Below are 57671 nucleotides of genomic sequence, written 5' to 3'. Positions count from 1 at the left end.
TCTTTCCTCGGTGCGCCGCACCCATAAGCGGCATTGATGCAGTATACTATTGGCCTTTCGCTCCAGTTTGGCCAGCTGCTCCCGATACCTTAATATTTCCTTTTTGCGCATGGATAGAAGCAAATCTTTTTCTGATAATTGTGTCGCCAAGTGATGGTACTGATCAACAATTGAAATCCGTTCCGCCATTGCTGCAGCGGCCTCTTTCTGAGCAGCAGATACCTCCTCCAGTTGTTTTTTTAAGTTGTTAATTTTTATATTCCAGCGTTCCCGGTCGTAATACCATTTCTGCTTCTGCCGGCGCAAAATGTCCAAATAACGTTTAACCATTTTATCATGCAGTATCTGCAGGCTTTGATTATAAGTATATAAGTCCTCTTCTATTTCTTCAAAGTAAGGAAATTTATGCAGTATTTGTTTAACGGCACCTGCAGAAGTATCCTTCCACTGCTGAACCACTTCCAGCACCTGCTGTACCGAAAGGCCATTAGGGTGCATTTTTAGGGCTTTAATTACTAAATGCTTAAGAGAATACTGCCCCGCTTCAAGATCCCACTCTGTCAACCCCCAATGGCCATTTTCCAACTGCACAAAACGGCCATCAACAACCAAAGCCGCTTCTTCAGCCAGCTTTTTAGTTATCTTAGCTTTTTTGGTTCTGGAATTTTTACTCACCTGGCGAATACTCATGGGTTCTTTCTTTTTTTGCAGCGTTTTATAGAAGTTTGCATTTTCTTTATTTCCATCTGTGTTAAGATACCACAAACCATAACTGTCTGTATAGAAACAGGGATTTTGATTCAAGCACAGCTGAACCTTTTCCTCCACTTGAGCCAGCGTGTAATCCCGCAGCATTTTTTGATGCACATAAGGCGCTATCTCCGGTATGGATAACCCATCAAAAAAGAATAAGGTTTTCTTCAACACATCTGTTAAAGAACTAAGCTTACCGCTCACCTTTCAACCATCACCTTCCTTAATAGTGTCATTCTGGATATACTTACAATTTTAACCTATTATTTATATTCACTATAAAAGGAAATATCCCTGCGTAGTCAAATTATTTTTTTTCCAGTTTTTTACAACACAATTTTACATATCCCCCAACCATGGAATAACATGCCGCAGTAAATGTTAGTTATTGAAATTTAGCTAAAAATTAGCAACAGTGTTGTAATTGAACTAACAATTAGAATATAATGTAAGAAGAACTCCAGAATGAGTACCGGGTGTTTTTAAACAGTGAAGTTAAAGTGAACTCTTGAAAAGGTGATGGGTTTGAATATGGCTTTTTATGATCCCAACGAAAAAAACATTGATCAAAAAAAAATCCATATTGCTAAAGGCTTAATATTTACTCCCGAAGAAGATGTAATACACCTGGAAGGGCCGGTAACAGGAGAATACATATCCCGGTTATCAATGCATGAAGGGTTAAACAATTTTCGTCCAGCTAAAAATCAGCAGGAAGCTTTAATTACCATTACCAACTTGCCCAACGGCAGGGTATTTATTGCCCGCCATGAAAAAGAAATCATCGGTTACATAACCTTCCATCACCCAGACGAATACAGCCGTTGGCACAAACACCCCTGGGTTTTAGAATTAGGTGCCATTGAAGTTACAAAACAGTGGCGCAAATACCGGGTGGCTTACCACCTGATGCAGGAAGCCTTTAGCCACAGCTTTATAGAGGATTTTATAATTATTACAATAGAATACTGCTGGCACTGGGACCTGCGGGGCAGTGAGCTGACCATGTGGGATTATCAAAAAATGTTAACCAAGCTCTTTGGCAGTGTGGGGTTTAAAAAACGTGCCACCGATGACCCGGATATTTTGGAACACCCGGCCAATGTGTTAATGGTCAGGCACGGTAAAAACGTTCCCAAAGAAGCCATTCAGCGTTTTGAAGAGCTTACCTTTAAAAGCAAATATTTATAAAAAACAAACAGCCTTGAGATACTAAATGGGAATATCTCAAGGCTGTTTCCGTTTTCCTTTCCTCCAGCTGTTACAAACTGTAGTTGGGGGCCTCTTTAGTTATGCTTACCGTATGGGGATGGCTTTCACGCAGCGACGCGCTGGTGATGCGTATAAACTGTGTTTTGGTTTGCAGTTCGTGAATGTCCTTACAACCGCAGTACCCCATACCGGCTCTCAAACCACCGATTAACTGGAATACTGTGTCTGACAATGCTCCTTTATACGGTACACGCCCTTCAACACCTTCCGGAACCAGCTTTAATGCTTTGTCCTGGAAGTACCTGTCTTTACTGCCCTTCTTCATTGCTCCCAGGGAACCCATGCCGCGGTATACTTTATAACTTCTGCCCTGGTATATTTCTATTTCCCCGGGACTTTCCTCCGTACCGGCCAGCAGGCTTCCCAGCATAACCACATCTGCACCGGCAGCAATGGCCTTGGTAATATCTCCGGAATATTTTATTCCACCGTCGGCAATGATGGGAATATTATGCTTTTTAGCCTCTTGAGCGCACTCGTAAATGGCAGTTATTTGAGGTACGCCCACCCCTGCTACCACACGGGTGGTACAAATTGACCCCGGTCCGATACCCACTTTTACAGCACTGACACCCGCCTCAATTAACGCTCTGGTGGCTTCTGCAGTGGCCACGTTTCCGGCTATCACTTCTAAATCGGGGTATTTTTGCTTTATGTATTTAACCGTTTCAATTACAGCTTTGGAATGCCCGTGGGCGGTATCTACCACCACAATATCAACCTTAGCATTTACCAATGCTTCCACCCTGTCGGGAGTTTCGGATGAAACACTTACCGCTGCTGCCACCACTAACCTACCACGCTTATCTTTGGCCGACAGGGGAAACTGTTTGGCCTTTTCAATGTCTTTAATAGTAAATAGGCCTTTAAGCATGTAGTTTTCGTCTACAATGGGCAGCTTTTCAACCTTGTGCTTTCTTAATATTTCTTTGGCCTGTTCCAATGTGGTTCCCACCGGTGCAGTAACCAGGTTTTCACTGGTCATATAATTACGTATTGGCTGGTCATAGTCTTTAATAAAGCGCAGGTCACGGTTAGTGATAATACCAACCAATTTGCCATTTTCAGTAATGGGTACCCCAGATATACGGTAGCGAGCCATTAAATTCTCTGCTTCGTTAATAGAGTCGTCAGGGGATAGAAAAATGGGATCCCATATCACCCCATGTTCAGACCGTTTAACCCGGTCAACTTCCAAAGCCTGTTCTTCAATGGTCATATTTTTGTGAATTACTCCAATACCGCCATTCCGGGCCATAGCTATAGCCATGGTGGATTCTGTAACTGTATCCATGGCAGCACTCATTAACGGTATATTCAGTTTTACCTTTTTAGTAAGGTAGGTTGATGTATCAACATCTCGAGGCAGCACCTCTGAAGCAGCGGGAATTAGTAATACGTCATCGAATGTTAATCCTTCTTTGACAAATTTCTCGGGATACAACTTTTTCTCTCCCTTCCTAAGTAAATTTAATAATTACGTATTATAACACAAATGTTATACATGTAAAAGTTAATAAATGGTTAAATTTATGTAAACATGCTACCAGCGATGTATATGCCAGTGCCTGGAATACAGCAATTTATTCACCAGCCAGGGAGTAATAATTTTACTTATTGCCAGGCGGGATGGCGGAAACAGCAGCAGCAGCCCCACCATATCAGTTATTAATCCGGGGGTAATTAACAGCAGGCCTCCGGCAAATACATAAAGCCCGTCCATAAGGGATTGGGCCGGGGGTATTCCGTGGGCCAGATCCTGTTTGATACGCTGCACCACATAAAATCCCTGGGAGCGCACCATGGCAAATCCCAGTAAGCCCATCACTACTAACAGGGCCAATGTGGGCCAAAATCCTATATAATCTCCAACACGAATTAAAATCATTAATTCCACAAAGGGAATAAATATAAACAAAAACAATAATTTGGCTAACATCGGCAATCCCCCTATTAATGGAAAGAGGGCCGGGCGGCCCCCTGTATTAGTCCTGTCCCATGGTGGAACCTATACCGTATCTCATAAAATGATTTCTGAGATGGGCAATTGTTTTTTCACTCACTCCAAATTCTTGGGCTATTTCTGCGTCCGTGCGGTCATTTTTCAGCCCGTCAATAAACCGGTCAAAATCTACCCCTACTTCTTCGGTTTTGGTAACCAAACTTGGTTCTGTGGTCCAGGGAACTCGAGAACGAATATACTCTTCCACCGCCAACACTCCTTTAAATATGATTTACAAATTATAAATATATTTTGTCCAAAGTGCTGGCAGTTATGTTTAAGTTATTTATTTTGCTTTAACAATTTGGCGGTGGCATAAACATGCAGTTCATTGGTTATTATTATTATATCAACTTTTAAAACATATCTTCTACCTTCACTTTCAAATTCCCTGCCATCTATTACCCGGGGTATTAAACTATAATCTACATTTTTAATTTCCTGCCCCTTTAGCGGCAGTAATAACTGCTTTATTTTTTTTTGCCCATTTAATTTAACGCTGATAGCCTCAAAACTGGGTAAATTATCCTTTTCTTCTGCTTCCAGCCGCACATTTGGTTTTATATCGGTAATTTCTTTTCTTTGTTCTTGTTTTTCCAGCCGTTTTCTCAACTCTTCCACATCATTGCGGGCAGTCTTTAGTTCTTCTTCCAAAGTGCGATTTTTAGCGGTCAATTCTTCAAACTGCCTGCTGATATACAGGTTCATACCGGAACTGCCTAAAATTATACCCATTAACACCGCAGCTAATAATCTTATCATCAACCGGTTCAATTTTTGCCCCCCGCCAAGTACAGTATTAAAAAGTAACCCACCTGTGCTCCGGCAAAACCGCTGATTACATACAAAAATTGTTTTAAAACGGCCCGGATTTCGCCTGCAAAAATTCCGGATTCCAGCACTTCAATGGCAGTGAAGGTGCCGCCTATGGCTGCCACAATGGCCCAAATTTTTATTTCACCGGCCAGTCTAACCATGGTGGTGGCAGGCGGCTGGCGTACAAAAACGGCGGAGGCAGAGCCTATTATTGACGCTCCCAATACAACCCCCAGGGCGGTAAAAAAAATGATGACCATTTTTTGTTCAAAGGTCATCCAATCCCCTCCCACTAACCTTTTATACCATGTTATTAAAACAGGGATTTTTTATGCCGGAAACTTCCCTGAAAAATATTACGGTAAATAAATAAAGGAGTACAGCTTTAACGCACTCCTTTATCTACGGCGGGGCAACTTCCTGCCAAGAAATACTCCTCCAGCCGGAATTGGCCGGGTCGGTAAAATGGGGAGGACTGTCAAATTTCATCCGGGGGTCGTGTGAATAAACTTTTTTATATCCCGTACCACCTATTAACCCCGTGCTGCCCACAAAACCCCGGTATTTTTGGGTAATTGACCCCACCAGAGTAATCGTTCCCTTTCTTTTACCCATTTCAGCATATTGAAAACCATAGGAAGAATGGGGAACATACAAAGCGGCATGAATGGTAATGTTATAGGGGGCCACGTCAATTGGTATCCAGCGGGATCCCCAATAAAAGGGATCTTTTTGAGCAGGCCAGTTATAATGCAGTATCCGTATCTTAAAGCCCGCCACCAATCCCAGCATATCTACACCGTTATAGCCGGCGTCCACATGAACCCTTGTGCGCAACCAACCGGAATCATCCATAACCTGGGTAAAACTTGTTTTTTCATAGGTAACCCCTTCTGTACGCTCAAGGCTGCTGTATCTCGGGTTCCGCCAGTCAGTGGGGTTGTACCCGGTGATAAATAAATCATTTGCCGCCACAACGGTCAGCTGCCCCTGTAATTTTCCGGAAATAAAAACATTGCCGTACTCCGGCCGCCAGCAATAAGTAAATGGATGATTATCCGCGTGCCGCTGATCGTATGTTTCACCATCAACATAAATAACTCCATTTTCCGGCAGATCTAAAGAAGGACAGGCGGCAGCAAAATCGGAAAAATTATTATAACTTTCATTAGTCAGTTCGTTTATATATTTACCCGCTTTATACCGGTACGGTACGCCGTTATACTTCCATTGACCGGAATCTCTATCATAGGTGCGAACATCATATTTATCCCCCCTTAACATAATACAGGTGCGGCCGTTATAATAATGACCGCCGGGGCTTGTGGCCCAGGCCTTTAAATCACTGTTGCCGGGCGGAAAGGTTAAGGGGTCGGCCTGCGCGGCTCCCTGCTTAAAAATATTTTTATTGTCTTTATCCGCACCATCTATTCCCCCGGTATAGGTAACCGGGCCGTAAAAGGTAGGGCGGCCTGAAATATAAAGAATGTCATTGCTGTGCAGCGGACCGTAAAATTTCTCTCCGCTAACCCAATACAAGCGCTCGCCATATTCATTTATTTCATTATTGGTAACCATGCCGTACTGGGTAAACTTACGCTTTTGCACCTTAACTTTAATGGTGCGCCTGTCGGCCGGGCTGCTCTTTGTCCAGCCGGTGGAAATAATGGTTAAAAAGGGTTCTGTTTCGGCAGAATCCTCAATATATTGAGGTGGTTCAATAATTAATTGATAAAAGCCATCTTCATATGCAGTGGGCTGGTATTTCCTGGGGTATCCGTTGGGATAAAATTCCACCGGCACCAGCCCCGTTCCGGTACCTGTTTGATAAAAGGTAGAATCTTTATTCAAATGCCATAGATATTTATGCACTCCCGCTTCGGCATAGTAAATGGCATCCCGGGCACCGGCACTGCGTTTAATCATATTTGTTTCACTGTTTACCACAAATACCGCCGAAAAGCCCAGCACGGTAACAATGGCAATTATCACCACCACAATGGGCAGAACTATTCCCTTTTCATTATTAAAAAAGTTCTTCATAGTTACCCTCCCGATAACTACGCTTCAGCAAAGTTCACATAATGCAGCGTCATTCCTCTCCCCCCCTGCTGCGGGATATAAAAACCGTACTGATTTCCAGCGGTTTATTCAAGGGAGTGGGCGCACCGCTTACCTTTAAATTAATGCTCACCCGGCGGCAATCTTCAAAATTTGGCACAGGGGAAACTTGAAAAATACCGGTGTTATCTACCCCGCTTACCACTGTCTGCCAGGTGCCCAGTTCTTCCGAAAGTTCAGCACTCCTGCGCTGCAGCTTTCCATGGGCAATACGATATTGAATCCGTTCCCAGTTATTTGTAAATTTATTTACACGGTATATATCTATCCCGTTCCCATTAACCGCAACAGCTTCTGTACTGTCATTTGGCCTTTGGGCAGAGTTTATTTCCGCCCCGATGGTTGTTAAAAATAAATTTACTTCCTGCAGCACCTGATTTTCTAACCGGGCGTGATTAAAACTGCTGTGGGCAAAGAAAAAGATATTGTATATTCCGGCCAGGGCCAGGCCCATTAAAGCCAGGGCCATCATCAGCTCAACCAAAGAAAAACCTTTCTCGCTGGAAAAAAGAGATTTTATTATCTCTATCTTTCTTTTCACCACATTAACCACCCTTTTAAAATATGGGGAATTATGCTCTGTAAACTATTCAGTTACATTAAAGGGATCCACCGTTGTGCCGGGAGCTTTAAACTTACCATCCCAATCATGCTCCCTTTCACGGTAAATAGCTATGTCATCAATATACCAGCCGGGAAACTGTATACTGCCATCAGACTGAAACCGAAACCGCACCTTGAAATTTTTTACGGCATAGGAGGAATCCAAAGTAATCTCTTTCTCCGCCCATTTTAAATCCACATCTCCGGATTCTTTATATACGGTAACCCAGTCATTTTCATCTCCGCCGTTTTTATTTACATCCACATACACATAGTCATACCCTTCTTCCGTCTGCAGCCACTGCCACCAGCTCAATTTAAAATCTGCACCCGCAAAGCCCCTTAGGTCTATTTCCGGCGATACCAGGCAGCTTCTTTCCCCGGGTTTATAATTACCGTTAAGATTAGTGGCCCAAACACCGGAGCCGGTATGCGCACCACGGGGACCAGTGGTGGGCTCTCCAAATTCCCACGAAGGGTTACCCCCCCACCCAATCTCTTTTTCAACGGTATAGCTGCCGGGGCCATCAAAATTCTGAACATAGGCCTCATCAATAATTGTCAATTTATAAGTACCCTCTGCCCCGTCACCCACCGGCCATAAATTTTCAACTTTATTATTCCCTTCCTGCACTTCCTGGGTAATGTCGCCGCCGTAGGGCTGCTTCAATATCATCCTGCCGGTGCTGTCAGAATAAAATTCCAGCGCGCAGGGCCGCTCAACTTCAAAAACGGCGGTTGAAGTTGTGCCTTTGGCCACCGCTACACTCTGTCCGCCAGCCATGTCCGGGCGGACTATCATTCCCAGGGGAGGGGTCACTTTAACTGTTACTGTACCGTAATCACTGCCGGATAAATTTATATCATAGATACTTTCCCCGTTTGCACCGGTAAACTGGCTGCGCGGTGCTCCCGGACCGGTCAGCAGGGTAGTGCGCACCCCTTCCACCGGTACGGTAACGCCCGGGGTATCCACCCACCCGCGGTTTACCCGCACTTTGAGGACAGGTATAATGGATTCTCCCTCTTCCTTTGCCGCCAGGGAATTAAAATCAGCATACTGCGTCACTTTCCCATTAAAGACACCGGGAGCAGAAACAGTAACCCGTATTCCCTTGTAATCAAAAGGAACGACATCACCGTCACCGGTGCCGTCACTGGGGTCATCCTTCCACACAATTTCCGTATTAATGGTGTACTCAATGCCGCCGATGGTTCTGGTTTCGGTGGAGGGAAAAATTCCCACCGGAGTACCCCCAACTTCTCCAATTTGAGTAATGTAATCCGCTTGTCTTATTTCTTCCATTCTGCCGGCCGCCAGTTCCATGGCCACCAAACGGGCCCTGTTGGCCTGGGTGGACCGGGCCACAAAGGAAAACAGGGGCACCAATGCCAGCGCCACGATAAGCAGTATTGTAAGGGAAATTAAAACTTCTATTAAAGTAAAACCCCGGCGGCTTTTATTCCTATAATCAAACATCTGCAGCATTTGGGAGCTCCCCTTTACCGATTAACTAAAAAGTGAAAACTGCCGTAATGACACCATCAGAGAATGAAAAGCAGGCGGACTCAGCAGGATACCATTTTTCAGGGTAGCATTAAAGGGAGTACTTATACAAAAATACTCCCCTTAACATTAAAATACCCGGCACTTAGCTGTTATTACCGTTGTTACCACTGTTATGGACTGCTGCTGCCTGAACCCGGGAACTGGCCGCCATCATTGGCGTAATACCCGTGGTTGCACTGTGTACCGCCGCTGCCTGGTGGTTTAACACCAGTTACTTTGCCCTTATCATTAATTGTATAACCACTTTTACTTAAGGGACACTTAGGTTCCTCCTGTAAGTACCCCTCATTTACCAGTGCCTCAACGTCACTGGGCCATGTATTTTTCTCAGCATAATACTGCATGGCGGCACCTTCTATTATCCGCTGGTTGGCATGGCAGGCCTTCTTTTCGGCCGAACTTGTCGACTTATTGAACAGCGGCACTGCAATACCCACCAGGATACCGATTATCGCCACCACCACCATCAGTTCCACAAGAGTGAAACCCCGGCGGTTTTTTAAACTGCGGCAAATTCTGTCAAACATTGTTTCACCTCCTTTCATCAGCTGTCTTAACAAAAAACTTTTCCTGTTAATGTTATATGTTAGTTAACTAATTTAATTTAGTTCAAATCCATCTCATCCACCAAGTTTTTAAGCAGTTGAGATTTATCCGGCGTTTCTTCCACCCAAAGCACATAGAGGGGATTATCTCTGCTGCCCAGATTTCTGGAAATGTGCAAGCTGCCCACCGGCACGCCGCTCAACTCACTAAGCAGGTGGCGGGTGGCATTGAGCCTTTGATGGGCGTTCTCCCCCCGTTCCGTCAGCAGCGGAACCCGGGTCTTTTTCACCGGCATGTCGATGGCATCCAGGGCACTCATCACCTGGCCTTCAATATCCTTAGGGCAGAGTACCAGTAATTCTCTGCCAAATTTATCCCCCTCACCGATTATCGCCTTTACATTATCCCCAAAGCCGAACTGTTTTAATTTTTCTGCCGCCTCACCGGCCGCCGTGTATTCCAGGGTGTAGAAAAACCGGGATTGTTTTTCTTCAAAAGGTTCCTTTTCTATATCCACCGCAGAAATAAGTTCCCTCACTTTATCCAGCGCCTGTGCCGTGCCCTGCACCCAAATGGCGTGGGGGTTGTCATCTTTAATGATGGTTTTAACCCCCTTAATCCCCAGTTTATTAATCATATTCTGAATTTCGTCACTTTCTATATACCGGGTGTCAAACCTGGTTAAAGCCATGTGGTTGAAGAAATTCTGCTGCAGTTTATCCGCTGGGCCGATGATAATAACACTGCCGCTCTGCAGGTAGGAAAGACCGCTGCTTTGAATAATCAATTCCATGGCCCGCCGGGGGGATACATTTTCCACCTTAAATGTAACTTTCACCGGTTTGCTGTCCAGCAGCACAATGTTTGCCCCCATTTTAATGGCCAGGGCGGACAGCACATCCTGCAGGTAGGCTTCCCGTACGTTCAGGGTAATTGTATTCCCCGTTTCGGCAAAAACTGTATCTAGTAACGAAGGGGCGTTAGCAGCCCTTTCCGCCTGCCCTGCTGGCGCCCTATCAATTCCCACCGTTAAAGCCAGTATTCCTGCCAGCAGTACTGCCGTAATAAGCGTTCCCGGGGATGCTTTTATAATATGCCTGAAAAAACCAACGGTGCTGCCTGTAACCATCACTTCTCATCCCCCGTTTCTTTTACATCTTTTTTATCCGGCTTTATTTTTTCCAATTTCATTTTTCCGCCCAGTTCCAGGTATATTTTTTCACCCGGGGAACTCAAAATTACCGTACTGTTTCTCACTTCCTGCACCGTTAAATTACCTGCTATTTGGGTTCCCTCACCGGCCACAAAGGATTTGCTGCCCACCCTGATAATAGCTATGTTCTTTCCCCTGCCGCCGGTAACGACCCCCTGCAGTTCCATTGTTCCGGCAAAGGGATCTCTTGCCCTGGAGAAGTCTTCAATTTCTCTTTGGGTTTCCGGTAAATATGTATAGCTATTTTCCTCTTTATTAATTTCCCCATTAATTTCCCCATTTTGGATCAGCGCCAGTGTATCCTCACTTTGGCCGGCAGCATCACTCCAAAAACCCGGTTTTACCTGTACCAGAAAAATTACTCCGGCCAAAACCGCTGCCAGGACACCGGCTGCAGCGGTTTTTATTTTATTTTTCTTAATGTATTTAACTATGTCGCTAAATTTGATTTCTTTGGTCAGTATATCTTTAATTTTCTGCTTTTCATTAATCACGGCCACCCCTCCCTTTGCCGGTTAACCGTTATTAATTACCATAGCTATCCTGCCAAGCCGGTGGTTTTTGCAGTACACCGAAAAAATGCTCGTTCCTGCCAATAGATGGGGTTTTTCACCCTTTTTTAACCAGGAAACGGTACTTACTGTCCGCCCGCATAGAAGGCACTGCCGGAAATATCAACTCTAACCACCGGCAGTTCTTCCCTGCCTTTGCCGATCTTCACTTCATCTATGCGCACCAGGCGCGGGCCATCCTGCAGGTACTGCAGCAGATTCAGCAGCTGGTGATATTCTCCCTCCAGCACCATTTTAAAGGGCATCTCCACATAACCCTGTTTAGGTACATACTTTTGAAAACGAATTTGAATAAAATGTACATTAGACCTGTAAGCATAGTTCTTTATGTCATTAATCAGTTCCGCCTCGTTAGGTTCCGGCGGCAGCAGCCGGTTACAGCGCTTTAACTGCTGGTTTAAATCCTGGGCCCGCTTTTTAACCGTTGTCAGCTGCTGTAAACGACGCTGAACATCCACAATGGCTGCCCGCTCTTTGGCAGCGGCCTCCCGGGCTGCATTTAAAGCCCCCAGCTGGTTATACACCAAAAATAATACCAGGGCCAGTAAAACAGCACCCAAGATTATAATCCAAAAACCAGACCTTTTTTCCCGTACCATCCCTTATTCTCCCGCCCTTTTCGCTGTATCCTGCCGGTTTCTGCCGGGCAGCAGTTCAGCTTTGATTTCATACTGGACCAGTGCCTGCCGGTCAGCATTTTCCTGGGAAGAAAACTGGCAGCGAACATTTTTCAACCCCGGCACCCGGCCCAGTTCTTCCAGCCAGCGGGCCACTGAAACGTGATCCAGGGTAAAACCCTTCAGTACAATTTCACCCTGGGATAACCGGCCGGAATTTTTATCCGCTTTATAACTGGCATTTAAATCGGTGAGCCAAACATAGGGGGGAATGTGCAGGCCGATATCATACAGCAGCTGTACCCAGTGGGGATGCCCAGCCTCGGCCCGGCTTATCAACCGGTCTGCCTTCTCTGCCCGGGCCTGCAGCTGAGCATACGGTTCATAGGTTTGAACCCTTTTCTCCCAGGCCTCTCTCTCTGCCCGCAGCTTTACAACCTCGGCCCTGGCCTGGAAAGTGGCGGTGAGCAGTATGCTGTAGACAGTGAGAAGAAATACTAAAGCAGCACCACCGGCTGCCAGCAGCAGCCGCTGCCGGCGTATTTTTTTCTGCCGGGCTTTTAACTCTGGAGGTAATAAATTAATTCTAATTTCCATTGCTTAGGGTTCCCCCAATCCCCGCAGGGCCAAACCAACACTGACAGCAAAGTCCGGCCCCTCTTTTTCTATGTCTGTCCCTGGGACCCCGGTTATTTTTTTCAGTTTGGCTGACGGCTGGATCACTTCCACCGGCACATCCAACTCCCGCTGCAAAAGCCCGGGCAGTCCTTTCACCCGGGTACCGCTGCCGCTTAAATATATATAATCCACCGAACCGCTTTTAGTCTGGGTCAAATAATAGCTGATGGATACCCTAATCTCACCGGCCAAGGCAATTCCCCACTCCGCCGGAATACCGCCGCTGCCGATATCCTCTTTTCCTTCCGCCGCAGCGGCTGCACCGGGCAGTGTAAAAAATTCCGCAAGCCGAACATTATTTTTCTCAGCGTAAGATTGCACAGAACGGGACAGCACCCGGGAAAAGCGCGGCACACCATTATCAACCAGCAGCAGGGTGCTCAAACCGTTGGCAATGTCCACCAAAACCACCGTGCCGGTAAGTTTTTCTTCCGGTAAAACACGCATCAGGGCCAGGGGAGAAGCATCGATAATTTCCGGGTTTAAACCGCCAAGTTTTAAAGCATTAATACTTTTGTCCAGTATATCCCGCCGGGCGGCCACCAGCAGCACTTCCATTTCCGGACCGTTCTCGCCATCCCACCGGCCCACCACCGAAAAGTCCAATACCATTTCAGAAATGGGAATGGGAAAATATTCTTCGGCCTGAAAGCGCATAGCCTGGGCCAGCTTTTCTTCCGGAATGCTGGGAAGTGCGGCCATTCGCATCAATACGCCCTGGTTGGAAATACCCAGCACCACATCACGTTTTCTAATACCCGCTTTTACCCACAGCTTTTCCAAAGCACCGGCCACCGCGCTGCCGTCAGCCACCACCCCTTCAACCACCGCTTCTTCCGGGATTTCTATCTGTTCCACCGCCGCAAGGACGGCATTTTGGGGCGTACCCTTCAGCTGAACAACCCGGATAACACCGGTGTCCAGCTCCAGACCCACAGCGGTGGATGATTTAAATAACCCCATTACAGCTTATCACTTCCTTGCGAGGTCTTTTGACTACCCCCCAACGGAGGTAACGACATTGAATATCGGTAAGTAAATGGAAATCACAATGCCGCCAATTACAAGGCCAATAAAGATAATTAAAATTGGTTCTATTAACGCCGTGAGCCCTTTAGTCATGGTGGCCACTTCTTCTTCGTAAAAGTCCGCCACCTGGGCCAGCAGTGTGGAAAGTTCCCCCGTTTCCTCTCCCACCGCCACCATGTTGGTAAGCATGGGTGGGAAAAAACCGCTTCTTTCCAAGGGCCGTACTATACTCTGCCCTTCCTGAATACCCGCACCGGCATCCTTTACCAGTTGACTGACCTGCCTGCTGCCGGATGCCGGGCCGGCCGTTTCCAGCGCCTGCAGTACGGGAATACCACCGCTTAAAAGAGTGGCCAGGATGCGGGAAAAACGGGCTATGGCAGCTTTTTTAAACAGGTCGCCCAATACCGGCAGTTTAAACTTAATTTTTTCCCATCTCTCCCGGCCGCTTTCACTGGCCGCATACACCCGCAGGCCCAGTACAGCCAGCAGCAGCCCCAGTAAGTAGAAATACCAAAAACTTCTCAACGACCGGCTCAAATCAAGGATAATTTCCGTTACCAGCGGCAGTTTGGTACCCTGGGGGAAAAAGCTGCTAAAAACGGGAACAATGAAAAACATCAGCGCTAAAATCACCCCGGTGGCAAAAACTAAAACAACCGCCGGGTAAAAGGTTGCCGAGCGAATGCTGTCCCGTAAACTTTTCTCCCGCTCCAGCTGTTCTGAAAGACGCCTTAAAATCTCATCCAATGCCCCGCCCATCTCACCGGCCTTGACCATATCCACATACAAGGAAGAAAAAATATTCGAGTAGGGGCGCAGCGCTTCGGAAAAACTCAATCCCCCTTCCACGCCGCGGGCAATTTCAGCCACAGCTTCGGCCAGTGTAGGGTTTTTGGCCTGTTCACTGAGAGTAAAAAGGCTTCGCGTCAGCGGTATTCCCGCCCGGAGCATGGCCGCCAGCTGGCGGGTGAAAAAACACAGGTCACCGATACTTACTTTTTTACGCCAACTAAACGCTTTTTTAAAGGAAGATTCCTTAACTTCCGCAACATCCAGAACGATGTAACCCATTTTTTGCAGCCGCGCAGCGGCTGACCACTGGTGCTCGGCTTCTAACTTACCTGTCAGCTCACTTCCTGTCCGGTCCATCACTTGGTAAGCGTACAAGGGCAAGATAATCTTCCTCACTTCCGGTTAAAATTGACATCTGCGCAGCGAGCGCTCCAATTCGGCCTGGTCAACACAGCGCATTAGGGCCATTTCCTTGGTAATCAATCCTTTTAAACACAGTTCGGCCAGGGCTTGATCCAGCGTCTGCATGCCCACATTGCGCCCGGTCTGCATTACTGTGTACAACTGGTGTTCCTTACCTTCCCGGATGATATTTCTTACAGCAGGGGTGCTGAGCAGCAGCTCAACGGCAGCAGTCCTGCCCCTGCCGTCAGCCCTGGGAATTAACTGCTGGGCAATGACAGCCTGCAGCGAATCAGCAAGCTGCTGGCGAATTTGGTCCCGCATTCCCTCCGGAAACACGTCTATTATTCTGTGCACCGCCAGGGAAGCGGTTTGGGTATGTAAGGTAGAAAAGACAAGGTGTCCGGTTTCCGCAGCGGTAAGGGCGATACTAATGCTTTCTATATCCCTCATTTCCCCGATCAGTATTACATCCGGGTCATGGCGCAGCACGTGCCGCAGGGCATTGGCAAATGAATGGGTATCGGTACCCACTTCCCGCTGTTTGATGATCGATTTTTTATGCCGGTGCAGGTACTCTATGGGATTTTCTATGGTTACTATATTCAATCTGCGCTGCTCGTTAATTTGTTCAATAAGGGCCGCCAAAGTGGTGGACTTACCGCTGCCGGTGGGACCGGTGACCAGCACCAATCCCCGGGGTAAATTACTCAGCTTTCCCACCGCCCTGGGCAGGCCCAGGTCGGCCAGTTTGGGAATGCTCATGGCCACCGTTCGGAAGTTTACAGCCAGTGTACCTCTCTGCCACATAATATTGCCCCTAAAACGGCTGACACCGGAAATGGAGTATGAGAAGTCCAGCTCCAGTTCCTTTTCCAGCTGCTCCCGCTGGTGGGGCTGGAGTACAGGATAGATTAAATCCTCTATGTCCTGGGGGGTTAAACGGGGCAAATCCATTGGCACCAGCTCACCATAAACCCGCACCACCGGGGGTAAACCGGTGGTCAGGTGCAGGTCAGAGCCATCCATTTTAACGGTTCGAATAAGAATTTCGTTTAAATCAGGCACTCTTTGTCCCATCACAATACCACCCTCATCACTTCTTCCAGCGAAGTAATGCCCTGCTTTACCTTTTCTAAACCGTCCTGGCGCAGCGTAACCATTCCCTCGGCCACAGCAGCTTTTTTAATTTCTTTAGACGATTTGCGCTCTAAAATCAGACGCTGTATATTTTCCGTTACCATTAGCAATTCATAAATACCGGTGCGCCCGCGATACCCGGTGTAGCTGCAGCGCATACAGCCGCCCGGGCGGTAAATCTTCACCGGCTCTTTCCCGCTGCTTAAAGGAAAATCCGGTATGTTCTGCAGCTGGTCCCTGGTTAATTCATAAGGTTTCTTGCAGTTGGGGCAGAGAACCCGGGCCAACCGCTGGGCCAGCACACAAACCAGTGACGAAGCCGTTAGAAAAGGTTCAATTCCCATTTCTGTCAGTCGGGTAATTGTTCCTGCGGCATCATTGGTATGCAGGGTGGAAAAAACCAGGTGGCCGGTCATAGCCGATTCAACGGCTATCTTTGCCGTTTCCCGGTCCCTAATTTCCCCCACCATGATGATGTCCGGGTCGTTGCGCAGTATTGAACGCAGTCCGGAGGCAAAGGTAAGCCCTGCCTTGGGGTTAATTTGAACCTGGTTTATTTCATCAATCCGGTATTCCACCGGATCTTCCACAGTGATAATATTTTTTTCCGTCTTATCTAAAGCAGACAGACTGGCATATAAAGTGGTGCTTTTCCCGCTGCCTGTGGGACCGGTAACCAGTATAAAACCGTAGGGAAGATTGATCGCCTGGCGGTATTTATCCAGCACCTGGGGGGCAACGCCCAGTTCCTCCAGGGTAATTATCTTATTGGCACGATCCAGCAGACGCAGCGTTAATCGCTCACCGTAACTTGTGGGCAGTGACGCCACCCGGATATCAATGGTTCTTCCTTCCATTTTCAGTGTTGTCCGGCCGTCCTGGGGAATTCTCCGATCTGCTATGTCCATGTTGGCCATCACTTTTATCCGCGAAACCAGCGGGGCATGCATGCGCCGCGGGGGCTGCATCATGTCGTGCAGCACACCGTCAATTCTAAAGCGCACCCGGCAGTAATTTTCATAGGGCTCAATATGCACGTCACTGGCCCGGGCGGCCACCGCCTGGGAGATAATCATGTTGGCCAGCTGCACCGCCGGGCTTTCTTCTGACTCCTGCCGGCCGGGAAAAATATCATTTTCCGGAGCAGGTTCATCTTCCGCAGCCGGTTCATCACCGGCCTGTTCAAAATCTAATTTGCCCAGGCTGTATTTTTCTATGGCCGCCTCCAATTCACTGTCAGTGGCAAAAACCGCCGTTATATCATATCCGGTAAGAATACGCAGATCATCAATGGCCATAATATCGGTGGGCTGCTGCATGGCCACAATCAGCCTGCCGTCATCACTAAAGGCAATGGGCAGCGCCTTATATCGTTTAATAATCTCCGGTGAAAGGAGAGCCATGGCAGCGGTGTCCACCGGATAGTTTTCCAGCGACACAAAGGGAACCCCGGCCCGTTTTGCTATCACCCTGGCAATATCTTCTTCAGAGCAGTAGCCCATTTGTACCAGAGTTTTGCCCAGCAATCCTCTGTTGTTTTTATTCACTGCCTGGTTATTTAATGCTTCTTCCAGCTGGGCTTCGGTAACCACACCTTCTTTAACTAACCAGGTACCGAGAAAATTTTTTTTGTAATTAATTTTCATATTCATTTACCCTACTCCCGCGAAAAAAAAATCCAAAACGCTAAAATTATACTTAGGTTTTGGATTTATTCCTAAGGCAACCGGCTGCCATAGGTGATACCACCCTTAGGCCCGCGGCTTTGCGTCCTTACCTTTCGGTAAGTTTGCCTTTTAAGCTATTTAGTTCAGTACGCAGTATTAGCAGTATTATAATAATATACGCTTACTCAAGCCATATTATACATATTAACCATATTTTAGGCAAGATTTTTATTGTTATTTGTATCAAAAATTGTATCAAATAACCATCTTTTAAAATAATGGAACGCCAAATATTAACATTCTACAGCCGCCAAAATAACTTCTTCCGGAACGTCTTTTTTAATTACCGCCTCACCGATGTTTGAAATTAAAGCAAAGGTCAGCGTGTCATCTAACACTTTTTTATCTTTGTACATGGAGGCCATTAACTCCGCCGGGGATAAATCGCCCGGTAATTGGGTGGGAAGGCCGGTTCTGGCAATTAAAGTTTCTATTCTTTGTACCACATCCCGGTTAATTAACCCCAACTCTTTTGCTATCCTGGCTTCGGCCACCATGCCCATGGCCACCGCCTCACCGTGCCGGTAGGTACCGTAGCCGGATAAAGTTTCTACACCATGGCCCACCGTGTGGCCGTAGTTTAATACTGCCCGTACTCCCTGTTCGGTTTCATCTTCTTCCACCACCCGGGCTTTAATTTGACAGGAGGTTTCTATAATACGATTTAGAGCCGCTTCCTCTAAAGCCAGCACCCGGTCAATATTTTCCTCCAACCAGTTAAAAAAGCGCTCATCCCTGATCACCGCTGCTTTAATTACTTCTGCCAGCCCCGACAGCACATCCCTTTTATCCAGGGTGCTTAATGTTTTGGTATCGGTAAGCACAAGCTGGGGTTGATAAAATGCCCCGATAATGTTTTTTCCCCGGGGGTGGTTTACCGCCACCTTGCCCCCTACACTGCTGTCCACCTGGGCCAGTAAAGTGGTGGGAACCTGTATAAAGGGTACGCCGCGCATGTAAGTGGCGGCTGCAAACCCGGCTAAATCCCCCACTACCCCACCGCCCAGGGCAATGACCGGGCTTTTACGATCCAGCCCGGCGTTAAACATAACATCATACAGGACCCCGGCCTGTTCCAAAGATTTAGCCTCTTCACCCTCCGGCACTTCCGCCACTGTAACTTTAAACCCGGCCTGCTGGAGGGATCGCTGTACCGTTTTACCGTACAGGCTCATCACTGTGGGATTGGTGGCCAGCAGTACCTTGCTTCCTAATTTTAACGGTTGTAAAAATGCACCAATTTGCGGCAGCAGATCAGCTCCAATTATGATGTGATAGCTTTTGCCGCTCAAATTTACCGGCAGAACGGTTTTCAACCAATATACTTCCTTTCCTTTAAATACTTAATTATTTGATTCACCGCTTCATCCACAGCATACTTCCCCGTATCCACGGCCAGTTCGGCCACGTCGTAGGCACCGGCCCGCTCCTTTAACAGTTCAATGATGCGCTGTTTCAGATCCCCCCTGTTTAACAACGGGCGGTGGCGCCTGCCTTTAACCCGGTTGTAAATTACCTCCGGTGATGCGTATAGGTGAATCAAAATACCATCGGCCTTTAAAAGTTCTACATTTTCCCGGTTCAGCACCATGCCTCCCCCGGTGGAAATAACCATATTTTTTTTTCCTGCCAGCCTTTTTAAAAGCAGTGTTTCTTCCGATCTAAAGCGGATGGAACCGTCTTTGGCAAATATTTGAGCCACTGTTTTACCGGTTAAACGCTCAATCTCGGTATCGGTATCCACGTGTTTTAAGCCCAACCGGGAAGCCAGTTTCCGGCCCACCACACTTTTGCCGCAGCCCATAAAACCAATTAAAACAATATTGTCCATGGCTACACCTGCCTTACATACTGGCGATGCTGCTGTACCGCATTGACCAGTTCCTGCAAATTGTCGCCAGGAAATTTTTCCAACACCGCCGCCGCCAGTTCCCAGGCCACCACCGCTTCACCCACCACGGCAGCTGCCGGCACGGCACAAACATCTGACCGCTCCACCGAAGCCTCAAAGGGTTCCTTGGTATGCAGATCAACACTTCTCAGCGGTTTATATAATGTGGGAATTGGTTTCATGGCTGCCCGCACCACCACCGCCCGGCCGTTGGTCATGCCCCCCTCGATGCCGCCGGCCCCGTTAGTTTGGCGGTAAAAGCCTTCATGGGGATGATAAAATATTTCATCATGCACTTCACTGCCGGGCATCGCTGCCGCACGGAAGCCGGCCCCGATCTCCACACCTTTAATAGCCTGAATACTCATCAACGCCCCGGCCAACCGGCCGTCCAATTTGCGATCATAGTGAACATAACTGCCCAGCCCCACCGGAAGGTTATAGGCATGAATTTCAAAAATACCGCCCAGTGAATCCCCCTGCTGCCTGCAGCGATCAATTTCTTCAATCATTCTTCTTTCGGCCCCGGGGTCAGGACACAGCAGCTGGGAACGGCTTAAACTGTCCCGTAACTCTGTAAAGCTGTATTCTTTTTCTTCTACGGCCACAGAACCGATTTGTTTTACAAAACCAATTATTTTTATACCCAGCTCTTCTAATAAAAGCCGGGCAGCACTGCCCACCGCCACCCGGGCAGCGGTTTCCCGGGCACTGGCCCGCTCCAGCACGTTTCTGATATCACGGTGCCGGTACTTTATAGCCCCGGTTAAGTCGGCATGACCGGGGCGGGGGCGGGTAACCACTCGCTTTGATACATCCGCTCCGGGAGCGGGGGACATAATGTCAGACCAATTGGCATAATCCTTGTTTTCTATCAGCATGGTCACCGGGCTGCCCAGGGTTAATCCCCCCCGCACACCGGAGAGAAACCGCACCCTGTCCTTTTCTATTTTCATTCTGCCCCCCCGGCCGTACCCTCCCTGGCGCCTGGCCAAATGCTGGTTTACATATTCCTCGGTTAACGGCAATCCTGCCGGCAGCCCCTCCACAATAGCTGTCAGGGCGGGGCCGTGGGATTCACCGGCAGTTAAAAATCTCACCCTTTTCTACCTCCTAACTGATTATTTAAAGCCCGCTTCATAACTTCCACCGGGGCAGCGGTTTTGGTCCACAGTTCAAAGGCCAGCACCCCTTGGTAAAGCAGCATGCCCAAACCGCTGACCACGGTAACCCCCCTGGCACCGGCCAGTTTTAGAAATTTAGTTTCCACGGGATTATATATCAAATCGCAAACCACCTGGTGGGAATTAAAAACTTCCTCCGGTATGGGAAGGCACTGGTTTGTTTCGGGGTACATGCCCACATTGGTGGCCTGCACCACCAGATCCGCCGCGGCAGCAGCATCAGCAGCTTGATCCCGCTGCTCCCAGGTCAGTACCCGGCTGACAGCACCCATTTGGGCCAGGGTTTGGGCCAAACCTTCCCCCCGGTTAACGGTACGGTTGATGATTACAATTTCTGCTGCTCCTTCCAAAGCCAACTGCACCGCCACCGCTTTGGCCGCACCGCCGGCTCCCAATATGACCGCTTTCTTAGCTTTAGGAATAAAGCCGGCTTCTTCCCGCAGCGCCCTGGTAAAACCCCGGCCGTCGGTGTTGTAACCGGTTAATTTCCCATTATTATTCAATATTACATTTACTGCCCCAATGGTTTTGGCAGCGGGGGTTAATTCATCCAGGTAAGGCAGCACCGCCTCTTTATGAGGAACGGTCACGTTTACCCCGGCCAGGTTAAGGCAGCGCACCGCTTCCACCGCCCGGGGCAGGTGCCCGGGTTCCACTCTAAACGGTACATAGGCCCAGTTTAAATTTAAAGCCCGGAACGCGGCATTGTGCATAGCCGGTGAAAAGGAGTGTTCCACCGGATAACCGAAAAGACCGCAAAGAGTTGTTCTGCCATCAATTTGCAATTGCTTCACCTCTATTGTATTAACCGGTGCTTAATGCGCCGCAGCACCAGTTTCTCCAGTTGACGGTTTATACGGGTACCGATAAATTCACGCTTACTGATGGGTACCACCAGAATGGTGTACAGCCCCAGCCTTTTAGCCCCCAACACATCGGTAAATACCTGGTCACCCACCATTGCTGTTTCTTCCGGCTTTACCTGCAGCATGCGCAAAGCCCGGCGAAAGGCTTTGCGGCGGGGTTTGGAAGCCTTGTGAATGCCCGGTATTTCCAGCAGGTTACATAGTTTTGTCACCCGCTGCCGGTTGTTGTTGCTGACAATACAGGTTTTAAAACCTTCTTTATGCAGTTCTTTAAACCAGGCCAAAGTTTCTTCTGTCAGCTCGCTGCTGTTCCAGGGAACCAGCGTGTTATCCAGGTCAAAGATAAGGGCTTTAATACCTGCTTTTTTTAACTTTTGGATATCTATATTCTTTATACTGCCAACATACATGTCCGGGTGCAAAAAACGCAAGATTACTGCCTCCTAATCATTGTGCATTAGTTTTTTAGCCGCGGCCAGTTCTTTGGGGGTGTTGACGTTGTAAAACACCCGCTCAACATCTGCCACCCGGCTAATTTCATCTTCATTTACATATTTTACCTTCAATGCAGAAAAAAAGTCAATTACACGCAGTTTTTCTTTTCTAAAACACCATTCAATGGGGGGAAGGCAGGCCTTGGTATACACCGCAAACAGGGGTTCAAAGTAACCTTCCACCACCGGGATAACCACATCATAATCACGGGCGGCATTAATAAGATAACGGGCTAATTCAGCCTCAATGAAAGGCATGTCGCAGGCCACCACCAGCAGGGTATGATTTTTAGCGTTAACCAGGGCAGAGTGAATGCCGGAAAGGGGACCGCGGCCGGGATAAATATCCTGGGCCAGGCGAACATTCAAGTGACTGTACTCAGCGGGATTGTTGGTGATAATAAGGATATCTTCACTGACCCGCCGCAGTTCATGCAGAGCGTGATCAATTATCCGGCAGCTCTGCACCTCTAAAAATGCCTTGTTTGTACCCATCCGGGAATTTTTGCCCCCCGCCAGTATGGCCGCTGAAGCCTTCATTAATATTACCCTCCATAACAATCCATTTTTCACTAATTCTTTTTTCATTTTTCATTATGCAATATCCTGCAGGAAAAAATTATTTCTTAATACCATCAAACAACTATCTTTTTAATGGTATGCCAGCAAAATTCATCTTTTCTGATTAACAGAAGGAAATCAGGAAATGTGGTAAAATAAACCTGGATGTAAATTTATTATTGGGAGGTCGTTAGTTTGCAATTTAATTTTCGCTGTCCAACCCGGATATTTTTTGATGAACAGTGCGTGCAAAAATACAGTTCGCAGCTGTCTGCCCTGGGCAGAAAGGCCCTGGTGGTAACCGGCAGAACTTCATCCAAAAGAAACGGCTCCTTAAGGGATATGATAGCCGCTTTTTCTCAAGAAGGTATTCAATACAACGTTTTTGATGAAGTGGAGGAAAACCCCAGCTTAAAAACAGTATACCGGGCTGCCAATATGGCCAGGAAGCTGGAAGCAGAATTTATCGTCGGCATCGGCGGGGGCAGCCCCATGGATGCCGCCAAGGCAGTGGCCGTTCTGGCCACAAATAACATCAGCGAACAGGATTTAATGGACAAAAAATGGACCGCAGACCCGCTGCCCATTGTAGCGGTGCCCACCACAGCCGGCACCGGCAGTGAGGTAACCCCTTATTCCATACTGACGGTGGATTGGGCGGAAACTAAAAAATCCATTGCCGGTGAAAAACTCTTTCCCGCCGTTGCTTTTATGGACGCCCGCTACACCAGGAACCTGCCCTGGAATATCACAATCAATACTGCGGTGGATGCCCTTTCCCACAGTGTGGAGGGGTTTGTAAACAACCGGGCCACGGTGTTTTCAGATTTGCTGGCCCTGGAAAGCATTTCCATTATCGGGCGGCTGTTGAAAACCATGACTGAAGACGATATTACCCTCAGCCAGCGGGAAGAGCTTCTTTATGCCTCCATGCTGGGCGGCATTGTAATTGCCCAAACTGCCACCGGCGTGATCCATGCCCTGGGTTACCCGCTGACCTACTTTAAGGGTTTACCCCACGGTCTGGCCAATGGTGTAGTAATGAAGGCCAGTTTGGAATTTCTGGCCCAGAGCAGCCCGGACAGGGTGGAACAGGTAGTAAAATCCATGGGCTGTAAGGATTTAGAGGAGTTCGGAAACCTGCTTAAAAAGGTACTGTCCCCTGTGGACATCAAACTCACAACCCGGGAGCAGGATTTGTATGTGGCTAAAACGCTGCAGGCCAAAAACATAGCCAACTGCCCTAAAAAGCCGGAAGAAAAGGATATTTATGAAATTCTAAAAAACAGCAGCCTGGTTTAAGCTGTTTCATTAAGGAAGTTAGATTCCGGTATTTATATTCTTTCACGTTTTATTTGCTGCCTCCATAAATTGTATTACAAACAACTTTTTATGGAGGTATCTTTATGCCTGCAGGTCTCTGGGCAATAACAATAATCTCTGTAATCAACGGGATGCTGCTGCTGGTTTCTTTTATCTCCTCTTATACATTTCCCCAATCTCTGGCCGGTGATGAAGAGGCAGGGTATCTTGAACTGGCAAAAAAAGGCGATGAAAAAGCCCTTAACGTATTAGTGGAGCGCAACCTCAGTTTAGTTGCCGAGGCAGTAAAAAAATTCGAACATTTAGATGTAGATGGTGAAGATTTGATATTTGCCGGCACCATCGGGTTAATAAAGGCCATTAAAACTTACAATAATCAAGAAAACATTTCCCTGGCCACCTATGCTGCTAATTTTATTGCCGAAGAACTTTCCCAATTAAAAAAGGCGCAGTAACGGCATCCTGCCAGCACTGCGCCTGTAATTAATTAAGGCAGTACCACTATATTGGTGGCCACTTTACGCTGTTTCCCGTCCGAGGGACGGTTTAACACCTCACCGTTATATATAAAGACACTGGAACCGCCGCCATCAAGGTTGTAAGCTTCCTTAACCCCCAGTTCAATCAGCTTAATCTGCAGCCTCTCCAGGGTCACACCGGTGCTCCAATCGGCCTGGCGGCCGTCAACAACAATCATGATTAAGTCTCCATTGGCATATTCCCCAATTATAGTGCGGGGTTGTTTCTCATGCTGCCATTTTTTGGGCAGCGGTAACGGTTTACCGTCTTGAATCAAGATCGGTACGAAACTAACTCCCTGCCACAGGTTAAGCTTCATTAACTCTTCTTTAGTGTGCACCACAGCTCCCGTTACGCTGCCGTTTCTCTGAATGCCGGCAATGAAAATATCTTCATAGGAAGGTTGAAAACCGTTGCCGCCGTTGCGCAGTTTACCGTCAATGACGGTATTAGCAATGGGCAGTGTATAATGCTTTCCGTTTTGTACCAGCCGGTAAAACCCGCCGCCGTTAATGCCCAAAATGGCCCCGGTACGGGCCACAGCTTCACTGGTGGTTTCACTCTCGCCAAACTTGTCCTTGGCCAGCACCACCTTAAAAACTGACGGGTCAAACAGCTTTACTTTGGCAATATAACCCCGGTAGCCCAGTTCATCCAGTTTAAAAACTTTAACTTCCACCCGGTGAGAACGGTGTGTTCTGATGGGCGGCCCCAGCATGGCCAGTATGCGTTCCTCGTAAATTTGGTCAGACATACTTTTATGTTCCTGGCTTTTGCTGGCCAGCTGACGCAGAATTTTTTCCTGTTCCTTGTACTGGCGCTCCTGCTCTTCCACGGCTTCCCTTAAAAAGGTCACATTTTTCTGCAGTTCTGTAAAGGCATCTTCGGCATTACTTACCGCCGCATTCACTTCTGTTAATGGGATCCCCAACGCCTGAGAGTTTTCTGCAAAACCGGCCAGTGCAATGCCGATACCAATAAATGGTGCTGTTAAAAAAACAAAAAAAATGTTGATTAGCCGCATTAAGGGGCCTCCTTCAAAATCTTAAGGCTTTTCTCCAGTTCTTGTAACTGTTTATTTAATTTGTTAATTTTATCGTTTAGTTCCTGCTGGGTGGAATCGGAACTGGATAAAGTTTGATCGGCATCCCGCAGTGCCTTTTCAACTTCTTTCATTTCGGCAGTCAAATTATCCAGGCGGCTTTCCAACCTTTGTATGTTTATGGCGTTGGTTTGCTGCACATCCTGGATGGAACGGTCAATATACTGCTTGGCGAAATAGAAACCGCCGCCAATCAAACATCCCCATAAAACAACCGCCAGTATAACGGCCGGTAATTTTGTTCGCGGGGTTTTCTGCCTTGAGCGGTTAGAAAATTCTTGGTTCGCCTGCTCTTTTTGAAAAGTACCCATTTTGTCACCCTTTCAACTGGTTAATTGATTATTCATTTTTAACGTCAAGCACCTTAGGACAATTTACCATAATATAGACCTTTTGAAAAGCCCAATTGTTTCATAAATTGACAAAAAAGTACATCTTGCCCTGAAAAAGTTATCCTGCCGGGCCCGGTACCGGTTGTTAATTAACACCGGGATTTTCGTACCAGCAAGTAAGCAGCCGGTGACGGCTGCTTTAACTTTAATGCAAAGAATCCCTTTTGCTCATTTTGGCCATCATGGATGCCAGACTGCGTTTTTCTTCTTCGGTACCGTTTTCCCAAAGTTCTTTAAGCAGCCGCTGTTCTTTATTGGCTGGGTCTAAATTATTGGCCAGGAACTGCCCCAAGCGGTAAGCGATATCATCAATATTATCGTGGGATAAGCCCAATTTTTCTCCTATTTGCACCGCTTCTCCCAAAACATCTTTCCATTTATGCCAGTTCGTTCCCAGTTCCATTAAACCACCTCCATTTGTATTATCTCAAATGAGCCGGCAATCATTCATCATTCAATGGCGGTAAAGCAAACTGCTCATAATCAAAGCGCGGCGGAAGCCGCGCTTTGATTTAATCCCTGTATTTTAATGCTGGTGCCGCTCTTACAACCACGGTGGCCAGTTCAGCCCAGGTTACCTTTCCCCGCGGGTTAAAGCAGCCGTTTTTATCTCCTTTAAAAAATCCAAACCCGACAGCCAAGGCCACGTGGTTTCTGTATTGTTTGCTGATTTTATCACTGTCTTGAAAATTATTTTCAATTTTTATCGGCAGAGCTGCCACCTCTGCATACCCCATACCGTTCACCAGCCAGGCAGCCAGTTGTTCCCTGGTCAGCGGGGCGTCCAAATTCAACGTTCCTCCGTTCTCAATTATATCCATGACAATGGCTTTTTTAACTGCTTCAATATCCGGATCATTGGGACTAACATCAGTCAAATTCAGCTTAATTTGCCGGGAGTAATAATAACCGGATGCCGCCGCCAGTATGCGTAAGCCATCTCTGCGGGTTACATTACCGCCGGGATCAAAATTATTTTCCGGCAGCAAACCGCTGTCTGCCAGCAGTTTCAGCGGGCCGCAGGCCCAGTGGCCGGCCAGCTTTTTAACTGCATCACCGGCTTTACCGCTATTTTCCAGCGGTTTGCCTGTACATGCATCTATTTCCCGGCTGGTATACTTAATTCGATATACCAGCATAGCTTCGCCCGCCGGGCGGTATCTTTCATCTCTCTGATATACATAGCAAAGTTCCAGCGGTTTGGCAGCTTTAAATGCTCTGGCGGCCGTCTCCTCGTTAATTACCGGACCCAGTTTAGGCACTTTTACCGGTAGGCAGTGATTATTGTAACTCACTATTTCACCGGTATAACGGTCTACCTCCACCCTTATTTGACTGCCCTCCAGGGGTACGCCGTGAATTAACCTGGTAAAACAAATGCTGTATTTCGGATAATCGGCGGATAGATTAATATCTTGACTGATTACATATTTCATATCCCTGCCCGTTAAATCGCTGTTTCTAATAAATTCTTCTGCTATGTCACGGGCCTGGAAGTAAGAAATGGATTTACCTTTTTTACTTTCGCCCTGATAACGGTTCCACTTGTGAAAGCCCAACACCTTACCGGTGGCAGAATCTATTTCCACTTCTATCTTTGTGCCCTCACCGGTTTTATCATCCTCAACACAATAATCCCAATGTTCTATATAGTACCCGGATGTACTGATACCTCCCCTTCCCGCGCGGCGCACTTCACCTCTATAGCCCAGCTGCTTAAAAAATTTCTCAGCAATTTTTTGTGCCTCCATGGGACTAATCTGCTTTACCGGGCGCTGCTGTGCCGGTATCCCAGCGGCCCCGGCTTTCGGAGTGAACTGCTGGTTATAGGCTTTACTTTCATTAAAATTCTTTATTCTGCCGTTTAAACTCATCGGTTTTCCCGTCTCCACATCAAACATAAATGCACTGCTGTTTAACCGGTACACCATTTTTAACCGGGCACCATTATTACCGGGTTCCGTTGTATAAACAGGGTATAACCCTATTTTTTCCAGTATTATATCGGTTACTTTGCCCTCAGGCAGTATTTCTTTACCCGGGGGCGGAAACTTTGCCTCTTCGTTCCACCTAAAATGGTATCTGATTATTTTTCCGGTAACGGCGTCAACCCGTACACCAATGCCGTCATCCTGCACCGGAACACCGTTGACGATACGGTTCCAGTAAAAGGAATAGCCCAATTGCAGTTTCCGGTCATAGTTATGAGCATAATTATCTTCCTGCAAGCGCAGTTGGCTGATTAAATCAGGCTGCATGCGGGCAGCAAATTTTAAAGCAATTTCCCTGGCTTTATCTTTAGTAATTACTGTAGAGGCATAATTTTTTGATTTTGGGGTATAACGGCTGTCATATAAACTTAACAGTTGGCCGGTGTCAGCATCAATTTCTATTTCTAAACTTCCCCCGGGACCGTAGGAGTACAATCTTTCTTCCCTTTTACTCAGCTTCCAAACCTTTCTTCCCCAGTAACCTCCATCCCGGTAGTCCACCTCAAACTGCAGGTCGCCCACAATTTCGGGCAGCAGTTCCTTAGCTGCTTTTAACGCCTGCTCCCGGTGGGCAATGGCCGGTTGAGAAGCCAAGGCCGTTTGGGAAAATAATAAAACCAGCATTATCCCGCAGGTCAGTGATAGTAATCTTTTAAACAAAATTCTTTCCCCCTTTATTTTTTACCTAATAAGAAGACGTACTATAAGGGTAATGGTTGCATATAATTTAGGAATATTTTTCGTAAAAAAAAAAGAGGTTCAAAACCGAACCTCCTATGGACAGGGTTTTACAGCAGTGCATCTAGTTTTTTTGCTAATTCGGTCTTAGCAGTAAAACCAACCACCTGATCCACTTTTTTGCCGTTTTTAAAAAACACCAGGTTTGGTATGCTCATTACCTGGTACTGCCTGGCCAGTGATTGGTTCATATCCACATTTACTTTACATATTTTGGCTTTACCCCGGTATTCTTCGGACAACTGGTCTAATATCGGTGCTATACTGCGGCAGGGACCGCACCAGCTGGCCCAGAAATCTACTAACACCGGAATATCTGCTTGCAAAACTTCAGCCTCAAAGTTGCTTTCGTTTATTTCTACCGCCATACATACCCCCCTCCCTAGTCCCGTAATTTCTCTGTCTATAATAATAACAGAATCTTTATTAAGAGGCTACCTTGTTTTATAAAAATTTTTTTAATAATCAGTATTTATTTATTACTAAAAATAAATGGAGGCCAACTGCCTCCATTTTATATTCCTCAACCGCCGCCGTGTCCAGCATGATCACCGCAGCTGCCTTTGGTGAAGAACCCGGTAATGAGCTGCTGAATTTTTGCACTGCCGCATTCCGGACATTTCACCTGGTCCTTTTCCGTTACGGAAACCATTACGGTAAATTTTTTTCCACATTCTTTACATTTAAACTCGTATGTAGGCAACACAAATCACCTCTACAGTATATATTTAATATATCTAACTTAATTCAGACCTCTTAAACAGTTGAATAAAATTGAGTATAAACTGCAGCTCCTTTTCATTTAAGTTGCAAATCATACTCAATACAGACTGCACATTGGGGTGCACCAGCAGTTCACGGAGCTCGGGATTCATCAGATTAATCATCTGGTCAACGGCACCGGGCTCCATTATAAAGTAACAGGGCGACACACCCATTACCTCGGCCAGTTTTTCCAGTGTTTTTAGTGAAGGCTGCACTTTTCCCTGCTCTATCTGGCCGATTAAACCGGCGGTTACGTTGGCCAGGTTGGCCAGCTGGGCCTGGGTTAACCCGTATTCTTCCCGCAGTGATCTCAGCTTATGCCCCAGTGTACCTTCATGCCCCATCAGCGCGCTGGCCGGTATGCCCAACCCCTCAGCAACGCGCTTTAAAGTATTTAACGCCGGGTAAACTGTGCCCCGCTCAATTTCACTGAGGTAGGAAAGGGATATACCCACTTTATCCGCCAGTTCCTGCAGGGACATGTTTTTTTCATTGCGGATAATGCGAATTTTTTCACCCAGCGCCAAGCCGGTATCTGTGATTTCCCCTTCAATCAGCTGGGTTTTGGGAACATTTAATGCTGCTGCCAGTTTTTCTATGGTTTTCAGCGACGGCCGCTTGGAACCCCGCTCTATCTCACTTAAATAAGACAATGACAGCTTTGCCCTTTTGGCCAGGTCTTGTAATGTATACCCCCGTTCTTCCCGTAATGCACGAATACGCTCTCCCCGAACTATCATAGTCTACACCTCATTTGTGAACTATTTAACTAGATATGCGCCAAATTCCCTTAAATTATACTATTATTCTACTATATTGCTACTATCCAGTCAACGGAGCAAGGGTTAGTGTTTCTTCCATGATTTCCCTAAAAACAGGGGCCGCACTTTCACTGCCGCTGATACCCTGTTCCACCAGCACCGTTGCCACGTAACGGGGATTAGGCACCGGTGCATAGCCTGAAAACCAGGCATTGACCCGTTCCTGTCCCTCCACCTCCGCTGAACCGGTTTTTCCGGCACTGCCATAATTTTGCACCAGTGCTTTTCTGCCCCCGCCCTTTTGTACCACCAGTAAAAGCATTTCCCTCAATTGAGATGCAGTGGCTCCGGAAATAACTTTGTAACTGTCGCCGGGGGCAAAACGCTGTACTATGGTGCCGTCAGATTTTCTTAATTCCCTCACCAACCGGGGCGGAATATACATACCGTCATTTATAATGGTGTTCATCATGGCAGTTATTTGTATCGGAGTGGCCAGCACCGGGCCCTGACCGATACTGCTGTTTACAAGGTTGTAGGGTGCCGCGATTAAATTTAAGTCCTGGCGCTTATCTTCCGGAACGGGGTAACCAATAACGGTTTGATTATCCAGGCCAAACTTACGAGCATAGTCAATTATTTTACCGGCACCCAGCTGCAAGCCCACCTGAGCAAAAACAGGATTACAGGATTGAGCAAAGGCTTCGGCAAAGGTAATGGTCCCGTGACCGGGATGATACCAGCACTTCACCAGCTTTGAATTCTTCCCCCGACAGGTAAAAGTAGTATCCTCAGTTACTATTCCCTCTTCCAGCGCTGCCGCCGCCACTATTACTTTAAAAATAGATCCCGGTTGGTACAGCGCAGTGCAGTGATCCACAAAGGTTTCGGGAGAGGCGGTTTCCAGCTGGCTGGAAACCCTTGCCGGGTGAAAATTGGGCCGGCTGGCCATGGCCACAATGTCCCCGGTATGCACATCCATCACTACCACTGCACCGCACCGGACATATTTATCCATTACCCGTTCCACCACCCGCTGGATCCGGTAATCGATGGTGGTAACCACATGCTGACGCCCCGGGTCTGCTGCACTGGTCTCCAATTTAATACCCATTCCCGCCAGCAGCGTACCGGCGGCATCAGCAAAGGCCCGCACCAACCGCTCCGGCCGGGTGGCTTTTAACTGCTGTTCATAATATTTTTCCAGTCCCATTTGGCCGATTAGGTCGTTTAAATGATAGCATTTGGTGGAAGCAGCAGAAAGTTCCTCCAGCTTACCGGGCGAAGAAATACTGCCCAAGTGTCCTATCAAATGGCTGGCCAGCGGTTGATTGTAATATCTCTGCCGCACGGGCAGCACCAACACCCCGCGCCAGTTAGCCTCTTTTATTAACCTGATTTGTTCCATTCCCAAGGGGTAAGGAAGGGTGCCGCTGCCCCGGGCAAATTGTTCAATTAATTTTTGGGTATCCTCCCCCAGTATGCCGGCCAGTGATTCAGCCACCCGCTGGGGATCATCCATTAAACTGGGAAAGATAACAATTTTTTGCTGCAGCCCGCTGCCGGTTAATGACTTTAAATTGCGATCCAGGATATCTCCCCGGGGAATATCCTCCAGCACCACTTTCATTGACCGCTGTTCCAAAGCCCTGCGGGCATATTCCGGCCCGCGGGCAAGCTGTACGTCTGCAAGCCGCGCTATTATCGGTATAAAAAGTATCAGCAGCAGGTAGAATGTAAGCACCATTCTCTTCTGACGCCGGTATTCCATTTTATCACCTTCCAGTTATTACCTAATAGCTTTGGCACCGGAAGGCAATTTTATTCATCAAAACACCCACCTGCGGCACTCTACTTAACAATCTTACGCAGCATACTCCACCGTTCCACCGGCTGCATTGGTATTTTCAGCCGCTGCTGGGGATGGGGAGCGCTCGATTGGGGTTCTCCTTCTTCGCTGTATATCTCCCTGACGGTAAATGTAAAATTTTCACCCCGCGGCTGGAAAACTTCCACTTTGTCGCCCACCGCAAAATTATTGCGCTGTTCCACCAGGGCCATCCCGGTGCCCTGATCATACCGGCGCACTATACCCACAAAACTGTAATCTCTCCTGTACTGGGAAGGTTTGTCCGACTGGGCTTCCCTGCCCGGTGGACCTAAAATAAAGCCGGTGGTGTAATCCCGGTGGCTCACTTTGGATATTTCTTCCATCCACCGCTCATCCAACGTATAATTCTGCGGGTCAGCAAAATACCGATCAATGGCCTGGCGATAGCTTTTTACCACCGTGCTGACATAGTGAACGCTTTTCATCCGGCCTTCTATTTTAAAGCTCTTAACCCCGGCCTTTATCAGCTGGGGTATGTACTCAATTAAACAGAGATCCCGGGAACTCATAAAGTACGTGCCCCGCTCTTCCTCCAGCACCGGGAAATACTGGCCGGGCCGCTTCTCTTCCACCAGGTGATATTTCCAGCGGCAGGGCTGGGCACAATCTCCCCGGTTGGCATCCCTGCCGGTTAAGTAGCTGCTGAGCAGGCAGCGGCCGGAATAAGCCATACACATGGCTCCATGAACAAATACTTCCAGTTCTACATCCACCCGGGCAGCAGTTTGTTTAATTTCCTCCAGCGATAACTCCCTAGCCAGCACAATGCGCTTAACCCCCTGTTCTTGCCAAAACCGGGCACTAACATAATTGGTGGTGTTGGCCTGGGTGCTCAAATGTACAGGCAGATCGGGGGCCGTGCGGCGCAAAACAGTAAGTACACCGGGATCTGATACAATTACCCCGTCTACCCCCACATCTTCTAAAAATGAAAAATACCCCGGCAGGGTCTCTATGTCCTGATTGTGGGCAAATATATTTACCGCCACGTACACATTGGCTCCGTGCCGGTGAGCAAATTCTACCCCTTCCGCCAGCTCCTGCCGGCCAAAGTTTGCCGCCCCGGCACGAAGGCTGAACTGTTTACCCCCCAGGTAAACAGCGTCAGCGCCGTAAATAATGGCTGATTTAAGTTTTTCCAAATCCCCCGCCGGGGCCAAAAGTTCCGGTTTATGCATAATATTTCCACTCCAATTACTGATACTTTGCTATATTGCGGTTATGCTCCGCCAGCGTTCTGGAAAAGGCATGGGTTCCGTCCGGCTTTGCCACGTAATACAGGTAGCTGTTTTTTTCCGGTTCCACCGCCGCCTTCAGGGAGGCAGACCCGGGACATGCTATCGGCCCCGGGGGCAGTGCGGCCACCCTGTAGGTATTATACGCCGATTCCACTTCTAAATCTTTATACAGCACCACTTCCCTGTGCTCACCCAGAGCGTAAAGCACCGTGGCATCAATCTGCAGAGGCATCCCCTTTTTCAACCGGTTTTGAATCACCCCGGAAATAATGGGGCGTTCTTTATCAAATATAGCTTCTTTCTCTATCATCGCGGCAATGGTCACCGCCTGGTGTACCGATAAATTTAACTTTTCAGCCTTTTGGGCAAAGTTCAATTTCTCTAATTCAGCATTAAAACGCTCCAGCATCATATAAATGATGTCTTTTTCGGTGCTTTGTTTGGTTATCTTATATGTATCGGGGAAAAGGTAGCCTTCTAACAGGTAATTTGTGCCGGGGTGATTTTTTAAAAACGGGTAATGGCGATCAATTCCTTCTCTGCACAGGCGTAAAAATTCCTCTTTATTTACCAACCCCTTATCCTGTAACAGCTGGGCAATCTGCTCCACTGTATACCCTTCGGGAACAGTAAAAGAATAAAACACCTGGCTGCCCCGGGTAATAGCCCCCAGTATTTCCGGGGTGGACATGGCAGCACTTAACTGGTACTCGCCGGCCTGTATTTTGCCATCCCAACCTTTATAACGAGAATAAAGGCAGAAAGCCCAGGCACTTTTAATCAGGCCCTTTTTTTCCAGCATTTCAGCCACCGTGCGGCTGGTACTATTTCCCGGTATCTCTATTATTACCGGTGGCTGCCGGTCTTCAGCCACCGGTGACAGCAACGCGTCATAATATAACAATCCCCCGGCAGCAAACAGTACAATAAATGTAAAAACGAGTGTTATCCATAAAGAATACCGCTTCAAAGTTACCTCTCCCCATAAAAAACTCATAGCAATTATATCATTTCAGCACAATTTATTCCAACAGGTTAGCCCCAAAAAGATAACCTTGGCTTCAGCCAAGGTTATCTTTTTAAAACACCGGTATTACCGCACCATTGTACTTTTCTTTAATAAATTCTTTTACCTCTTCAGACTGTAATGCCTTCGCCAGTTTTTTCAGTTCCTCGCGGTTTTCATCCCCTTTTCTTACCACTAAAATGTTGCCGTAGGTATCTGCCGCTTCTGAACTGGCATCTTCTGCAGCCAGGGCATCGCCGGGAGTAAGACCAGCCTGCACCGCGTAGTTACCGTTAATTACCGCACCGTCCAAATCCTCCAGCGAACGGGGCAGTTGGGCTGCTTCCGTTTCTATAATTTCCACCTTTTTATCTACAATATCCCGCACGGTAGCCTCAATGCCTACCCCTTCCTTCAATTTAATCAGGCCGGCTTTTTCCAGCAGTACCAGGGCACGGCCGCCGTTGGTGGCATCGCCGGGAATACCAATTTTAGCCCCTTCTTTAAATTCATCTATGCCGCTTACTTTTTTGGAATACAGGCCCATGGGTTCAAAGTGAATTTTAGCAATACTAACTAACTTGGTACCTTTTTTCTCATTAAAGTCATCCAAGTAAGGTTGATGCTGGAAAAAATTAGCATCCAGGTCACCGGCATCCAAGCTGAGGTTGGGAGTGGTGTAGTCGGAGAAAACTTTAATATCCAGTTTAACTCCTTCTTTCTCCAAAATAGGTTCCACAACCTTCAAAATCTCCGCATGGGGTACTTCTGTGGCCCCCACGGTCAGCACCCCGTCGCCGGCAGCATCCTTTTCTCCACAACCTGCCGCCACCAAAGCCAGCAATAGTGCCAGTACAACAACAATTTTTTTCATTTCTTTGTACCTCCTAATTGTTAATTTATTTTTTATTAACGGCTTTGGAAAGCCAGTTACCCAGGGATTGCACCAGCTGCACCATCACCACCAGTATTACCACTACAGCGTAGGTGGTAATTTCATCAAAACGCTGGAATCCATAACGGTAAGCCAAGTCCCCAAGGCCGCCTCCTCCTACCACTCCGGCCATGGCTGAATAGCCTATAACTGTAACTGTGGTAATAGTTAAACCCAGGATAATCCCGGGCAGTGCTTCGGGAAGCAGTACCTTAGTAATAATTTGCCATGGTTTTGCTCCCATGGATATGGCTGCTTCCACCACCCCCTTATCCACTTCCTTTAAGGAACTTTCCACTATCCTGGCCACAAAGGGTGCGGCCCCCACCACCAGCGGTACGGTGGCTGCCGCAGTTCCCACCGTGGTTCCCACCAGCAGTCGGGTCAGCGGGAACAAGGCAATCAGTAAAATGATAAAGGGTATGGAACGGAAAACGTTAACTATTGTCCCTAAAACACTGCAAAACTTTGGACTTTCCATAATGCCGCCCTTTTCTGTTACCACCAGCAAAACTCCCAGGGGTACACCGGTGATAACGGAAAACAGCATGGTGGCGCCTACCATAACAGTGGTTTGGTAAGCGGCTTTCCATAATTCCGGACTAATTTCAATTAAATGGTTAACAATAAAATTTAAATCAATGCTCATTAGTAATCACCTCTATCTGCAGCCCCTGCCCGGCCAGGTATTCCTCCGCCCGGGCTATATCATCCTGCTGTCCGGTCAGCTTAATAATCAGACCACCAAATGGCGTATCCTGCAAATGATCGATATTTCCGTACAGAATGTTGGCATCAACATCAAATTTTTTTACTATACGTGAGATCACCGGTTTTTCGGTATGGTCCCCGATAAAGGATATGCGGATCACCTTTCCGTCTCCGCCCTGTCCGATGTGCTGCCTTACCGGCTCGGGAATTTCGGTGTTGATAACCGTCTGTACAAAGGCTCTGGTGGTGGGATGCTGGGGTCTGGTAAACACGTCAACAACATTACCCATTTCAATAATGCTTCCATTTTCCAGCACCGCAACGGTGTCACATATCTCCGTTATTACCTTCATCTCGTGAGTAATAATAAGAATTGTCAAATCCAACTGGCAATTAATATCTTTTAACAGCTTCAAAATAGACTTCGTTGTTTCCGGATCCAGCGCCGAGGTGGCTTCGTCACACAGCAGCACTTTTGGATCATTGGCCAGCGCCCTGGCAATACCAACCCGCTGCTTTTGACCGCCGGACAGCTGAGCAGGATAAACAGCAGCTTTATCAACCAACCCAACCAGGGAGAGCAGTTTTTCCACCCGCTGTTTTATTTCTCTTTTCGGCACCCCGGCAATTTCCAGCGGAAAGGCCACATTGCCAAAAACCGTCCGGGAAGACAGCAGGTTAAAGTGCTGAAATACCATGGCTATTTCCCGCCTGGCTACTCTCAGCTCTTCATCACTTAAAGAAGTAATTTCCCGGTTGTCAATGGTAATGGTGCCCGCCGTAGGTTTTTCCAGCATATTCAAACAGCGCACCAGACTGCTTTTACCGGCACCGCTGTAACCAATAATCCCGGCTATCTCGCCTTTTTTTATGTGCAGGCTGATGTTATCCAGTGCTTTAACGGATTGAGATCCGTTTTGATAAATTTTGGTTAAATTTTTGATGGATATCATCACTCCACCATCCTTTCCGTAAAAAACTAAAGGCCCCTTCTGACAGACAGAAGAGGCACACACTTACACTTCACCTCTCTTATCTCTCAGAAGTACAGCACTTCTGCAGGAATTGGCACCTTTCCTATAAGTTCCAGGAAGGTTGCCGGGCTTCATTGGGCCAGTCCCTCCGCCTCTCTGGATAAGAGAAAACTATTTAGCTGTGATGGAAAATACTTTACTACTTAATGCGCAAAATGTCAACTATTAATGACAAAAAATATAATAATTTTTGGTATACCAACTAATGCTTTTTCGGACTTTGATACTGCTCCGCTTTATCAATTAAAATCAACGGGTCTATCATCATCTTTAATATTTCCTCCGTTACCAGGTTAGTGTGTACCCCTTTAGTTGCCACCACCGGTATAATCGGTTTATAAGGGTATATGCGTTTCAGCAGTTTAACGGTGGTTGATGTTACATCCCTGGGTGTTTCATCAATTTTGGTAACCACAATAATATCTGCTTCATCCAATAAAATGTTACCCTCTTCCATTAGAATTTCTCCTTTAATGCTGGCGGGAATAACAGTTACCAAAATATCTGCCAATCTGCGTGATTCCACAGATTTATAACCATCATTTATACCCACCGCCTCCACCAAAAACACGTCGGGTTTTTCTGCAGGCTTGGGCATATCCCGCGGGGACAAACTTCCCAGCTCTAAAACAGACCGCACTTTATTTAATTCTTCCAGGGCCCTGCGGGCACTGCTGATCAGTTTGTTCTTTTCTTCTATCTTATTCAGCACATCACGAATAACCCTTTCAATATCTTCAACCACATCCCTACCCGGTCCCGGTACTGCAATGTGCAGGTAATTAACATCTATTCCCTTATGCAGGTACGGTTTTTCATCCTGCACCCCGGAACCCACAGCCAAAGGCTGATACCCCTTGTTTTTTAAGCCTTTATAAATTTCACCCAGAATGGTACTTTTACCGGCATCATTTCTCCCGGCAACAACTATTTTTTTCAAATTGGTCCCTCCCTAACCATTTTGTACACACCGCTGTTGCTAATTTATATGCTGGTAATGTAACTTTTATGGGAAATAAAAACAGTAAAAAGAAAAAACCGGATCGACCAAGAAGTGATCCGGTTTTTTTTAGCAGCCTATTTGTTTTGTTCCGCATCTTGATTATTTCTGATTATCAATTCATATACGATTTTAGCCGCCTGCGCCCTGGTTAAAGGCTGGTGGGGGTTAAATCGATAACGGTACTTGTGATTGGGATCCCAGGCACCCCGCATAAACTTGGTTCTATAACAGGCATAAACATAGGGTTTGGCCCAGGGGGAGATAGAATCGGCATCGGTATATATCTTTTTGGTGATTCGATTTATTATGTCCAAGTCGTCATAAATTTTTAAATTTGCTGCCCGAACCACCATCACGGCAGCCTGTTCGCGGCTCAAAATATTGTTTGGGGAAAAATGCAAACCGTTTAACAGGCCGTGGCTGGCTGATGCTTCTACATAAGGATCCCTTCCAGATGTAATATAACTGCTGTGGTTATAACTGTGATAATAGTCCCGGTTATATCCCGTTATTTTTCTATAAGGCAGTTCCATGGCTTTAGACAGCATGGTGGCAAATTCACCCTGGGTAATGGGCTGCTCTCTGCCATCCCAGGTTACCAGGCCAAAGGATCCCGAACCGGGATTCAAAGGTTCCATAATCCCCTTGGCATAAAGGGGCATTACATATGTATAGGACCACCGCACATTTTCATTTCCCATGTAAAAATCATTAAAATTACCCACTACGTTGAATACACCGTAAAAGCCAAAACCATTTTTGGGCAGAGTTACGGTAATGGTATTATCATCACGGTTCACCGTCCCGCCCAGGTTTTCATAAACAGACCAGTTAGGCTTACCATCGTAATCCTTAAACCATAAAACGGTAAGGGTATCCAGCCCCCGGCCAATATTTTTGACATTATGTTTTAAAGTCAACCGGCCGTCATTTAACAACGTGTAGTCTTCATCGGCGGCACTTATCCGGTAAAGCTTACTGGCTGGAACATAATTAAACCGGCTTCTGATATATTCATGGTCATATATGGAAATATCCAGGTACTGCTCATCGGCTATTTCATCCCGCCCCTTATCTAAAATAACATTCTTACCCAATTCTAATTTCAGTTCACCGTCAAAAACCTCTATTTCCGATTGATCCGAAATATCTGCCACACGGTAAAGGGAATCGGGTGCAGCGGCATCAACGTAATGTATGGTGATATCCACGCTTTCATTGTCAACCTGTACGGTTATTTTATTTTCCCCGGGAGAAAGTTCAAAATCCTCCACCACCCAGTCGTGCCCGTCCGGTTCCGCTTCTTTCCCGCCAATGGTAACGGTATCGGCCCGGGGGAAGTTATCCACCTCAATATCCACCAGGTTTGACTGAACCCTGTACTCATCATCTTCATCGTTAATGGCATCAATCCTATCGCCTTGTACATAAACATCTATATCGTCAGCCTCTAAGGCGGCCCACACCGGCGCGGCACAGCCAATTAGAAACATTAAAAAAACACCGCCGTACAATATGCAATTTCTCACTTTGATAATCAGCTTCATATGCTTTCCTCCTCGAAGTGGTTACCTTACTATGTAAATCGGCCGAAATTTATTGTTCTTAAGTACTAAAAATATTATTGTTATTTATCATAAATTACCCGCTCAGGGAGGATTTCCCTTCCCATCTGTATAATAATATTTTAATTAGTTATAAAAACAATTACAACCAAGGAGGAAGTTATGAAAAACGGTAAAAGGATAATATTTCTGTTAATTTTAACGGTTCTGCTTACCGCTGCAGCCACCGGCTGGGCGGCACAGCCTTTGTTTAAAGACTTAAAAGAAAACCATTGGGCCAGAAAGAGTATTGAAGAAATGAGTGCCGCAGGAGTAATTAACGGCTATCCCGACGGCACTTTTAAACCCAACGACCCGGTATCACGCCTGCACACAATATTTATGCTGGTGCGGGTTAAAAACCTGCAGGATAAAGTTAACAATTATAATTTAAGCACCTGCAGTTATGAATTTCCCCCTGGTATAACAGATATAAGCCAAAAGAAACATTTGGCAGTGGCGGTGGACGAAGGATGGTTACTGGCCAGCGGCCTGAAACACTTTAATCCCAAGCACCAGGCATCTAGGCAGGAAGTGGCAAGTATGGTGGCACTGGCCTTTAATTTAAGAGGCGACTACAACAAGCTGCCCTTTACTGACAAAAACAAAATATCCGCCGGGTTGAGAAATTACGTGGCAGGTGTTTACGAAGCCGGAATAATGAAGGGAAAGGATGCCACCACATTTGACCCTTTGTCCCCGGTAAAGCGGGCAGAGCTGGCGGCTATATTTGCCCGGATGACCGACCAGGGCAGAGCAGTACCCAATCCCCAAAAACGGGTGGAAGGTTATTTTAAATTTTACAACACCGGGGGAGTTACAGTAACCACAGCCAACGGGCAAACTTATACCTATGCCCTGGCAGCAAATGCCCCGGTTTACATCGGCAGCAGCGCAGCTGCACCTACCAGTCTTCCGGTTAACCAGCCGGTGCGGTTATATTTAGACAATTTTAACAGAATTACTTTTATCAAAACCATCAGCAGTATCTCATTTAACAACAGCAGCAATAACTACAACAATAATTACAATAATAATTACAACAGCAATTACGACAATAGCTACAACAACCACAGCAGTTCCGGTACCGAGGAAAGGGAAATCTGGGGACAAATAAAAGATTTGACCGGGCTGAGCTTAAAACTTGACATTGTCAGCGACAAAACCAAAACCTATCAACTGGATCAAAGGGTGCGGGTATATGACGAAGACGGGGATCTCAGCTCCCTGCTGGATCTCAGTAAAGATAAATTTGTAAGGGTTAAATTGGAAAACGATAAAATCAAAACCATTTACATCATGGAAGAAACCGACACCATTAAAGGTAAAATAACCAGTATTGAAAATGATGAAATTACCATTGTCAAAAACAGCAGTGATAAAAAGGAATTCGATGTTGATAAAGATAACATCATCGTTGTTGACGATGACGGTGATGACTACGACTATGACGATTTGAAAAAAGGATACCTGGTGGAATTAACTTACAGTGATGACAATGCCATTAAAATTGAACTGCTTGATGATGAAGTAGGTAATCTGGTGGGTACCATTTACAAACTGCACAACAACAAACATGATGAAGATGATTGGGAACTCACACTGCTGGATATTTACGGCGATAAAGAAGAATACGATGTAGACGAAGACGTGGATGTTTATGACAAAGACGGTGACAGAATAGATTTTTGGGATTTAGACCGGGATGATGACGTTATCATTTACCTGAACAAACGGGATGATGTGGAGAAAATCGAAGTGACAGAATCTGTCAAAGGTGTTATAGAAGACCTGGATGACGACGATATCGAGGTGGACGGTAAAAACTTTGACCTGGATCGCAGCCTTGATATCGACGACTACATCATCGGCAGCGAAGTACAGCTGTATGTTCACGACGGCGAGGTTGTATGTATAGAAGTGCTGGAGGCAGAAGACGACATTAAAGTACCAGGCGAAGTTTACCGCGTTGATGATGACGATTGGGAAATCACCATTAAACAAAAAAGCGGGAACAAATTTACCTTTGAGGTAGATAAAAAAGTAGACGTTTATGATCAGGAAGACAAGGAAGATATCGATTTTGACGATATTAAAGATGACTGGAAAGTAACATTGGAATTAGAAAGAGGAAAAGTGGAAAAAATAACGGTGGAGGATAAATAATTAGGATTTTAATAAAGGCAGGGTATGTTTACTCGTACCCTGCCTTTAAATTTAATATTTCACTCTTAGGGAAGATACCAGGTCGTTAAAAATCTCTATATCTTTATCAGACCAGCTCTGCTTGGGGGCAAATAAGCTGGTCCTATAAACACGTTTATCCCGAATAAAGAAAAATTCCCTGGCCGCAGCCGTACCCCTCTTCCCTGCTCTTGTATAAGTAACCAGGTATCCTTCCTTGTCGCCGATTTTCCCGGGCTTCATTGACACATCTTCTATTTGGGTCCCATCGGCAGGGGCACGGGCAATACTATCTTTTAAAAACTGCTCCCAGTTTTCACCCGCTGCCCAAACCTGCACAAACCCATGAATTCGATTCCCGGGTTCACAATAACTTACATGGTGTAGCACTTCGCTGCCTTCCACCGGCATCTCACTGACCTGCCAGCTGGCCGGGTATGTAAACTCCACGGCATAATCACTGTACCGCTGCTTGCTGATAAAGGATAAAGCATAAAGCGCCGCGGTAGATTTAACGCTGTGCGAGCAGCTGTACCAGTATAACCCGCCCGATACCAGCAGCAGTATGGTTAAGCCCTCTAACAGCCGTTTTTTCATAATCCCATGCCCCCCGGTGCCTTTTATATACAGCTTATGATTAATAATTTACATCTAGCACCGGTTAAAGATAAAAAGCCGGCAAATTACCGGCTTTACTTATTCTCCGCTGGCTTAACGGGGCACGCATTGGGACCGTAAATTAACTCTACTTCATCCTGCCAGGTGCAGGAAACTTCGTCCGTAAGGGCCATGGCAATGTTGTTCAAGTGCTCGGCCATTCTCAAGTACGAATTAATTACATCCAAAAAGATAGAACTGGTATTTTCGCTTTCATTGCTGCCAATTTGCATTCTGGCAAAATGGCTCATTCTAAACCTGAATTCCAAGTCTACAATTTCCTCGTGCAGTGATTTTGCTTTTTCTGCCAAATAGCAGCTGTTATTCACCACTGCGGTGTTAACCACATGCAGCATTTCAATAATTTTGTGCTGCATGGCAGTTATCTCGCGATGGCCGTCGGAAGAAAAATCGGTGTTATTGGCATACTTACTTTCGGCCAGATACACAATGTTTTTCTCAATCACGTCTCCAATGTGCTCATAATCCTTTACAATGTGTATCAAGCCCATGCAGCGATTGAATTCATCTTTAGACAGCGGCTGTCTCATTATTTTGGTTAGATATTGATTGGTGGCCTCGGAAAGATAGTCAACGGAATCTTCCTGCTGCAGCAGTTCCTCGGTGATTTGAGAATCATACCGTTTAAACAATTGATCGCATTTGGATACCATTTCAGTAATTATATCTGAAATACGAAAGATTTCCTTCGACGCCATGCCGATGGCAATGGACGGGGTGGTAATCAAAGAGTCATCCAGGTATTTAGGCTTAATCTCACCGTTAGCAGATTGTTTTTCCGGAACGATAAACTCCAGCACTTTAGCAAACTGGTCAATAAACGGCAGGAACAGCAGGGCAATGGCAACATTAAAAATGGTATGGGCGTTGGCCACTTGGAAACCCGGTGAATTCGGCGCCATCCAACTAATAAGATCCGCGTAAAGTCCTACAAACGGTAGGAGCATCAGCACACCGACAAACTTGAATAAAAAGTGCGCTGTGGCCACCCGCTGGGCTTCCCGGGTTGACCCCAGGCTGGATAACACCGCTGTGAAAGAGGTGCCGATATTGGCACCAAAAAGCAGATAAATTGCAGAGGTAAGGGAAACCATCCCCTGCATTGCCAGCACCATAATAATACCAATTGTAGCAGCACTGCTGTGTACCAAAAAGGTAAAAACAGCCGCCAGTACAACGGCCAGCACCGGACGATGGCTCATATTCATTAATAAATCTTTAAAGTACGGGTCTTCACGCAGCGGATACATAGTATCAGACATTATTTTAAGACCCAAAAACAGCAGTCCGAAACCAATCAACGCTTGACCGATTTTTTTGTATTTATCTTTTTTAGAAAAGAAAATAATAGTCGCGCCAATACCCACAATGGGCAGAGCCACTTCCGTTACTTTCAGCGCAATTAACTGGGCCGTGACGGTGGTGCCGATATCTGCCCCGAGAATTACAGACAGTGTTTGTCTCAACGAAATGATAGAAGCGCTGGTTAAACCCACCAAAATAACGGTGGTGGCAGTGCTGCTTTGAAAAATAACAGTTACCACCGCACCAACCAGCATGCCAATTATTCTATTTTTAGTTAGCGTACTGAGTAAGGTACGTAATTTAGGGCCGGCAATTTTCTGCAGCCCTTCGCTCATAATATACATGCCGTAGAGCAAAAGGCCCATTCCACCTACTAAGCTGAGGGTAACCTCCGTCCACAATTTATATCACCTCACTGTTTAGAAATTAGTTAACCCGTTGATTGTATTATATTTCACTAATTTTTTGATGTTATCTTAGCATTATACCAAAAAATATTCTTACAGTAAATAAATTACACGCTTTTTACAGTCATAAATGCCTCCCCGGGGCAAAAATCATTTTCACCATCACCATCGCCAACTAAAGTATAATTTGTTATAATATAAAAAGTGAAATAATTAACTAAGTAAGGAGTTGACAGTTTATGCTGCCACCGGTGGAACTATACAACGCTTTAAATAAAGCTCAAGAAAAAAATCTTTTTGCAGAACTTCAAGCAGTATATAATAAGCTGCCCGAAACCACATGTAATAACTGTGCATCCTGCTGCAGTTGGGGCAGCCCCCCGGCGTTTTTTATTGAATACTTAAATATGTACAGGTATGTAAGGGATAAAATGAAAGACAGCTGGAGCAGCTTGTTAATCAAGTGCGCAGAGTATTTTTACCTTGAATTGGTGGATATCAACCAAAAATGCCCCTTTATCGGTGAAGATAACAAATGCCTGATCTACGAGGTGCGCCCGCTGAGCTGCCGCTTCTACGGCCTGCTGGCTAAAAAAGATTTTGAAAAGGGTGAACGGAGTCTTAAATTTATTGCTGATAAGTTGTGGGAAGAGTATCAAATTAAAGTACCCGATGAAATTGCCAACGGCGAACTGCCCTGGTGCGAAAATGTTAAAAACACCACCGGCAAATATATCCCCAAAAATATTTTAGCAGGCATCGTCGGCCAGGTGGGTAAACTGGACGCTTACTTTTTCCCGGAAAATTTAGTAGATCAAGAGGGCACATCCCTGCCCTACCCGGTACATCTTATGAACACCGTGCTGGGAGACGGTGCCAGGGCCCGTAAAATTAAGATTATGAAGGAGTTTTCCGATCACGGGACCAAAAAAATGTTAGAACCAATTGTACAAAAAGCCAGCAATTTTCAATTTTAATCTATAAATGGGAGCGATGGACGTCGCTCCCATTTATACATTGAATCTAAAATTAATAATATCCCCGTCCTGGACAATGTAATCTTTACCTTCCAGGTAATATTTCCCTTCTTCTTTCAGCTTGGTCATACTGCCGTACTGTACCAAATCTTCATATTTTACCACTTCAGCCCGGATAAAACCCCGTTCTATATCCGAGTGAATTTTTCCCGCCGCCTTTTTGGCATTGGTGCCCCGGCGAATGGTCCATGCTTTAACCTCATCCTCGCCGCAGGTAAAGAAAGGTATCAAGCCCAGATGAGCATACGCCGCTTTAGCCAGTCTATCAATGCCGGAAACTGAAATACCCAAATCCTCCATAAACATTTTCTTATCTTCATCGGGCAGCTGGCTTATTTCCATTTCAATTTTGCCGCAGATCTCCAGCACAGGCACATTTCTTTCGGCAGCCCAGGCTTCGATTTCCGCCCTGCCGGGATACTCCTTACTTTGAAACTGATCTTCATCAATATTAATTACCAGCATCATTGGTATTTCGGTAAAAAAGCTGTAATGCTGCAGCATTTCCTGCTCTTCTTCAGACAGTTCCACTGCAGAAAGAGGCCGCTCATTTTCCAGTGCCTCCAGCAGTTTTTTCAATACTTCCATTTCCTTTAACTGCTCTTTTTTTATTTTTTTACCATTTTGGATGCGCTCAATACGTTTTTCCAGCAGTTCCATATCGGCAAAGAGCAGCTCGGTGCTGATGGTTTCAATATCCCGCATGGGATCAATACTGTCTTCCACATGGGGCACATCGGGGTTGTTAAAGGCTCTAACCACATGTACCAGCATGTCCACATTACGGATATCATCCATAAACTTGTTGCCTACCCCCTGCCCCTGGCTTGCTCCCCGCATTAAGCCGGGCACGTCACTGACTTGAATCTGGGCATATGTAGTTTTGCGGGGCTTAAACATTTCAGCCAAAAAATCAATGCGTTTATCTGGTACTTTGGCCACACCCACATGGGTTTCCGTTTTACCGGTTAAAAAGTTAGATGTTTCCAAATCTGAGTTGGTAAGTAGATTAAATATAGTGGTTTTACCCACCAGGGGCAAACCCACTAAACCAGTGGTTAAATTCACTTTTATCACACTCCCCCGACAATTTTAGCAGAAAACCCCTTCTTCCACAAGCAGAAGGCTGATGACAGGGGATATATATGTTAAAATAAAGATAATCAGGTCACTTATGGTACAATACAAAACGAGATCAATGGCAATGGAGGAATAGCGGTGTTTAGAACTATATTCTGGTTTACTTATTTCTGGTTGTATAAATTATATTCCCTAATTCTGCTGGCTAAAGTCAACCGGCTTATAAAAAACGGTAAAGACCGCCAGGCGGAACAGCTGGTGCATGAAATTGCTAAAAAATGGGCCCGCTCTTTAATCAAGCATACAGGCAGTACCGTGGAAGTATACGGTTTGGAAAATATCCCCGCCGGCAATGTATTATTTGTCAGCAACCACCAGGGCAATTTTGACATTCCGCTGTTAATCGGCTATATTGATAAACCCAAGGGTTTTATTGCCAAAATTGAGCTGAAAAAAATCCCCATAATAAGCACCTGGATGCGGAAAATTAACTGCGTTTTTATAGACCGCTCTAATTTAAGGGAATCAATGAAGGCAATCATAGAAAGCGTAAAGCTGTTAAAACAGGGTAAAAGTATGGTATTGTTCCCCGAAGGTACCAGAAGTAAAAGTAACAAATTGGGCAGCTTTAAGCCGGGAGGCATAAAATCGGCAGTTAAAGCCCAAGTACCCATTGTACCCGTTACCATTAACGGTTCTTATAGAATTTTAGAGCACAACAAATTTTTTATAAAACCGGCCCGCATTAAAATAGTAATTTCCGAACCGATATATGTTAACAAACTAACCAAGGAAGAAAGGGACAACCTGCCCAACAGGCTGAGAGAAATAATTGCCGCCAATTTGGATCACAGGTATTAATTTTTAATCCCCGCCTTTGGCGGGGATTAAAAATTAATAAAATTCAATGTCAATACCCTTTCTTTGTTCCGGTTCAGCTTTGGTCATGCGAATCTCCAGCACGCCATTTTTGTACCTGGCCCTGGCATCTTCCGTAACCGGGGCAGGCAGTGTTATAGAGCGCTGAAAGCGGCCTTGATACCTTTCGCGCCGGTGCAGTTCTTCTTCTTTTACCTCATGAACTTTACTAACGTTTCCGCTAATTGTAAGCACGTTGTCATCAATGTAAACATTAAGATCTTCTTTTCTTTCTATTCCCGGAATTTCACAAGAAACAACCACTTCATTCTCCGTTTCGTAAACATCTATCCTCGGCCCGGCCAGTTCCTGGCCTATGTACTTCGGAAACTCGGCAAAAAACTTATCAAAGTCCCTTCTTAATGTTTCAAGCCTGGGAAACGCGTCATAGGGAAGTAATCCCACATTTTACACCTCCGAAGCAGTATTTTTCCTTCAGAGGTATTTTGTATCTTTACCTGTTTTTTATGCGTAAGATCACTAACCTGTTTAAAGAAAAATATCTTCCCCTATTACAGGAAAAAAGCTGCACAATCTTCCTCATTTTTCCTGCTTACATGAGCCAAACCGGTTTCTGCCGAATATATACCGGGGTCTGCAATGCGCGGAATGGACACATCCGTTAAAGAGGCCGCCAATTTTTCAGCCACCTTATCGGTTACCGGAACTGTAAAATACTGCAGTAAGGCTAAAAAACGTTTTCTATCTATAAAGCTTAAACGTAAATACTCCCGCTTGACAAACTTCTCGTAAAGCTGTTCTGCGCCGCCGGGAGCATATTTATCTAAAAGTTTCCGGGCATTTTTCCCCAGATATTCTTCACCCCATGGCACAAACAAACTTACACCGGGCACATCGGCACCAAAGGGGCTAATGCCGGATAAAGCGGACCAGTTTCCGCAGGCCGCATCTATCAACCCTTCCAGAGCCGCAGTTTGGGTATTGCGGGCAAAGCAGTTTTTATAATAACCCTCAACCACCTCTGCTGTAACCGGTTCTTCCCATTCTGTATACCGTGCAATGCAGTTATCTGTTTCTTCCCTGGTTATATTATTTTTATAAACATAACGACGGGTATCTTTTTCCCCGTCCCTTAAAAACGGGAATACTATAACCCTGGCCCTTTCTCCCTCACCATGCCTGTTAGCCCTTCCCGCCGCCTGGGCAATGGACGGTATTATAGGCAGTGCCCTCAACAACAGGCGAAAACTTAAATCTACACCCGCCTCCAAAACCTGGGTGCATACAACCACCGTGGGCTCACCGGCACACAGTTTTGCCGCTATTTCCCTTATTTTTTGGGCTTTATGTAAAGAAGTCATGCAGCCGGAAAGATTAAAGCAGTTAACCCCTTCGGGAACAGACCCGGCCACTTGTTCATACACCAGTGCCGCATCGCCAATGGTATTCATCACCACCCCCACCGAGCCTGTCTTTTTAACCTGCTGCAATACAAGTTCCGCCACATCGTACTGATCCATCGGTTTATCAAGGCAGGTTACCATATAACGATTAGGCTTTTTAAAAGCCGGCGCTAAAGAAATTAATTCTTTCGGCAGCCCAAGTTCCGCCGGTGGAAGGGTGGCGGTGGTGAATACTACCTGCAGGTGATACTCCTCCGCCGCTGCTGCCAGCATTTGTAAAAACAAGTTCCACACAGCCCCATCGATAATCTGAGGTTCATCAATTATAATAAAAGCCTTTTCTAACCCCTTTAAGCGCATTGTCTGCTGGGCTTTTTGGGGGAAAAGGGCCCGAAAAAGCTGGTTAAAGGTAGTGGTTAACACCGGAGCAGCCTGCCAGGCTTCTAAAGCTAAATAAAAAAAATCATCATCAGTATCGTCACCCAACTGCACCTGATCCATTACTGAATGATGGTGATGCTGCACTACTTCCAATCCGGTATATTTTTTAATTTCTGCAGTGGCTTGAGAAAGTATTGAAAGATAGGGAGCCGCATAAATAATCTTTTTACAGCGGCCTCCGGCACACGCAGCCAGGGCAAGCTTAAGAGAGGTTAAAGTTTTGCCCAAGCCGGTGGGTAGTGTCAAGCTGAAAAAATTCTCCTCTCTTTTATGCCGGTAATTTTTAAAAACAGTTTCTTGAAGCCACTGCCGCAGGTCTACCAATTCTTTTGATGCCTTTGCCAAGCGCAGCATCTCTTTTCCCTTGGCTCTGCATAAAGAATTACATAAATTCAAAGCCCGTTGGGCCAGGCCTGCAGTTAAAAAAGTGGGCCGCAGACCGGATGCATGGCAGCGGTCGGCGGCAATTAATTTAGCGGTTGCGGAACGCAGCACTTCTTGGGCTGCATTATCATATTTACTGCCCCCGCTTTCCAACCGGCGCCTTGTATAGCCGGGCAGCCTGTAAAACCATCTCTCCCAGGTTTGCGGAAATTGTTCCAGCCAGCCCGGAAAGTCTTCCGGCCCGGCAGTACAATCAGAAATGCGGCGGGAAACCAGCTCAAAGATTCCCTGCATATCCACCCGGTGGAAAAATTCTGCCGGTAGAATACCTGCCCACGGTGGATCCTGCTCAATATTCTTTAAAGCACCATGATGATCATATATATCCCTGCTAAGACGCATAATTAAAAACTGCGCCTGTTTTAATTCCTGCCCTTTAAGCCCCCAGTTTTTTATTAAATTCTGGGCACAGCAGCAAAAAAGTGCTGCGCCGGCCGGGGCATGTGCCGGACCCTTCCGGCGCTCGCCCCTGGCATACCGCTGCCACTCTGCATGGGCTTTCCCCGCATCGTGTAAAAGCCCGGCTAAAAAACAAAGCACTTCTTCTTTACTTCCATCAGGTCTTCCCCAGCCAAAGGCCACCGCTTCGAGATGGTCTACCAGTTTATGAACTGTGCCGTCAGCATGCTGCGGTCTGGCAATACATTCTTCCAGCGGTATCACCAAAGGGATACCACCTCTTCTTCTCCCAACCGGTAAAAGTTAACCGGTTTATCAGCAGCTGCATTTTTCACTTTAAATACTACCGGTCTGCCTGTGGCTTCATAAATTATATTTATGGTTCCTTCAAATCTCCTTTCACCCAGGTGCCGGTAATGCATACCACCCACCCGGCCGTACTGGGAACCCCCCACCGGTATCAATTTATCAATAACATGGCTGGGAACAACGGTGCAGCAGTTTAGTATACTGCCGGGTTCGGCATTTATTTTTTTCATTTTTAAGCAGTCAATATACCTGGGAAAAGTTAAGCAGTAAGCGCTTCCCAAGTAGGTATGATAATAGCTTTTTCCTTGATAAATCATTTCACTAAGTTTTTCCACCTGATCACCCGCATAATAAACCCGGTAATGCGGATTAACCACCAGTTCTATTGATGTGCGCCGGTTAAAGGTGCTTTTAGACTCACCCAACCAGCCTTTACCCAGCATGGACATTTCTTGTGAACAGGTTCTCACGGGAGAAAGTAATTGTATTCCCACCCAGTTTTCACCTGATAACTGCTCTAACCCCAGCACTGAAGCAATAAATCCATGCAGTACGGTTCTGGGAATGAAAGGATAAGTGGCATGGGTTCCGGTGGTATCCGGGCGGCGAAAGTGAGCCAAATTTCCCCGCAGGTCAAATACAAGTATTTTCAGTTAACTCACCTCCCCGGAACATTTTATTGACTTTACTCCATTGTACACATTTCTCCGGGCAGGTTTCCGATGATATTTAACCCGGGATGCAGCCAGTAACGAACGCGAGAGATTTTATGTTTATTATCCACAAGTATTTCTTCTAACCTGGTGATATCCAGTTCTATTTCAGACAGCGCCGTGGGAGGCTGTCCTCCCAGCCACTGTTCACGCCCCGGCCTTAGGGTTATATAATCTTCTAAGTAACCAATGCGGGTAAAGGGATCTTTATATTCCACATGCATTAACAACAGCGGCTGTTGAATACCCCGCCCCCTGGCCTGGCGGTGCATGGTTCCCTTCCACAATCCTTCTAATAACAGGTTCATGTCTTCTTCATCCATTCCCGTATCCCGGGCAATATGAGCGTTTATAACGGCGGGCATGGCAAAAACTGCAAAGGGCAGGGTATAGGTTGTCCAAATTGTCCCCTGCTGACTTCCCTGCTGTTCTCCCTTATCATTTACACCGATATCTTTACCGGGCATAACTACCGTTCCCTGCACATACTTGGTTTCAACGGGATGCAGCGAGTGGGCCCAGCCGAATTGAACCGGCCCCGTCTGATGAAAACTTTCTCTGCCCACACTGTACACCACGCCGAAGACGCGCATATCAAAACTGGACGCCAAAAGATGGTCACGCTTGTTTTTAGACTTTTCTTTATTCACCGCTTTTAATATTGACTCGGCCAGTTTTTGCCGCCCCAACAGTTTGCCATCCGCGGTTCTTTCCTGGCGGCAAAAGATATAGTGGCGTTTTTTATCCCCTCCATCGGGATACTTGGCCAGCACAAAATCTCTCACGTCCCGCTTGATGCTTACATCCGAGAGGGAAATGCGGCCGTCTTCTTCACCAAAAACGCGCCTGGCGTCACTTTCGTTTAAAGGATCTCTATTGGGTATACCGTCCTTTACACTTTTGATAAATAAAATTTCTCCGCTGTTTACGCTCAAATTAAAAACCTCCCTCAAGTAAAATAATTCTTACTCGTTTTTCTCCCCCGGTTCTTTTTTATCGCCGGCCAGTGCATACCCGGCCCAAAAGGCTGCCATAAAGGCATCTTTATCCCTGTTTACATCATCTTTTAAACGGCTGTACTCCATAAGAACCACCGCAAACCGCTGGCGCAAATCGTTTGATATATGCATATTTAGTTTTAGTGCATATTCATCAACCCTGGCCAAAGCCCGCTTCCATATGGCAGAAGGAGTTAAACTGCTGCCAAAGGTCATTACCCGGTGTTTTATAAAATCTTTTCCGTTACTGGCATGCCAGTACTGCCTGGAAAACACCCGGACAAGATATCCGGCTGCAAAACCCAGCTCCTCGGCATTTTGAAAACTCAGTTCATTAACGGGGCCCTCTGCTATCATTCTTCTTAATTCCCGCCAATTTCTCATTAAATTACTACCTCCGTTCCCGGTTTCTACAGCAATCAACCTATTATACTTATCTAAAAATTCAGAGAAAGCGATGTAAAAAATCACCTCATCGTTTAATTCCCTGTAATCCGGGAGTTTGCGCGACAGTTCATTCATTCTGCCGGCCAAGTTTAGTAAAAACCTCTTCCGTGATATTGGTCCCCGGTGAAGAACGGTGCTTAATGTTTTCCAGATGTACGGGGCACCGTAAGATGTACTTAACAAGTAAGGCAGTGAAGTATAACACTTTTTAAGAAAGGCCCGGTACTTTTCTGAAACCTCCGGGTACAGTTCTGCAGCTGTATCCACCGCCAAGTTTCCAATTTCCCTGGTGATATTTTTCAATTTCCTGGCCACCGAGGGCACCACATCTTCTATCGTTGCCCGCAGGTGTATATCTCCGCGGCTGACATCACCGGAATAATAAATAATGGTTAACCGGTAATCATCGCCGCTCATTTCCTCCGGCAGCTGTAGTTCAAACCCGGTAATTTCCTGCAGGTGAAGATCCACCCTGTTACCCCGGGGTGAATTATTGAGCATAGAATTAATTCCATCTACAAAGTCAAGGCAGTAATCTTCATCATCCAAAACATTATCCAGCACAGGCAGAACGTAGGCGCAGCCGAAAATCGTCTCCGGAGTTCCCATTTTGGAAATACTCCTGCCCACAGCGGTGGCAGAGGGAGAAAACAACTCTTTTGTCAGCCAATTATCTATCGGTTTGGCCAGTTTATTAAAAAGGTTGGCCCCGTATGTTAAAGCACTGTAACAGCGGGGGCAAACTGCTGTGGTTTCCACAAGGTCTTTATTTTTAAGTTTTATCGATATAGGGCAGTTCCACGTGGTGGTAAACCACGGCCAGGCTTTGCAGTAAGAAGAAACCACCCTGCCCCTGGCACCGCAAAAATAGCATGCCGCTTCTTCGCCCTCACGTTCACCCATCTCTGCCCCTTCGGCCAGCCTGGCCTCCCAAAACCGCTCTTTTACTATGTCTAATTCTGCGGCCAGGTATTTGTCTTTCTGCAGCACACTGGGCCCCAAGTAAGCAAGGGATGTATCACCCCGTGGAATTTTGCTGCTCAACCGGTATGGACCATTTTCCTCCAGCACGGCCAAAACAACTAATCCCAGCAGTTTATCTTTGGCATCCGCTGATATTGTTTTGGCTGCCTTATGCAGCTGAACCGCCGCTTCTTTTATTTCGTCATCCGTCAAGTGCAGTCCAATGGTTCTGTCTATCCTGCCCGCCAGAAACTTCTCCGCTTCTCCGGCACTTTTAATAAACCCTTTTACATGCCGTTCATAGGCCGGGTAGGCCGGCACTCCATACCGTCCCTGGGGCCTGGTGGGATTTCCGCCGGAGGGAATAACAAAGGGTGCCCCCACCGCCCGGTCCACTTCCTGTACAAAAACCTGCTTTTTACTTCTTCCCGATTGGGCCTGGTATTCTCCCCACTGCTGCACAGGTAAAGCCGCTATTCTTGCTTCCGGGCCCCTTTTATCAATCTCTATTACAAATACTCTGGAAAGAAACCCCCTGGCAGCAGCAGTACCCACATCGGACACCTGGCTTAACACCGTTTGGGGAGATGTACAACCTTCCAGCATCGGCCTGCCAAGCCTGATTAAACTCTCAATTATCAGTTTAATCCCTGGTTCCCAAAACACGCTTAAAATTCCGGTAAACATAAAATCAGGCGTGTTTTTACCTGTCCGACTAAACAGGCGGCAGCGTTACAGACTTTAGCCGCCGTGCCGCGGGTAGAAACATTCACCCCGCCGAAAAAGTGTTAACCTATACCCGCCGGCCTTCCTGCAATGCTGCCAAGAAACCAGGCTTTTCACCCCCTCTTTCTGAAAATTTGTTTAAATTGATTTCAATATTAAGCAGCCACGTTTAGCTAATTATTTGAGCAACTGCTTCTAATTTAACAACTCGGCAAAGCCGTAGCCCTGGGAATTCTTGCCCCCGATTCCCGCATCAACGGCCACTTGAAGCAGTTCTTTAGGACCGGTAAGTTTTAAGCGGCAGATATAGCCCTTTATTACCGTTTTTTTGTACATGCTTATTTTCAACTGCGGTTTGTTCAGCACCTCTACCCTTATCTCCCCTTCCGGGGCAGTTCGGCCGTAATAGGCTGCATATTTTTTGCGCAGGTTGGCTTCAATTTGCCGGTTAAACTCCTTTTCACCCGGCTGGTAATAACATGTATATTTGCCCCCCTCGGGCTTTTCAAAGGTGCTGTAAGTTACCACCGGGGAGATAAGATTTAATAAAACTTCATTTCCTGAAACCAGCGGTTTTTCCACACTGATACCGGTCACTTCCACCCAAACATCACCCAGGCGAATTCTGCCGTCCCCCAACATGCACCCCATCAGCGACGTGCAAAATTCTGTTATGGGAGATGAAATATACAATCGGGCACCTTCTTTAAAAATAATTCTCTTTTCAGAACGGTCAATTTCATAAGTACCCAGCAGGCGGGAAAAAACAAAAAACTTAAAACGACGGCTGCCGTAGGTGAATCCCTGTTCATGAAGAAAATAAGCCAATTCTTTAGAAATATTTTCATAAATAGCCGCCTGAATATAGCGGTTGTAATGAATTGGCAAAGCTATTTCACCATTTTTAGCTGTTAAAGATAAACACAGGCGCAAATCAATACCCTCCAAAATCCGTTTTAATATCCCCGCATTATCGAGGCCGGCTAATGCACCCATACCTCTCCAACATCTCTTCCAACTCCTGCCCAATCTCTTCCCTCAGTTCCACAGGCTGCAGCACTTCTGCATACTTACCCCAACCCAAGATCCACTTTTTTATTTCCCATGTTCCTTCCACTTTTACAGTAAAGATGAGTTCATCTCCCGGCAGTTTTTCAATCTGCTGCGCAGGGTGCCAAATACTTTCCCCTATCAAACGGGAGACCGGTGGAAAAAACTTCACTTTAACTTCCACCTCTTCCCCCTTGCCTATTTGCCAACTGCTCCCAAAATAATCTTTTATCGAGAAGTCTTCCGGCAGTTGGAAGGTCTCCGCAGTGACCCGCAGTTTTTTGATCCGGTCGATACGAAATATTCTCACTTCCTGCCTTCTATGACAATAACCGACCAGATACCAGCAGCCATTCCGGAATATTACATGGTATGGATCCACCAGGCGCCTGGAAACAGTATTACTGGAATAGGAGTGGTAAACCATTTCCAACCGGTGGGAGGCAAAAATCGCCTCGTTAATGCTGATAAATACATCTCCCCAGGGAGCATAATCCTTTAATTGATCAATCAAAACACTTACCTTAGACTCAATGTTATGAAAAAAGTCCTGCTCTTTCTCGCTAATAACAGCACTTACCTTATCCAAAGCTGCCTGCAGGTCATCCCGGTAGGGAAAGCCTTTTTTCTCCAGGAGAATCCGGGCAGCTGTAAATATGGCAAAAGCTTCTCGACCGCTAAAAGTGAGCGGGCGAAGGTAATACTCCCCACGGGAAGCAAAGCCGCCGGCAGCACCAGTGGAGGAGTCAATTTTAAACCCCAGTTTTTTTATCTGTTTTATATCGCGCTGAATAGTTCTTACATGGCAGCCGAAAATTGCAGCCAGCTCTTTGGCCTGAATTCCCGGCCTCATTTGAATAGTGTAAATAATATTCAGCAGGCGTTCGGTTCTATTAAAGTTACCCATAACTCTTCTTCCTTACAGTTTCTTTGCACCAATTTTAACTAATGCCTTTAAATTTATCAAAAGCAAAACGACAACATATTGTCATAAAATTTACTCACAGCCAATTCTCTTTTAATTGGATCTTATTTCCATATATGACTATTTACTTCGTCATTTTTTACCACATTCCTTTTTACTTTCACCCCCAAATTTCAAAAGAAAAAACCGGAATAAGTTTCCTCACAGCGGTAAAATACGGCCTATAAGTCATGTTTCAACCTGTTGTTTGTTTTATCTTTATTAAACATAAACTCAGCCGAACAATAACTTCTTAATGTTCTAAATAACACTATATAAACTTAATGAGTTAATTTATTTTTCCAGTATGAAAATGCAATGCACTATTATGAATTTCAAATAGATGTATTAGTTTTATTTCAAATTCCTTTCCCATTATTATAGGGTTGTATCAGAAATAAAAAACAGATCATTAGAAAAGAGTAGTCTAAATATTTAACAATCTGTAATTTATATGATTTGTAACTTTTTTGTAACTACTTAAAATCTGTAATCTTATACAATAACAATATAAAAATAACATATAGGAGGTAGGCAAAATGAATAAAAAAGGATTGTTAAAAAAGACAGGTGCTTTATTATTAACTGGAACTTTAGCTTTAGGAGCAATAGGATTTGCAAATGCAAACACACAAAATGATGAATTTAAAATAGGAAACAAATTTACAGTCTCAGATCTCAAAATGGGAGATAAGGCATATGTTGTCGATTATAAATCAGAAGACGTAACGGGAGATAATATTAAAGATAATGTTATATTAGTTGGAACTAAAGAAATTAGTGATATATTTTGTGACACGTTAACTGTTGTAGTTCAAGATGGAAAAACCAAAGAATATTCAAAAGCTACATATGAAAATTTTAGTGGGTATCAAGATGAAGAAATGTTGTTTATCGGAGATTTTGATGGAGATAAAGTAAAAGATGTAATGGTAAGTGCACCTACTGGAGGAAGCGGTGGAGTGGTAGAACATATGATAGCTGCTTTTAAAGACAATAAGCCTCATATAATATTTACAGATAAAGAAAATACAGGTGTTGATATAGCCGGGAAATATATAGATGGATATAAAGTAGAAATTGAATTTAAAAATTTAAATAAAAAGATAGCGCTAGATGTAAGTGCTAATAAGAAAAGCTATAAAGAAGAAGGAATATATAACGATAATGGAAAATTATTAAAAGAATTAAAACCATGGATAAACCCATTTTCGAAGCTGGAAGCTATTGAATATGACGGAGATGGAACATTTGAATTACGAGGCTATCAAAAAATAGCAGGAAGTTGTAATGCAGATACAATTTCTTATGTTGAATCAATATTAAAATTCGAAAATAATAAATGGAATACAAAAGAGATTCAATATTCAACTTTCTTAG

The 57671-nt window shown here is 46.0% G+C and carries 56 protein-coding genes and 2 riboswitches (2 of these 58 cut by a window edge); of the genes, 7 read left to right on the top strand and 49 right to left on the bottom strand.

Annotated elements, in window-relative coordinates; genetic code table 11:
• Nucleotides 1-957, bottom strand: the 5' portion of a protein-coding gene (locus JOC37_RS02190) for a phage-shock protein (protein WP_204615421.1). Its footprint begins 429 nt before the window's first position; only the first 957 of its 1386 coding nucleotides appear in the window; the start codon lies at nt 955-957; its stop codon lies beyond the left edge, outside the window.
• 327 nt (nt 958-1284) lie between these two features.
• Between JOC37_RS02190 and JOC37_RS02185 the strand changes: the two genes are divergently transcribed.
• Entirely contained in the window at nt 1285-1944 is a 660-nt protein-coding gene (locus JOC37_RS02185; RefSeq protein ID WP_204615419.1) for a GNAT family N-acetyltransferase, read from the top strand.
• Between the two features lie 70 nt (nt 1945-2014).
• Here the strand turns inward: JOC37_RS02185 and guaB are convergent, their stop codons facing one another.
• The 23 genes from guaB to mobA all read right to left on the bottom strand — a co-directional run bounded on the left by guaB (nt 2015) and on the right by mobA (nt 22831).
• Nucleotides 2015-3469 carry an IMP dehydrogenase gene (gene guaB / locus JOC37_RS02180; protein ID WP_204615417.1) on the bottom strand — a complete coding sequence of 485 codons (1455 nt, stop codon included), beginning with the start codon at nt 3467-3469 and terminating at the stop codon, nt 2015-2017.
• Between the two features lie 99 nt (nt 3470-3568).
• Nucleotides 3569-3964 (bottom strand): FxsA family protein, encoded by a 396-nt coding sequence (locus JOC37_RS02175; RefSeq protein WP_204615410.1) that lies wholly within the window; start codon nt 3962-3964, stop codon nt 3569-3571.
• Between the two features lie 46 nt (nt 3965-4010).
• Nucleotides 4011-4235, bottom strand: a complete 225-nt coding sequence (locus tag JOC37_RS02170) for a helix-turn-helix domain-containing protein (protein ID WP_204615408.1) — start codon at nt 4233-4235, stop codon at nt 4011-4013.
• A gap of 74 nt (nt 4236-4309) precedes the next feature.
• Entirely contained in the window at nt 4310-4801 is a 492-nt protein-coding gene (locus JOC37_RS02165) for a sporulation membrane protein YtrI (protein WP_204615406.1), read from the bottom strand.
• A complete protein-coding gene (locus JOC37_RS02160; RefSeq protein ID WP_204615404.1) occupies nt 4798-5121 on the bottom strand; it encodes a YtrH family sporulation protein in 324 nt (107 codons plus the stop codon). The genes JOC37_RS02165 and JOC37_RS02160 overlap by 4 nt, the downstream gene beginning before the upstream one ends.
• A 124-nt stretch (nt 5122-5245) precedes the next feature.
• Nucleotides 5246-6886 (bottom strand): hypothetical protein, encoded by a 1641-nt coding sequence (locus JOC37_RS02155; RefSeq protein WP_204615402.1) that lies wholly within the window; start codon nt 6884-6886, stop codon nt 5246-5248.
• A 49-nt stretch (nt 6887-6935) separates the two neighbouring features.
• A complete protein-coding gene (locus JOC37_RS02150) occupies nt 6936-7505 on the bottom strand; it encodes a prepilin-type N-terminal cleavage/methylation domain-containing protein (RefSeq protein WP_204615400.1) in 570 nt (189 codons plus the stop codon).
• Nucleotides 7506-7550: 45 nt separating this feature from the next.
• Nucleotides 7551-9056 (bottom strand): prepilin-type N-terminal cleavage/methylation domain-containing protein, encoded by a 1506-nt coding sequence (locus JOC37_RS02145; RefSeq protein ID WP_204615398.1) that lies wholly within the window; start codon nt 9054-9056, stop codon nt 7551-7553.
• A 191-nt stretch (nt 9057-9247) separates the two neighbouring features.
• The gene (locus JOC37_RS02140; RefSeq protein WP_204615393.1) at nt 9248-9664 is read right to left on the bottom strand and encodes a competence type IV pilus major pilin ComGC; all 417 of its coding nucleotides are present in this window, start codon (nt 9662-9664) and stop codon (nt 9248-9250) included.
• 77 nt (nt 9665-9741) lie between these two features.
• The gene (locus JOC37_RS02135; protein ID WP_420797265.1) at nt 9742-10812 is read right to left on the bottom strand and encodes a hypothetical protein; all 1071 of its coding nucleotides are present in this window, start codon (nt 10810-10812) and stop codon (nt 9742-9744) included.
• Nucleotides 10812-11390: a hypothetical protein gene (locus JOC37_RS02130; protein ID WP_204615390.1), complete on the bottom strand. Its 579-nt coding sequence runs from the start codon at nt 11388-11390 to the stop codon at nt 10812-10814. The genes JOC37_RS02135 and JOC37_RS02130 overlap by 1 nt, the downstream gene beginning before the upstream one ends.
• A gap of 143 nt (nt 11391-11533) precedes the next feature.
• Nucleotides 11534-12067 (bottom strand): type 4a pilus biogenesis protein PilO, encoded by a 534-nt coding sequence (pilO, locus tag JOC37_RS02125; RefSeq protein WP_204615389.1) that lies wholly within the window; start codon nt 12065-12067, stop codon nt 11534-11536.
• 3 nt (nt 12068-12070) lie between these two features.
• A complete protein-coding gene (locus JOC37_RS02120; RefSeq protein WP_204615387.1) occupies nt 12071-12682 on the bottom strand; it encodes a PilN domain-containing protein in 612 nt (203 codons plus the stop codon).
• Nucleotides 12683-12685: 3 nt separating this feature from the next.
• Entirely contained in the window at nt 12686-13726 is a 1041-nt protein-coding gene (gene pilM / locus JOC37_RS02115) for a type IV pilus biogenesis protein PilM (protein ID WP_204615386.1), read from the bottom strand.
• A gap of 33 nt (nt 13727-13759) precedes the next feature.
• A complete protein-coding gene (locus tag JOC37_RS02110; protein WP_204615384.1) occupies nt 13760-14968 on the bottom strand; it encodes a type II secretion system F family protein in 1209 nt (402 codons plus the stop codon).
• 21 nt (nt 14969-14989) lie between these two features.
• Nucleotides 14990-16069 carry a type IV pilus twitching motility protein PilT gene (locus tag JOC37_RS02105; RefSeq protein WP_204615382.1) on the bottom strand — a complete coding sequence of 360 codons (1080 nt, stop codon included), beginning with the start codon at nt 16067-16069 and terminating at the stop codon, nt 14990-14992.
• A complete protein-coding gene (locus JOC37_RS02100; protein ID WP_338017321.1) occupies nt 16069-17781 on the bottom strand; it encodes a GspE/PulE family protein in 1713 nt (570 codons plus the stop codon). The genes JOC37_RS02105 and JOC37_RS02100 overlap by 1 nt, the downstream gene beginning before the upstream one ends.
• 66 nt (nt 17782-17847) lie before the next feature.
• Nucleotides 17848-17933, bottom strand: a riboswitch (cyclic di-GMP riboswitch).
• Nucleotides 17934-18089: 156 nt separating this feature from the next.
• Complete coding sequence (aroB, locus tag JOC37_RS02095; RefSeq protein WP_204615380.1) at nt 18090-19172, bottom strand: 3-dehydroquinate synthase; 1083 nt, start codon at nt 19170-19172, stop codon at nt 18090-18092.
• Nucleotides 19169-19687, bottom strand: coding sequence for a shikimate kinase (locus tag JOC37_RS02090; protein WP_204615378.1), 519 nt, complete (start codon nt 19685-19687; stop codon nt 19169-19171). Before JOC37_RS02090 ends, aroB begins: the two co-directional genes overlap by 4 nt.
• Nucleotides 19688-19689: 2 nt before the next feature.
• Entirely contained in the window at nt 19690-20847 is a 1158-nt protein-coding gene (gene aroC / locus JOC37_RS02085) for a chorismate synthase (RefSeq protein WP_204615376.1), read from the bottom strand.
• A complete protein-coding gene (locus tag JOC37_RS02080; protein WP_204615368.1) occupies nt 20844-21725 on the bottom strand; it encodes a shikimate dehydrogenase in 882 nt (293 codons plus the stop codon). The genes aroC and JOC37_RS02080 overlap by 4 nt, the downstream gene beginning before the upstream one ends.
• A 2-nt stretch (nt 21726-21727) precedes the next feature.
• Nucleotides 21728-22228: a YqeG family HAD IIIA-type phosphatase gene (locus tag JOC37_RS02075; RefSeq protein ID WP_238480699.1), complete on the bottom strand. Its 501-nt coding sequence runs from the start codon at nt 22226-22228 to the stop codon at nt 21728-21730.
• Nucleotides 22229-22240: 12 nt separating this feature from the next.
• Nucleotides 22241-22831, bottom strand: a complete 591-nt coding sequence (gene mobA / locus JOC37_RS02070; protein WP_204615366.1) for a molybdenum cofactor guanylyltransferase — start codon at nt 22829-22831, stop codon at nt 22241-22243.
• A gap of 216 nt (nt 22832-23047) precedes the next feature.
• On the opposite strand from mobA, the gene JOC37_RS02065 reads away from it, so the two are divergent.
• The gene (locus JOC37_RS02065) at nt 23048-24154 is read left to right on the top strand and encodes an iron-containing alcohol dehydrogenase family protein (RefSeq protein ID WP_204615364.1); all 1107 of its coding nucleotides are present in this window, start codon (nt 23048-23050) and stop codon (nt 24152-24154) included.
• 104 nt (nt 24155-24258) lie between these two features.
• On the top strand, nt 24259-24630 hold the full coding sequence (locus JOC37_RS02060; protein WP_204615362.1) for a sigma factor: 372 nt from the start codon (nt 24259-24261) through the stop codon (nt 24628-24630).
• Nucleotides 24631-24662: 32 nt separating this feature from the next.
• Here the strand turns inward: JOC37_RS02060 and JOC37_RS02055 are convergent, their stop codons facing one another.
• From JOC37_RS02055 to JOC37_RS01985, 15 genes are all read right to left on the bottom strand, one after another.
• A complete protein-coding gene (locus JOC37_RS02055) occupies nt 24663-25718 on the bottom strand; it encodes a phosphodiester glycosidase family protein (protein ID WP_204615360.1) in 1056 nt (351 codons plus the stop codon).
• Nucleotides 25718-26107 (bottom strand): hypothetical protein, encoded by a 390-nt coding sequence (locus JOC37_RS02050; protein ID WP_204615353.1) that lies wholly within the window; start codon nt 26105-26107, stop codon nt 25718-25720. The genes JOC37_RS02055 and JOC37_RS02050 overlap by 1 nt, the downstream gene beginning before the upstream one ends.
• Before the next feature lie 226 nt (nt 26108-26333).
• Nucleotides 26334-26591: a DUF3243 domain-containing protein gene (locus tag JOC37_RS02045; protein ID WP_204615351.1), complete on the bottom strand. Its 258-nt coding sequence runs from the start codon at nt 26589-26591 to the stop codon at nt 26334-26336.
• A gap of 109 nt (nt 26592-26700) precedes the next feature.
• Entirely contained in the window at nt 26701-28839 is a 2139-nt protein-coding gene (locus JOC37_RS02040; RefSeq protein WP_204615349.1) for a YcdB/YcdC domain-containing protein, read from the bottom strand.
• Nucleotides 28840-28967: 128 nt separating this feature from the next.
• Nucleotides 28968-29285, bottom strand: a complete 318-nt coding sequence (trxA, locus tag JOC37_RS02035; RefSeq protein ID WP_204615347.1) for a thioredoxin — start codon at nt 29283-29285, stop codon at nt 28968-28970.
• A 155-nt stretch (nt 29286-29440) separates the two neighbouring features.
• Nucleotides 29441-29623 (bottom strand): FmdB family zinc ribbon protein, encoded by a 183-nt coding sequence (locus JOC37_RS02030; RefSeq protein ID WP_338017320.1) that lies wholly within the window; start codon nt 29621-29623, stop codon nt 29441-29443.
• Nucleotides 29624-29654: 31 nt separating this feature from the next.
• Nucleotides 29655-30422 (bottom strand): helix-turn-helix domain-containing protein, encoded by a 768-nt coding sequence (locus tag JOC37_RS02025; protein WP_204615345.1) that lies wholly within the window; start codon nt 30420-30422, stop codon nt 29655-29657.
• An 82-nt stretch (nt 30423-30504) separates the two neighbouring features.
• Complete coding sequence (locus tag JOC37_RS02020) at nt 30505-32214, bottom strand: peptidoglycan D,D-transpeptidase FtsI family protein (RefSeq protein ID WP_204615343.1); 1710 nt, start codon at nt 32212-32214, stop codon at nt 30505-30507.
• Nucleotides 32215-32294: 80 nt separating this feature from the next.
• Nucleotides 32295-33512, bottom strand: a complete 1218-nt coding sequence (locus tag JOC37_RS02015) for a peptidase U32 family protein (RefSeq protein WP_204615341.1) — start codon at nt 33510-33512, stop codon at nt 32295-32297.
• 16 nt (nt 33513-33528) lie between these two features.
• Nucleotides 33529-34542, bottom strand: a complete 1014-nt coding sequence (gene mltG, locus JOC37_RS02010) for an endolytic transglycosylase MltG (RefSeq protein ID WP_238480698.1) — start codon at nt 34540-34542, stop codon at nt 33529-33531.
• A 109-nt stretch (nt 34543-34651) separates the two neighbouring features.
• Nucleotides 34652-35452: a MetQ/NlpA family ABC transporter substrate-binding protein gene (locus JOC37_RS02005; RefSeq protein WP_204615337.1), complete on the bottom strand. Its 801-nt coding sequence runs from the start codon at nt 35450-35452 to the stop codon at nt 34652-34654.
• 25 nt (nt 35453-35477) lie between these two features.
• On the bottom strand, nt 35478-36161 hold the full coding sequence (locus JOC37_RS02000) for a methionine ABC transporter permease (RefSeq protein ID WP_204615335.1): 684 nt from the start codon (nt 36159-36161) through the stop codon (nt 35478-35480).
• A complete protein-coding gene (locus JOC37_RS01995; RefSeq protein ID WP_204615333.1) occupies nt 36151-37176 on the bottom strand; it encodes a methionine ABC transporter ATP-binding protein in 1026 nt (341 codons plus the stop codon). The genes JOC37_RS02000 and JOC37_RS01995 overlap by 11 nt, the downstream gene beginning before the upstream one ends.
• Nucleotides 37177-37252: 76 nt before the next feature.
• Nucleotides 37253-37364, bottom strand: a riboswitch (SAM riboswitch).
• Nucleotides 37365-37459: 95 nt separating this feature from the next.
• Nucleotides 37460-38197 (bottom strand): GTP-binding protein, encoded by a 738-nt coding sequence (locus JOC37_RS01990; protein WP_204615332.1) that lies wholly within the window; start codon nt 38195-38197, stop codon nt 37460-37462.
• Nucleotides 38198-38334: 137 nt separating this feature from the next.
• A complete protein-coding gene (locus tag JOC37_RS01985; protein ID WP_204615330.1) occupies nt 38335-39807 on the bottom strand; it encodes an S-layer homology domain-containing protein in 1473 nt (490 codons plus the stop codon).
• Between the two features lie 180 nt (nt 39808-39987).
• Here JOC37_RS01985 and JOC37_RS01980 point away from each other — a divergent pair, with 180 nt between their 5' ends.
• Nucleotides 39988-42030: an S-layer homology domain-containing protein gene (locus JOC37_RS01980; RefSeq protein ID WP_204615328.1), complete on the top strand. Its 2043-nt coding sequence runs from the start codon at nt 39988-39990 to the stop codon at nt 42028-42030.
• A 51-nt stretch (nt 42031-42081) separates the two neighbouring features.
• On the opposite strand, the gene JOC37_RS01975 is transcribed toward JOC37_RS01980, so the two are convergent.
• Nucleotides 42082-42645, bottom strand: coding sequence for a hypothetical protein (locus tag JOC37_RS01975; RefSeq protein WP_204615326.1), 564 nt, complete (start codon nt 42643-42645; stop codon nt 42082-42084).
• Nucleotides 42646-42740: 95 nt separating this feature from the next.
• Nucleotides 42741-44432, bottom strand: a complete 1692-nt coding sequence (locus JOC37_RS01970) for a Na/Pi cotransporter family protein (RefSeq protein WP_274380909.1) — start codon at nt 44430-44432, stop codon at nt 42741-42743.
• 245 nt (nt 44433-44677) lie between these two features.
• Here JOC37_RS01970 and JOC37_RS01965 point away from each other — a divergent pair, with 245 nt between their 5' ends.
• Nucleotides 44678-45415, top strand: a complete 738-nt coding sequence (locus tag JOC37_RS01965) for a YkgJ family cysteine cluster protein (RefSeq protein ID WP_204615324.1) — start codon at nt 44678-44680, stop codon at nt 45413-45415.
• A 33-nt stretch (nt 45416-45448) separates the two neighbouring features.
• Here JOC37_RS01965 and ychF read toward each other — a convergent pair whose 3' ends face one another.
• Entirely contained in the window at nt 45449-46549 is a 1101-nt protein-coding gene (gene ychF / locus JOC37_RS01960; protein WP_204615434.1) for a redox-regulated ATPase YchF, read from the bottom strand.
• A gap of 144 nt (nt 46550-46693) precedes the next feature.
• Between ychF and JOC37_RS01955 the strand changes: the two genes are divergently transcribed.
• Nucleotides 46694-47416, top strand: a complete 723-nt coding sequence (locus tag JOC37_RS01955; RefSeq protein WP_204615322.1) for a 1-acylglycerol-3-phosphate O-acyltransferase — start codon at nt 46694-46696, stop codon at nt 47414-47416.
• A gap of 33 nt (nt 47417-47449) precedes the next feature.
• On the opposite strand, the gene JOC37_RS01950 is transcribed toward JOC37_RS01955, so the two are convergent.
• The 7 genes from JOC37_RS01950 to JOC37_RS01920 form a co-directional block, all read right to left on the bottom strand.
• A complete protein-coding gene (locus JOC37_RS01950) occupies nt 47450-47878 on the bottom strand; it encodes an Hsp20 family protein (RefSeq protein WP_204615320.1) in 429 nt (142 codons plus the stop codon).
• Nucleotides 47879-47985: 107 nt separating this feature from the next.
• Nucleotides 47986-50385 carry a CRISPR-associated helicase Cas3' gene (cas3, locus tag JOC37_RS01945; RefSeq protein ID WP_338017324.1) on the bottom strand — a complete coding sequence of 800 codons (2400 nt, stop codon included), beginning with the start codon at nt 50383-50385 and terminating at the stop codon, nt 47986-47988.
• Nucleotides 50382-51077 (bottom strand): CRISPR-associated protein Cas5, encoded by a 696-nt coding sequence (gene cas5 / locus JOC37_RS01940; protein WP_338017323.1) that lies wholly within the window; start codon nt 51075-51077, stop codon nt 50382-50384. Before cas5 ends, cas3 begins: the two co-directional genes overlap by 4 nt.
• 38 nt (nt 51078-51115) lie before the next feature.
• The gene (locus tag JOC37_RS01935) at nt 51116-52078 is read right to left on the bottom strand and encodes a CRISPR-associated protein (RefSeq protein WP_204615308.1); all 963 of its coding nucleotides are present in this window, start codon (nt 52076-52078) and stop codon (nt 51116-51118) included.
• Nucleotides 52079-52108: 30 nt separating this feature from the next.
• Nucleotides 52109-54217 (bottom strand): TM1802 family CRISPR-associated protein, encoded by a 2109-nt coding sequence (locus JOC37_RS01930; protein WP_204615306.1) that lies wholly within the window; start codon nt 54215-54217, stop codon nt 52109-52111.
• A gap of 255 nt (nt 54218-54472) precedes the next feature.
• Complete coding sequence (gene cas6, locus JOC37_RS01925) at nt 54473-55273, bottom strand: CRISPR-associated endoribonuclease Cas6 (protein WP_204615299.1); 801 nt, start codon at nt 55271-55273, stop codon at nt 54473-54475.
• Nucleotides 55248-56234, bottom strand: coding sequence for a helix-turn-helix transcriptional regulator (locus JOC37_RS01920; protein ID WP_204615297.1), 987 nt, complete (start codon nt 56232-56234; stop codon nt 55248-55250). The genes cas6 and JOC37_RS01920 overlap by 26 nt, the downstream gene beginning before the upstream one ends.
• 596 nt (nt 56235-56830) lie before the next feature.
• On the opposite strand from JOC37_RS01920, the gene JOC37_RS01915 reads away from it, so the two are divergent.
• Nucleotides 56831-57671, top strand: partial view of a VCBS repeat-containing protein gene (locus JOC37_RS01915; protein WP_204615295.1) — the 5' portion only. The gene runs 8 nt beyond the window's last position; only the first 841 of its 849 coding nucleotides appear in the window; it begins with the start codon at nt 56831-56833; its stop codon lies beyond the right edge, outside the window.

Source organism: Desulforadius tongensis, from assembly GCF_016907915.1.
GTDB lineage: Bacteria > Bacillota > Desulfotomaculia > Desulfotomaculales > Desulfohalotomaculaceae > Desulforadius > Desulforadius tongensis.
The sequence above is the reverse complement of the archived record's forward strand: the minus strand, read 5'-3'. Positions and strand labels throughout refer to the sequence as shown.

Excerpts from the sequence above, each read along its gene's own strand:
- cas6 (WP_204615299.1), bottom strand. The coding sequence starts at position 55,273 with ATGGGTGCATTAGCCGGCCTCGATAATGCGGGGATATTAAAACGGATT.
- JOC37_RS01995 (WP_204615333.1), bottom strand. The coding sequence starts at position 37,176 with ATGATATCCATCAAAAATTTAACCAAAATTTATCAAAACGGATCTCAA.
- trxA (WP_204615347.1), bottom strand. The coding sequence starts at position 29,285 with ATGGCGGTAGAAATAAACGAAAGCAACTTTGAGGCTGAAGTTTTGCAA.
- pilM (WP_204615386.1), bottom strand. The coding sequence starts at position 13,726 with ATGGGGTTATTTAAATCATCCACCGCTGTGGGTCTGGAGCTGGACACC.
- JOC37_RS02000 (WP_204615335.1), bottom strand. The coding sequence starts at position 36,161 with ATGAGCATTGATTTAAATTTTATTGTTAACCATTTAATTGAAATTAGT.
- JOC37_RS02020 (WP_204615343.1), bottom strand. The coding sequence starts at position 32,214 with ATGGAATACCGGCGTCAGAAGAGAATGGTGCTTACATTCTACCTGCTG.
- JOC37_RS01980 (WP_204615328.1), top strand. The coding sequence starts at position 39,988 with ATGAAAAACGGTAAAAGGATAATATTTCTGTTAATTTTAACGGTTCTG.
- JOC37_RS02025 (WP_204615345.1), bottom strand. The coding sequence starts at position 30,422 with ATGATAGTTCGGGGAGAGCGTATTCGTGCATTACGGGAAGAACGGGGG.
- JOC37_RS02135 (WP_420797265.1), bottom strand. The coding sequence starts at position 10,812 with ATGGTTACAGGCAGCACCGTTGGTTTTTTCAGGCATATTATAAAAGCA.
- JOC37_RS02160 (WP_204615404.1), bottom strand. The coding sequence starts at position 5,121 with ATGACCTTTGAACAAAAAATGGTCATCATTTTTTTTACCGCCCTGGGG.
- JOC37_RS02055 (WP_204615360.1), bottom strand. The coding sequence starts at position 25,718 with ATGCGGCTAATCAACATTTTTTTTGTTTTTTTAACAGCACCATTTATT.
- JOC37_RS02140 (WP_204615393.1), bottom strand. The coding sequence starts at position 9,664 with ATGTTTGACAGAATTTGCCGCAGTTTAAAAAACCGCCGGGGTTTCACT.
- JOC37_RS01965 (WP_204615324.1), top strand. The coding sequence starts at position 44,678 with ATGCTGCCACCGGTGGAACTATACAACGCTTTAAATAAAGCTCAAGAA.
- JOC37_RS01920 (WP_204615297.1), bottom strand. The coding sequence starts at position 56,234 with ATGGGTAACTTTAATAGAACCGAACGCCTGCTGAATATTATTTACACT.
- JOC37_RS02120 (WP_204615387.1), bottom strand. The coding sequence starts at position 12,682 with ATGGAAATTAGAATTAATTTATTACCTCCAGAGTTAAAAGCCCGGCAG.
- pilO (WP_204615389.1), bottom strand. The coding sequence starts at position 12,067 with ATGGTACGGGAAAAAAGGTCTGGTTTTTGGATTATAATCTTGGGTGCT.
- JOC37_RS02015 (WP_204615341.1), bottom strand. The coding sequence starts at position 33,512 with ATGCATAAACCGGAACTTTTGGCCCCGGCGGGGGATTTGGAAAAACTT.
- JOC37_RS02060 (WP_204615362.1), top strand. The coding sequence starts at position 24,259 with ATGCCTGCAGGTCTCTGGGCAATAACAATAATCTCTGTAATCAACGGG.
- JOC37_RS02100 (WP_338017321.1), bottom strand. The coding sequence starts at position 17,781 with ATGAATATGAAAATTAATTACAAAAAAAATTTTCTCGGTACCTGGTTA.
- JOC37_RS02050 (WP_204615353.1), bottom strand. The coding sequence starts at position 26,107 with ATGGGTACTTTTCAAAAAGAGCAGGCGAACCAAGAATTTTCTAACCGC.
- JOC37_RS02145 (WP_204615398.1), bottom strand. The coding sequence starts at position 9,056 with ATGCTGCAGATGTTTGATTATAGGAATAAAAGCCGCCGGGGTTTTACT.
- mobA (WP_204615366.1), bottom strand. The coding sequence starts at position 22,831 with ATGAAGGCTTCAGCGGCCATACTGGCGGGGGGCAAAAATTCCCGGATG.
- JOC37_RS01975 (WP_204615326.1), bottom strand. The coding sequence starts at position 42,645 with ATGAAAAAACGGCTGTTAGAGGGCTTAACCATACTGCTGCTGGTATCG.
- JOC37_RS02090 (WP_204615378.1), bottom strand. The coding sequence starts at position 19,687 with ATGGACAATATTGTTTTAATTGGTTTTATGGGCTGCGGCAAAAGTGTG.
- JOC37_RS02005 (WP_204615337.1), bottom strand. The coding sequence starts at position 35,452 with ATGAAAAAAATTGTTGTTGTACTGGCACTATTGCTGGCTTTGGTGGCG.
- JOC37_RS02175 (WP_204615410.1), bottom strand. The coding sequence starts at position 3,964 with ATGTTAGCCAAATTATTGTTTTTGTTTATATTTATTCCCTTTGTGGAA.
- JOC37_RS02155 (WP_204615402.1), bottom strand. The coding sequence starts at position 6,886 with ATGAAGAACTTTTTTAATAATGAAAAGGGAATAGTTCTGCCCATTGTG.
- JOC37_RS01985 (WP_204615330.1), bottom strand. The coding sequence starts at position 39,807 with ATGAAGCTGATTATCAAAGTGAGAAATTGCATATTGTACGGCGGTGTT.
- JOC37_RS02105 (WP_204615382.1), bottom strand. The coding sequence starts at position 16,069 with ATGGGACAAAGAGTGCCTGATTTAAACGAAATTCTTATTCGAACCGTT.
- JOC37_RS02185 (WP_204615419.1), top strand. The coding sequence starts at position 1,285 with ATGGCTTTTTATGATCCCAACGAAAAAAACATTGATCAAAAAAAAATC.
- JOC37_RS02045 (WP_204615351.1), bottom strand. The coding sequence starts at position 26,591 with ATGGAACTGGGAACGAACTGGCATAAATGGAAAGATGTTTTGGGAGAA.